Source organism: Streptomyces sp. BE303, from assembly GCF_036290945.1.
Lineage (GTDB): Bacteria > Actinomycetota > Actinomycetes > Streptomycetales > Streptomycetaceae > Kitasatospora.
Window position 1 is genome coordinate 114,881 of sequence record NZ_JAQYWZ010000485.1, and the last position, 56,535, is coordinate 171,415.

Below are 56,535 nucleotides of genomic sequence, written 5' to 3' on the forward strand. Positions count from 1 at the left end.
GAGTCCGAGGTCGTCTACCACCAGATCCGCGAGGACCTGGAGGAGCAGGGCGTCATCTTCCTCGACACCGACACGGCGCTGCGCGAGCACCCGGAGGTCTTCAAGGAGTACTTCGGCACCGTCATCCCGGCCGGCGACAACAAGTTCGCCGCGCTGAACACGGCGGTCTGGTCGGGCGGCTCCTTCATCTACGTGCCGAAGGGTGTCCACGTCGACATCCCGCTCCAGGCCTACTTCCGGATCAACACCGAGAACATGGGCCAGTTCGAGCGGACGCTGATCATCGTCGACGAGGACGCCTACGTCCACTACGTCGAGGGCTGCACCGCCCCGATCTACTCCTCCGACTCGCTGCACTCCGCGGTCGTGGAGATCATCGTCAAGAAGGGCGGCCGCTGCCGCTACACGACCATCCAGAACTGGTCGAACAACGTCTACAACCTGGTCACCAAGCGCGCCGTGGCGTACGAGGGCGCGACCATGGAGTGGGTCGACGGCAACATCGGCTCCAAGGTCACCATGAAGTACCCGGCCGTCTACCTGATGGGCGAGCACGCCAAGGGCGAGACCCTGTCGATCGCCTTCGCGGGCGAGGGCCAGCACCAGGACGCCGGCGCCAAGATGGTCCACATGGCGCCGAACACCTCCTCCAACATCGTCTCCAAGTCGGTGGCGCGAGGCGGCGGCCGCACCTCCTACCGCGGTCTGATCGAGATCGGCGAGGGCTCCAAGGGCGCCAAGTCCAACGTGCTCTGCGACGCGCTGCTGGTCGACACCATCTCCCGCTCGGACACCTACCCCTACGTCGACGTCCGCGAGGACGACGTCTCCATGGGCCACGAGGCGACCGTCTCCAAGGTCAGCGAGGACCAGCTCTTCTACCTGATGAGCCGCGGCATGACCGAGTTCGAGGCCATGGCGATGATCGTCCGCGGCTTCGTCGAGCCGATCGCGCGCGAGCTGCCGATGGAGTACGCGCTGGAGCTGAACCGGCTGATCGAGCTGCAGATGGAGGGCTCCGTCGGCTGATCCGCCGGCCGCCCCGCCGTCCATCGACACTTTGAGGAAGAGAGCACAACGAACAGCCATGGCTGACGTCAACACCCCCACCGGCTCCACCACCGCCGGTTCGATCGAGGTCGGTACGGCCGGCGCGGGCGCGCAGCTCGCCGGCCCCGGCACCGGCCGCGCCACCGTCCAGCAGCCGATCGACGCCCGCGTCACGGTCGAGCCGTCCTTCGACGTGGCGGACTTCCCGGTGCCGACCGGCCGCGAGGAGGACTGGCGGTTCACCCCGCTGCACCGCCTCGCCGGCCTGCACGACGGCACCGCCGCCGAGGGCGCCCAGGGCGAGGACAAGGTCGAACTGAGCCTGCCGGACGGCGTCACCGCCGAGACGGTCGGCCGCGACGACGCCCGCCTCGGCAAGGCCGGCAAGCCGGTCGACCGGGTCGCCGCGCAGGCGTTCAGCGCCTTCCAGCAGGCGCTCGTCGTCACCGTCCCCAAGGAGACGGTGCTCACCGAGCCGGTCAAGATCGACGTGCACGGCGAGGGCGGCAGCCGCTTCGCCCACGTCGTGATCGACGTCAAGTCGTTCGCCGAGGCCGTCGTGGTGATCAACCACACCGGCACCGGCACCCGCGCCGCCAACGTCGAGCTGCTGCTCGGCGACGGCGCCAAGCTCACCTTCGTCTCCGTCCAGGACTGGGACCGCGACGCGGTCCACGTCGCGCAGCAGACCGCGCTGGTCGGCCGCGACGCGTCGCTGAAGTCCGTCGTCGTCACCTTCGGCGGCGACGTGGTCCGGATCCACCCGCGCGTCTCCTACGCCGCGCCCGGCGGCGAGGCCGAGCTGTTCGGCCTCTACTTCGCCGACGCCGGCCAGCACCTGGAGCACCGTCTGGTCATCGACCACGACACCCCGCACTGCCGCTCCAACGTGGTCTACAAGGGCGCGCTGCAGGGCAAGGACGCGCACGCCGTCTGGGTCGGCGACGTGGTGATCCGCGCCGCCGCCGAGGGCACCGACACCTACGAGCTCAACCGCAACCTGGTGCTCACCGACGGTGCCCGGGTCGACTCGATCCCCAACCTGGAGATCGAGACCGGCGAGATCGTCGGCGCCGGCCACGCCTCCGCCACCGGCCGCTTCGACGACGAGCAGCTCTTCTACCTGCAGGCCCGCGGCATCCCGGCCGACGAGGCCCGCCGCCTGGTGGTGCGCGGCTTCTTCGCCGAACTGGTCCAGCAGATCGGCGTCGCCGACATCCAGGACCAGCTGATGGAGAAGATCGAGGCCGAGCTGGAATCGGCGGTCTGACCCGATGAGCTTCCTTCGCGCCTGCGCGCTGAGCGAGCTGGCTGAGGACGAGCCCAAGCGCGTCGACCTCAACGGCGTCCCGGTCGCCGTCGTCCGCACCGACGAGGGGGTGTTCGCGATCAACGACGTCTGCTCGCACGCGAACGTCGCGCTCTCCGAGGGCGAGGTCGAGGACTGCATGATCGAATGCTGGCTGCACGGTTCCAGCTTCGACCTGCGCACCGGCAAGCCCTCCGGGCTGCCCGCCACCAAGCCGGTCGCTGTCTACCCCGTAAAGATCGAAGGGGACGATGTGCTCGTCTCCGTCAACCAGGAGTCCTGAGTACCCATGGCAACGCTTGAAATCCGCGACCTGCACGTCTCCGTCGAGACCGAGAACGGTCCCCGCGAGATCCTCAAGGGCGTCGACCTGACCGTGAAGCAGGGCGAGACCCACGCCATCATGGGTCCGAACGGCTCCGGCAAGTCCACCCTCGCCTACTCCCTCGCGGGCCACCCGAAGTACACCGTCACCAGCGGCTCCGTGCTGCTCGACGGCGAGGACGTCCTGGAGATGTCCGTCGACGAGCGCGCCCGGGCCGGCGTCTTCCTGGCCATGCAGTACCCGGTCGAGGTCCCCGGCGTCTCGGTCTCCAACTTCCTGCGCACCGCCGCCACCGCCGTCCGCGGCGAGGCCCCCAAGCTGCGCCTCTGGGTGAAGGAGGTCAAGGAGGCGATGGCCGGCCTCCAGATGGACCCGGCCTTCGCCGAGCGCAACGTCAACGAGGGCTTCTCCGGCGGCGAGAAGAAGCGCCACGAGATCCTCCAGCTGGAGCTCCTCAAGCCGAAGATCGCGATCCTCGACGAGACCGACTCCGGCCTCGACGTCGACGCGCTGCGGGTCGTCTCCGAGGGCATCAACCGGGTCCGCTCGACCGGCGAGGTCGGCACCCTGCTGGTCACCCACTACACCCGCATCCTGCGGTACATCAAGCCCGACTACGTCCACGTCTTCTCGGCCGGCCGCATCGTCGAGTCCGGCGGTGCCGAGCTGGCCGACAAGCTGGAGGCGGAGGGCTACGAGTCCTACGTGAAGGGCGGCGCTTCCGAGTGACCCATACGCACGAGTCGAGGGTCCTGTCGGGCCTGCTCGACACCGACGCGATCCGCAAGGACTTCCCCGTCCTGCAGCGCCTGCTGCACGACGGCAAGCCGCTGGTCTACCTCGACAACGCCGCCACCTCGCAGAAGCCCCGCCAGGTGCTCGACGCGCTGAACACCTACTACGAGCGGCACAACGCCAACGTCCACCGCGGCGTGCACGTGCTCGCCGAGGAGGCCACGGCGCTGTACGAGGGCTCCCGTGACAAGGTCGCGGCGTTCATCAACGCGCCGAGCCGCAACGAGGTGATATTCACCAAGAACGCCTCCGAGTCGCTCAACCTGGTCGCCAACATGCTGGCCTGGGCGGAGGAGCCCTACCGGGTCGACGCGGACTCCGAGATCGTCATCACGGAGATGGAGCACCACTCCAACATCGTCCCGTGGCAGCTGCTCGCGCAGCGCAGCGGCGCGAAGCTGAAGTGGTTCGGGCTGACCGACGAGGGCCGGCTCGACCTGTCGAACATCGACGAGCTGATCACCGAGCGGACCAAGGTCGTCTCCGTGACCCTGGTCTCCAACCTGCTCGGCACGGTCAACCCGGTCGAGGCCATCGTCCGCAAGGCCCAGTCGGTCGGTGCGCTGGTCGTCATCGACGCCTCGCAGGCCGCGCCGCACATGGTGCTGGACGTGCAGGCGCTGGAGGCCGACTTCGTCGCCTTCACCGGCCACAAGATGCTCGGCCCGACCGGCATCGGCGTGCTCTGGGGCCGCCAGGAGCTGCTGGAGGACCTCCCGCCGTTCCTCGGTGGCGGCGAGATGATCGAGACCGTCACCATGGGCTCGTCCACCTACGCCCCGGCGCCGCACAAGTTCGAGGCCGGCACCCCGCCGATCGCCCAGGCGGTCGGGCTCGGCGCGGCCGTCGACTACCTGTCGAACATCGGCATGGAGCGGATCGCCGCCCACGAGCACGCGATCACCGAGTACGCGGTCGAGCGGCTGCTGGAGGTCCCGGACCTGCGGATCATCGGCCCGCGCACGGCCGTCGACCGCGGCGCCGCGATCTCGTTCACGCTGGGCGACATCCACCCGCACGACGTGGGCCAGGTGCTCGACGAGCAGGGCATCGCGGTGCGCGTCGGCCACCACTGCGCGCGGCCGGTCTGCCTGCGGTACGGAATTCCGGCGACCACGCGGGCGTCGTTCTACCTGTACTCGACGCCGGGCGAGGTCGATGCCCTGATCGACGGCCTCCACCACGTCCGGAACTTCTTCGGCTGACGGGACGGGGCACGCGAACATGAAGCTCGACTCGATGTACCAGGACATCATCCTGGACCACTACCGCAACCCCCACGGCAAGGGGCTGCGCGACGGTGACGCCGAGGTGCACCACGTCAACCCCACCTGCGGGGACGAGATCACCCTGCGGGTGCGGCTCGACGGCGGCACGGTCGCCGACGTCTCGTACGAGTCCCAGGGCTGCTCGATCAGCCAGGCCAGCGCCTCGGTGCTGAACGACCTGGTGGTGGGCAAGACCGTCGGCGAGGCGCAGGCGGTCCAGGAGGCCTTCCTGGCGCTGATGCAGAGCAAGGGCCAGGGCGAGGGCGACGAGGAGGTGCTGGAGGACGCGGTCGCGTTCGCCGGCGTCTCCAAGTACCCGGCCCGGGTGAAGTGCGCGCTGCTCAGCTGGATGGCCTGGAAGGACGCCACCGCCAAGGCCCTGGCCGAGCACCCCGCCGTCAACGACTGAAGCAGAAGAGGAGGACAGACACATGAGTGACACCGAGACGCCGACCCCTTCCGCTTCCGCCGAAGAGGGTCCGACCGTCATCGTCGGCACCACCGCCGGAACCGTCTCCGTCGAGGACCTGACCGAGGCCCTGATGGACGTCGTCGACCCGGAACTGGGCATCGACGTCGTCAACCTGGGCCTGATCTACGGCATCCACATCGACGAGTCCGACGTGGCCACCATCGACATGACGCTCACCTCGGCGGCCTGCCCGCTGACCGACGTCATCGAGGACCAGGCCAGGACCGCCACCGACGGCCTCGTCCAGGACCTGCGCATCAACTGGGTCTGGATGCCGCCGTGGGGTCCCGACAAGATCACCGACGACGGCCGCGACCAGCTCCGCGCCCTCGGCTTCAACGTCTGACGGTCGGATCTTCCGCCGATCCACTGCCGCGCGAACCTCCCCTTCGGGGGAGTGTTCGCGCGGCAGTGGTGCGTCTGCCGGCGGACGCGGCCGAACGCCGCTGCCCGGGACGGATCCTCCGTCCCGGGCAGCGGCGTTTCCCGCGGTCAGGCGTGCCTGGGCCGGCGGGCGACGGCGACGGCCAGGGCGGCGCAGAGGGCTGCGGCGAGGAGGACGAAGCCGCTGGTGGCGGGGAGGAGGCCGTAGGCCTGGACGAGGGCGCCGACGGCGACGATGGGGAGGGACGAGCCGAGGTACACGATCACCCAGAGGGAGGAGAGTTCGGAGCCCCGGCGCTCCGGGTTCATCGCGGCGACGGCGCCGGTGAAGAGCGAGCGGAACGCGATCCCCTGGCAGGCGCCGCCGAGGACGCTGCCGATGAACAGCAGGGCCGGGGTGCCGGTGTACTGGGCGGTGACGACCAGGCCGAGGCCGGTGGCCAGGCCGGTCATGCCGAGGGCGATGACCAGGCGGTCGGCGGTCGGCGGGACGAGCAGCTGGGCGGCGGCCGAGGAGCCGAGCAGCAGGGCCGCGACGACGGCGCCGGTCAGGCGGGAGTCGGTGTGCAGCAGCTTGGCGGAGAAGGCCGGGGCCAGGCTGAGGTAGACGCCGAAGACCGCGTAGGAGATGAAGCCGGCCGAGGAGGCCAGCAGGAACTCGCGGCGGCCGGTGATCGGCAGGGCCAGGCGCTGCGGACGCAGGTGGGCCGGGGTCGTGATGCGGGGCGGGGAGGCCGGCGGGCGGTTGCGGCCGGGCATCCGGGGGTGGACCAGCGCGAGCGGCACGCAGAGCGCCAGCAGGGCGATCGCGTGCAGCAGGAACGGGGTCAGCAGCGGGTCGGAGCCGCCGGCCAGCAGGGCGCCGACCACCGGGCCGAGCGCCACACCGCCCGCGGAACAGGCGAGGGTGAGCTTGGCGGCCAGGGTGGGGTGGTCGGGCAGCAGGTCCCCGAGGGCGGCCCCGGCGGCGCCGGTGGACAGGCCCACCGCGACGCCCTGGACGGCGCGGCCGGCGGCGAGCTGCCAGAAGCTGCCGGAGGTGGCGAAGACGACGTCCCCGGCGGCGGCCAGGGCCACGGCGGGCAGGATCAGCGCCCGCCGGCCGAGGTGGTCCGACCAGTGGCCGACCGCGGCCAGCACCGGGACCAGCGCGAACACGTAGATCGTGAACAGGACGGTGGTGTCCAGCGCGGTCAGGGACAGCCGCTGTTGGAGCAGCGGGTAGATCGGGGTGGCCAGGTTGGCGCCGATCAGCATGAAGAGGAGGGCGGCGGCGACGAGGCCGACGCGGACACCGCGCAGCGCGTTCCAGCGGCTGATCGCGGCGAGCCGGAGCTGGGCGCGGGGCGCGAGCTCCAGGGGAAGCAGGGCCTCCGACAGTCGGCGTCCGTCGAGCTGCGCGGTGCGCAGGCCGGAGCCGGCGGGGGAGAGGTCCGCCATGGCAGGGGTCTCCTGTGGCCGGGCACCACCGGGGTCGGCGGGGTATGCCGGCGCGCCCGTCCTGGGCGCTGTGGTGGTGGCCTCGGTGCGGGGCTCCCTGGTGGAGCGGGTGAGCTGAAGTGGGCTTCGTTGCCCGTGGGCCCGCGCGGGGTGTGCGCGGTACCGATTCGAAGGATAAGGGGTAGGCGCGCGCTCGCGGCGCGCGCCCCTTGAGGCCGGGCATCGGGCGTGCGCGGCCTATACGCTGAGGTGATGGACCGGTGCGCGCGGGTGATGCCGCGGGGCCGGCGGATTGACCTCGGGGTAGGGAGAACGCGCAACGATGGCCGCACGACGTCGTAAGAACGCCGGGACCTCGGAGGCGGGCACGCCGGGCGAGGGTGCGGTGCTGCCCGCCGACCTGGAGCTGCAGGATCTGTACGGGGCGTTCGCCGCACACGGGTTGGACGACGACGACCTGGACGACTCGGCCGTGCTGGTGCCGCCGGTGACGCTGCCGCCCGAGGCCGAGCTGGCCGCGCAGGCGAAGGCCGTCCCGATGTTCGGGTGGGCCCTGGAGCTGGCCCGCTGGACGGCCCCGCACCGCACCGTGGACGAGTTCGGCGACCTCACCGACCCGGACCGGGAGCCGGCCGCCCGGCTGCTCGGCCTCGCGCCGGAGGAGGGCGAGGTGTCGGAGGAGGCCGTGGTCGAGGCGATGCGCGCCTGGTCGCTGGCCTGTGACCTGGATCTGATCGAGATCGGTACCACGGCGGCCGGCGAGCACGTCGCCGTTCCCGGGCCGGACCTGGAACCGGCCGAGGAGGGGGACCCGGAGACCGTTCTGGAGCTGTGGCTGACCGCCGCCGGGATCGTCCGTGAGCTGGCCGTCGAGGCCGACTCGATGCCCGAGCCGGGTCACGAGGGGCACGGCGGTCACGCGGGCGGGGAGGGCGGGGAGGACGCCGAGGGCTCGGAGACCTCGGCGGACGAGGACGAGGACGACGAGGGCCGGCTCAGCGAGGTCGAGGAGGCCCGCGACGAGGCCGCCGAGCTGCTCGACGAGGCGCTCCAGGTGCTGTACGAGACCACGGCCTTCGCCGAGCCGGGCGGCGAGACCGTGCCGCTCGGCGTGCTGGCCGCGCTCCTGGTGGTGCCGGAGGGCGAGGAACCGAGCGAGGAACTGCTCGGTGACATCACCGACGTGATGGTCGCCCTGGACCCGATGCTCGCGGACCTGGCCGAGCTGGGCCTGCTGGACTACCGGCCGATCGACCCGGACCTCTTCGACGAGGAGGAGGGCGAGGCCGCGGCGCCGGAGGCCGACACGGAGGAGCCGCTGGACGAGGCGGAGTCCGCCCGCTTCGGGCTGGTCCGCCTCACGCCGCTGGGCCAGTACGGCATCCGGCAGTGGCTGCTGGAGGACGGCTACGACGCGCCGCTGGTCGGCGACCTGGCCGGGGGCGACGCCGCCGCGCTGCTCAGCGGGATCAGCGAGGCCGCCAACGTGCTGCCCGAGGAGGAACTGCGGGTCTGGATCACCGACCGGGACCCGGTGGAGGCGGCGCGCGAGCTGCTCGCCGCGGCGCGCGGCCACGACGCGTACGCCCCGATGCGCCGGATGCTCTGCCACTCGGCGCTGACCATGCTCGGCGGGCCCGCCGAGCCGGCCGTCCGGGAGGTGCTGGACGACCCGGAGCTCGGCGGCGGGGCGCGGACCTGGCTGGTCTCGCTCGGCGCGGCCGACGTGCCCGCGCCCGAGCGGGCGATGGCGCTGTGGACGGTGGTCGACGCGTTCGCGGCCCAGCTGCTCGACTCCGGCGGCGACCCGGAGCAGCTGCGCGAGCTGATCACGGACCTGCCGGTGACCGGCAATCCGGCGAGCTACTTCGGCGAGCTGTGGCGGGTCGACCACCCGTACACGGCGGACGTGCTGGAGGCGGTCGGCGAGCTGCACCTGGACCGGACGGTCGCCAAGGAGGCCCGCAAGGCGGCGTTCAAGGCGCGGTCGAAGGGCTGAGCCGCCCGGGGCCGCCCGGGTGGCGGGTGGCCCGGCTGCGGGGGCGGCGGGGCGCCCGCCCCGCCCGATCGGTCGCCGGCCTCACGGCAGGTCCAGCGAGCCGCCTTCGGCGATCGGGAAGAACGGGTTGTGGGCCAGCTCCCAGAGGTGGCCGTCCGGATCCTCGAAGTAGCACGAGTAGCCGCCCCAGCTGGTCGGCGCCGGCGGCTTGACCACCGTCGCGCCGGCCGCCGCCGCCCGCTCCAGCGCGGCGTCCACCTGGGCGGGCGACTCCAGGTGCACCGCGAGGGTGACGCCCCGGAACGAGGGCTCGCCGCCGGCCGGCACACCCGCGTCGGCGGCCAGCTCGTCGTGCGGGAAGAGGCCGAGCACCGAGTCGGCGGTGCGGAACCAGACGATCTCCGGGCTGGAGACGGAGGAGCGGCGCCAGCCCAGTGCCTCGTAGAAACGGGCACTCTCGTCGAGGTCGGTGACCCCGAGGGTGACGATGCTGATCCGGGCCGGGAATTCCGTGGTTGCTGTCATGCCGGCCAGCGTACGAAGGGGGACCGACAGCCGGGCGCCCGGACACGGCCGCCGGCCGCCGGTTCCGTTTGCCGGGCCGATCGGCCCGCTGCGGCAAAGGGCCTGATGACCCGGCAGGTCGGGCCACGTATCGTTGCCCGCAGTCGACGGGGCACGGCGAGGACCAGGAGGTGCGGCGCGGGATGACGCGGGCGAGCGGCAGCGGGCGGGACGGCCGGCACAGGGACGGCGCGGGGACGGTGGACCGGTTCGACCGGCCGGACGGATGCCGCGGTGACGACCTGGAGGAGTGCCTGGCGGCCCAGGAGGAGTTCGCCCGCCGCACCCTCGCCTCGGCCTCCTTCCCGGTGTACGGCGCCGCGCCCCTGCTCGGGCCGGGCGGGGCCGTGCTGGTCGCGTTCGAGGCCGGTGGCGCCGCCTCCGGCGGTGCCGGGACCGAGGCGTCCGGTGCGCGGTCCGGCGGTACGGGGACGGCCGGCGCGGGATTCGGCGGCGTCCGTACCGTCGCCGGGCCGGGCTGGATCGAGGTCGGCTCCGGCGACTGGAGCTCCCCCGAAGGCCCGTTCATCACCGTGCGCACCCACCGGCCCGGCGTCGAGCGCCTCGGGCCGCTGCCCGAGCTGGACGACGTGGTCGAGGACGAGCGCGACCGCGTCTACGAACAGCTCGGGGTGGACGAGGGCGACGGCCCCGGCCGGGTCCGGGCGCTGCGCGAGTGGATCACCGTGGACGGCGAGCCGCGCGCGGTCGAGGTGCACGAGGACCGGCGCGGGCTCTGGTCCGGTGCGGCGCTGCCCGGCTGCTGCCCGATCAGCGGGGCCGAACCCGTGTGGGCCGGCCGCCTCCGGCTGGACGGGCTGACCGTCACCGTCTGCGGCCGCGGGGTGCCGCCCGGCGGCGTCGAGCTGGCCCGGATCGGTGACCAGGAGCGGTACCTGCGGGGCCGGACCGCGATGCTGCGCGACCTGGCCGTCCGGCGGGGCCGTCAGGTACCCCTGGGCGAGCGCGAACTCGCCCTGGCCACCGGCCTGGAGGCGCACCGGGCGGTGATCGCCCAGGGCATCAGCGAGGCCGCCGCGGTCGAGGCGCGGGTCCGGGCCGGACGGGCGCCCAGGCCGTCCCGCGGAGCCCGCGCGGAGGCGGGCGCGCTGCGCTGGGAGACGGCCGTGCGGCAGCAGATGCGGCTCGCCTCGGAGACCCGGGAGGAGGCGCTGGCCGCGGTGGCGTCGATGGTCGAGCAGCTCAACCGGCTCTCCCAGCTGACCCACTGGGTGGTGGGGACGCCGGAGGGGGACGCCGCGGTCGAGGAGGTGATCCGGTACACGGTCTTCGCCAGCGAGGTGGCGAGCCTGCCGGCGCAGCGGGCCTGGGAACAGGTCCGGCGCGGCCGGGCCGGCCGGGGGCCGCAGGACCGGGTTCCGGAGGGGCTCGGGGAGGGCGAGGAGCACCGTCTCTGCGAACAGCTCTGGCTGGCCTCCTGGGAGCAGTGGCGGGTGGCCCGGAACGGTCGCTGAGCCCCCGTTCGCCCGCTCGACCTGCGGTTCGTCGGGGAAGGGCGGATCATGAGTTCGAATACGGTCGGCAAATGACCACCCTGACGAGGCATCTGCTTAACCGTGCGTTCACCGAACGGGCGGAGTCTCTGGGCGTCGACGTCCAGCCTCGACACCTCGCACGCCATGCACCGGGGACCGTCCCGGTCGGCGCCACCCCTCAGGAGTGACTGCCATGTCGCTGTCCCGCCGGGACTTCGTCAACCGTTCCACCGTCGTCGGGGCCGGTGTTCTGATCGCCGGCAGCGCCGAGGCGCTGGCCAGCGCGCCGGGCGCGATCGCCGCCCCGGTCGGCGGCGAGGCGCCGGCCGCCGCCGTCGCCGAGGCCGAGCGGGTGGCCGTCGGCTACGGCCCGCTGGTCCAGGACCCGGAGGGCCTGCTCGCGCTGCCCAAGGGCTTCAAGTACAAGGTCGTCAACCGGACCGGCGTCACCAAGCTGCGCACCGGCGAGTTCACCCCGAGCAACCACGACGGCACCGCGGCGTTCGAGGACGAGCGCGGCGGCAACCTGCTGGTCGTCAACCACGAGCTGTCCGGCGGCCGTGCCAACTGGCCGAACCCGGTCCCGCTGATCGAGGGCCACGTCTACGACCCGGGCGCGGCCGGCGGCTGCACCATCGTGCACGCCAAGGCCAACGGCAAGGTCGAGCAGTGGGTCGGCATCGCCGGTACCTCCACCAACTGCGCCGGTGGCGTCAGCCCGTGGGGCACCTGGCTGTCCGGCGAGGAGACCGAGGACAAGGCCGGCAAGAACGGCCTGACCAAGGACCACGGCTACATCTTCGAGGTCGACCCGTTCGACGACGACTACAACCGCGACCCGCAGCCGGTGAAGGCCTTCGGCCGGTTCGCCCACGAGGCCGTCGTCGTCGACCCGAAGCGCGCCCACGTCTACCTGACCGAGGACGCCTCGAACCCGAACGGCCTGCTGTTCCGCTGGACCCCGCCGGCCGGCTTCAAGCACGGCCGCTACCAGCTGCGCAAGCTGGCCGCCGACGCCGGTCTGCTGGAGGCCTTCAAGGTCTTCGACGCCCAGGGCAAGTTCGTCGACGACCTCTCCCGCGCCACCACGGTCGGCACCACCTACGGCGTGGACTGGGTCAAGGTCGAGGACCGCGACGCCCGCACCGTCTCGATCCGCAAGCAGTTCAAGGACGGCGAGGTCACCCGCGCCCGCAAGCTGGAGGGCATGTGGTGGGGTGACGGCGGCTTCTACTTCGTCTCCAGCTTCGCCCGCTCCGAGAGCCCGGTGCAGCACGACGGCCAGGTCTGGTTCTACAACCCGGTCCGCCGCACCATCACCCTGAAGGTGCTGCTGGGCGTCAACACCGACGTCTTCGGCGACCACGACAACTACGACGGCCCGGACAACATCACCGTCTCGCCGTACGGCGGCATCGTGATCGCCGAGGACGGCGAGGGCGTGTCCCACCTGTTCGGCGCCACCGAGGACGGGCTGACCTACCCGATCGCCCGCAACGACCTGAACATCGGCACCGCCACCAAGCCCGAGTTCAGCGAGTTCACCGGCGTGACCTTCTCGGACGACGGCAAGACCCTCTTCGCCAACATCCAGGTCCCCGGCATCCAGCTGGCCATCACCGGCCCGTGGCACCGGCTGAACGAGCACAAGCGCGGCCAGGGCTACGGCGCCTGAACCGACCGCAGGTGAGTGACGGGGGCCCGCTTCGGCGGGCCCCCGTCGCGTCCCCCGACGGGTGCGTCCCCCGGGGGCCCGGACCAGGGCCGGGCGTGGAGCGGGCGGGCTACGGCTCGGCCGGGAGCCGGAGCTGGAGCATGGCCAGCAGGCGTTGCTGCGGCTGGGCCAGGTCGATGCCGGTCAGCTGTTCGGCCCGGCGGACCCGGTAGCGCAGCGTGTTGGGGTGGATGTGCAGGGCGTCCGCCGCGACCCTGACCTCGCCCAGCGCGTCCAGCCAGGCCAGCACCGACTCGCCGAGCCGGGTGCCGTGCCGGCGGTCGTACGCGGTGAGCGCGGTCAGCCGCGGGTCGCGCAGGCCGCCGCGCTCCTGGAGCAGCGCCAGCACCTCGCTGACCAGTACCTCCGCCTGCACGTCGATCAGCGCCGCGACCTCCAGGTCCACCCCGCCGCGGCCCATCGCGTCCAGGATCCGGTCCGCCTGCGCCCGGGAGTCGGGCACCTGGGCGAGGCCCTCCACGGTCGACCCGATCGCCGCCCGCAGCGGGACGCCCAGGTGGTCCCGGGCCGCCTCGACCACCTCCTGCGCCCAGTCCCGCACCGTCGCCATCGGCAGGTTGGCCGGCAGCTCCGGCAGCAGCACGTACACCCGGGACTCGATCGGCGCGAGCAGCGCGGTCCGGTGCCGGGCCGCCGTGTGCACCGAGATCAGGCCGGTCACCTCGGCCCGGGTCAGCTCCTCGGTGGAGCCCGCGCTGTACGCCAGCACGGTCGCCGGGCGGCGCAGGTCCAGCCCCAGGTGGGTGGCGAGCGACTGCGCGCCGGTGGAGCCCTCCAGCAGGCCGGTGAGCAGCGTCCGGGTCAGCCGGACGTCCGCGGACAGCTCCCGGCGTCGGCGCACCAGCTGGGCCGCCGCCACCCGCGCCGCGCCGACCAGGGCCTGCTCGGCCAGCGGCGCGAGCGGCTGGGCCCCCTCCTGCACCCAGATGGTGCCGAGCGGCTGCGCGCCGGCCCGGATGCCGATCGCCAGCCGGCGGCGCAGGCCCAGCTCCGGGTGCGGGTCGACCGCGATCGCCGTGTCCGAGGTGCGCAGGTGCTGGAAGACGCCCCACTCGCGGAGTTTCGACAGATACGGTTCGGGGCCCTGCCAGCCGAGGATGGAGAGCCGGCGCAGGTCGTCGACCTCGTCCGAGTCGGAGGAGCGCGAGTAGGCGAGCACCCGGCTGGAGGTGTCCTCGATCGAGACGATGCCACTGGTGAGGACGGCGACCGTCTGGGCGAGCGAGAAGAGGTCGCCGGCGTTGTGCTCGGCGGTGCCCGGCGAGTCCGGGGTGTCCGGCCCGGCGATGATCGCGCGGGCGAGCGAGTCGAGGTGCTCCCAGCGGGTCTCCCGGCGGACCGAGAGCAGGGCCACGCCCGCCTCGGTGGCCGCCTCGCGCAGCGCGTCGGCCTGCCCGGGCGCGTCCAGTTTGACGGCCACCGCGGCGGCGCCGGCCCGTCCGGCCGCACGCAGCGCCGGGAGGGCGGCCCGGCCCCGGGCGCCGATGGCGAGCACCAGCTCGCCGGTGGCGGCGGTGGGCGGGTCCTCCGGGTCGAGGATCGCCACGTCGCGGACGGCGACGTCCAGTCCGTGCGGGGCGGCCTGGAGCTCGACCAGCGGCTCGCCGAGCGACATCAGCAACTGGCGGAGCGGGATGCCCGGGCTGGTCATCGGTCCGCCTCCTTCGGGCACCGGCCGGCCCCGTCCGGGGACCGGTCCGCCTTCCTTCCGCCGCCTCGCCGTTGCGGCGGTCCGCGCGTCGATCGGCGCGTAGATCGGCGCGATCGGCCGGCTGTTCATCCAGTTGGACAACGCCGTGCGAATGATTTTAGCCGCCCGGCCAATCAAGCGGGCCCCGGTGCGGGAATAGCGTTCGTCCTGTGGCCGTCGTGCGACCCGCGCCGGCATCCCCGCAAGACATGAAGGAGAGCGTGCGCTCATGGATGCTGTGACCCAGGTCCCCGCGCCGGTGAACGAGCCGGTCCACAGCTACGCCCCGGGCAGCCCCGAACGGGCCCGTCTGGAGGCCAAGCTGAAGGAGCTGGGCGGCCAGGAGCCGGTCCAGCTGACCATGACGATCAACGGTGAGCGCCGCATGGGCGCCGGCGCCGAGATCCACGTCGTCCAGCCGCACAACCACGCGGCGAGGCTCGGTACCCTGCGCAACGCCACCCAGGCGGACGCGCAGGACGCCGTCGATGCTGCCCTGGCCGCTGCCCCGGCCTGGCAGGCGCTCTCCTTCGACTCCCGCGCCGCGATCTTCCTGCGGGCCGCCGACCTGCTGGCCGGCCCCTGGCGCGAGACCCTGGCCGCCGCCACCATGCTCGGCCAGTCCAAGACCGCCCAGCAGGCCGAGATCGACACCCCCTGCGAGCTGGTCGACTTCCTGCGCTTCAACGTGCACTTCGCCCGGCAGATCATGGCCGAGCAGCCGATCTCCTCGGACGGCGTGTGGAACCGCAGCGACCACCGCCCGCTGGAGGGCTTCGTCTACGCGATCACCCCGTTCAACTTCACCGCCATCGCCGGCAACCTGCCGACCGCGCCGGCGCTGATGGGCAACGTGGTGCTCTGGAAGCCGTCGCCGACCCAGCAGTTCTCCGCGCACCTGCTGATGCAGCTGCTGGAGGCGGCGGGCCTGCCCAAGGGCGTCATCAACATGGTGACCGGCGACGGCCTGGCCGTCTCCGAGGTCGCGCTGAAGCACCCGGCGCTGGCCGGCATCCACTTCACCGGCTCCACCGCCACCTTCCAGCACCTGTGGCGCGAGGTCGGCACCAACATCTCCGGCTACCGCACCTACCCGCGGATCGTCGGCGAGACCGGCGGCAAGGACTTCCTGGTCGCCCACCCGTCCGCCGACAAGGCCGTCCTGAAGACCGCGATGACCCGCGGCGCCTTCGAGTTCCAGGGCCAGAAGTGTTCGGCGCTCTCGCGCGCCTACGTCCCGGCGTCCATCTGGGCCGAGCTGAAGGACGAGTTCCGCGACGAGGTCGACGGCCTCACCATGGGCGACGTCAGCGACCTGTCGAACTTCATGTCCGCCGTCATCGACGACCGGGCGTTCGCCAAGAACAAGGCCGCGATCGACCGCGCCCAGGCCGACCCGCAGGTCGAGGTGCTGGCCGGTGGCACGTACGACGACAGCGTCGGCTACTTCGTCCGCCCGACCGTCCTGGTCTGCCAGGACCCGGCGAGCGAGTACTTCCGTGACGAGTACTTCGGCCCGGTCCTCGCCGTGCACGTCTACGAGGACGACCGGTACGACGAGATGCTGACCCAGATGGAGTCGGTGTCGGACTACGCCCTGACCGGCGCGATCATCTCCCAGGACCGCGAGGCCGTCCAGCACGCGATGCTCAAGCTGCGCAACGCGGCCGGCAACTTCTACATCAACGACAAGCCGACCGGCGCGGTCGTCGGCCAGCAGCCGTTCGGCGGCGCCCGCGCCTCGGGCACCAACGACAAGGCCGGCGCCAAGCAGAACCTGGCCCGCTGGACCTCGACCCGTTCGGTCAAGGAGACCTTCGTCCCGCCGACGGACTACCGCTACCCGCACATGGGCTGAACGTCCTCCCCCCGGGACCTTGTCCCCTGACGCCCGGTCCCGCAACCGGGCGTCCCTCGGGCGGCGGACCCCACCCCCCGGTCCGCCGCCCGCCTTTCTGCCACCCTTAGAAGCACCAGTTCCAGGAGTCACGATGCTCCGTTCCGCCCTCCTCGCGGCCTCCCGTTCCCCGCAGGTCCGCACCGTCGTCGAGAAGTTCCCGCCGACCCACGCGATAGTCGAGCGCTTCGTCGCCGGCGAGGCCCTCGACGACGCCGTCACCGCCTGCGACGACCTGGTCGCCACCGGCCGCAAGGTCACCCTGGACCACCTCGGCGAGGACACCCAGGACGCGGCCCAGGCCGCCGGTACCGCCGAGGCCTACGAGCACCTGCTCGCGGCCCTCAAGGACACCGGCCTGGCCGCCGGCGCCGAGGTCTCGGTCAAGCTCTCGGCCGTCGGCCAGTTCCTCCCGGTGGACGGCGAGAAGATCGCGCTGGAGAACGCCCGCCGCATCTGCGAGGCCGCCGCCGACGCGGGCACCACGGTGACCCTCGACATGGAGGACCACACCACCACCGACTCCACCCTGTCGATCGCGCGCGAGCTGCGCGCCGACTACCCGTGGCTCGGCGTCGTCCTCCAGGCCTACCTGCGCCGCACCGAGGCCGACTGCCGCGAGTTCTCCGGCGCCGGCTCCCGGGTCCGCCTCTGCAAGGGCGCCTACAAGGAGCCCGAGTCGGTCGCCTTCCAGGGCAAGCACGAGGTCGACCTCGCGTACGTCCGCGCGCTCAAGGTCCTGATGGCCGGCGAGGGCTACCCGATGATCGCCTCGCACGACCCCAACATGATCAAGATCGCCGGCCAGCTGGCCCAGTGGAACGGCCGCAAGCGGGACTCGTTCGAGTACCAGATGCTCTTCGGCATCCGCCCCGAGGAGCAGCTGCGCCTCGCCGGCGAGGGCAACACCATGCGTGTGTACCTCCCGTACGGGCAGGAATGGTACGGGTACTTCATGCGCCGCCTCGCGGAGCGCCCGGCCAACCTGACGTTCTTCCTGCGTGCCATGGCGACCCGCGGCTGACGACCGCCGTCGAGGACACGGCCCGTACCCCCGATGCGCGGAGGGGTGCGGGCCGTTCTCGTCGTCCGGGGCCGGAGCTCGGAGGAAGTCCTCCTGCGACAGGGAACCCGTGATCGGTTGCTCGTGCACCACAGCACTCGTGATGCCCCTCCTTCGGATGCGCGTCACGCCAATGGCGGGTCGGGGGAGTTGCGCCGTGCGCGACGGTCTTTCACCCGATGGTGGGAGACCGGCTGCGGCGTAGGATCCTCCCGCTGGTGAACTGGGCTGCGGGAAGAAGGAGTTGGCATGGTGATGAAGCGGTTCGCGGAACTGTCGACGCCGTTGGTGGCGGACGCGTGCGTGCGGCTCGGCGTCGAGGTGCGGGTGGCGCCCGCCGGGGTGGTCGCGGTGGCCCCGGGGAGCCGCGTCGCCGGGCGGGTGCTGCCGGTGCGGCACTACGGCAGCGTCGACGTCTTCCTGGAGGCGTACGGCTCCGCGGAGTCCGGGGACGTGCTGGTGATCGACAACGGCGGGCGGGTCGACGAGGCGTGCGTCGGTGACCTCGCGGTGCTGGAGGCGCGGGCCGCCGGGGTGGCCGGGCTGGTGGTGTGGGGGCTGCACCGGGACACACCGGAGCTGCTGGAGATCGGGCTTCCGGTGTTCAGCTACGGCAGCCTGCCGCTCGGGCCGGTCCGGGTGGACGACCGGGAGCCGGAGGCGCTGACCACGGCCCGCTTCGGCCCGCACCTGGTGAGCGCCGGGGACGTGGTGTTCGCGGACGCGGACGGCGCGCTGTTCGTCCCGGGCCCGCGGGTGGACGAGGTACTGGAGACCGCCGCCGGGATCGCCCGCACCGAGCGCGTCCAGGCGGAGCGGATCCGTTCGGGCGACACGCTGCGCCGGCAGACCGCGTTCGACCAGTACCTGGAGCGCCGTGCCCGGGAGCCGGAGTACACCTTCCGCCGGCACCTCCGGCAGGTGGGCGGGGCGATCGAGGAGTAGCCGCCCCGAGGGCGCGAACGGGTTGACGCGGCAGGGAGCCGACGGGCCCGGCTGCTCCTGTTCGCGGGAGCGGCCGGGCCCTCGGTGGTGCCGGTGCCGATGCCGGTGCCGGTGCGGGTGCGGGTGCGGTCAGAGCATCGAGGCGGCGGGCTTGACCATCGCCCGGGCGGTCTTGGCGTCGACGTACTCGCCGATCGCGGTCATCACCCACTCGCCCGAGAACTGGCGGACCAGCTTGCACATCACCACGCCGGTGCGGGGCTCGGACTGGGTGAGGTCGAAGCGGACCAGCTCCTGGTTGGAGGACGCGTCGACCAGACGGCAGTAGGCGTTCTTGACGTCGGTGAACTTCTGCCCGGAGAAGGAGTTCACGACGAACACCAGGCCGCACACCTCCGGCGGCAGGCCGTTGAGGTGGACGGTGATCGACTCGTCGTCGCCGCCTCCCTCGCCGGTCAGGTTGTCGCCGGAGTGGACGATGGAGCCGTTGAAGATGCCCAGCTTCATGAACCAGGCGGTGTCCAGCTTCTCGCGCTTCGCGTCGAAGGCGATGCAGGACGCGTCGAGGTCGATGTTGCGGCCGCGGCCCGCGGGCTCCCAGCCGAGGCCCATCCGGATGGAGGAGAGGAAGGGCTTGCCGTTCTTCTCCAGGGAGACCGAGCCGCCCTTGGTGAGGCTGACCCGGCCCTTGTCCAGGGTGACCTTGGTGAGGGACGGTGCAGCCGGGGGCGCCGGGGGCACGGGCGGGGCGCCCTGCGGCATCGGCGGGGCGGAGGCCATCGCGACCCGGGGGTCGACGGGCGTCTGGACCGTCTGGGCCGTCGGCGCGGCGGGGGCCGGCGCGGCGGGCGGGGCGACCGGGGCTGCGGCGGGGGCCGTGGCGGCCGGGGCGGCCGGCTCCTCGACGCTGACGCCGAAGTCGGTGGCGATGCCCGCCAGGCCGTCGGCGTAGCCCTGGCCGACCGCGCGGACCTTCCAGGCGCCGTTGCGCTGGTAGACCTCGACCACGATCAGCGCGGTCTCCCGGCCGAGCGGCGGCGGGGTGAAGGTGACCAGCACCTCGCCCGTGGCGCTGTCCCGGACGGTGGCGGTCGGCTCGATGCCCGCGAAGGTCGCGCCGGACTCGTCCGGGCTGGCGGTCACCACGATCTTGGTGATGCCGGCCGGGACGGCGGTGGTGTCGATGGCGATGGCGTCCGGGCCGCCGGCGGAAGCCGGACGGTGGGTCACGCCGGGCCCGTTCGGGGCGTTGTAGAAGACGAAGTCGGCGTCCGAGCGGACCTTACCGTCATCGGTCAACAGCAGGCCCGAGACGTCCAGCGCCTTGGGTGCGGTGACCTCGACGGTCACCCGCGCGGTGGTCAGCGGGGCGTTTCCGCCTTGGGTCAGGACCGTGGACACGAACTCCTCCTGGGATGCGGTGGTGCGGGGCCGGCCCCGTGGGACGGGACGGCTGTGCCGACTGGCGACCACAGTAACGAACGAGGTGGCCGAGATGAGCCCGAAAGGGAGCCGACCCGTCCGGTGGCCGGACGGTCCTCCGGCGGGCGACCCGGTGGTCGGGCCGGGGCAGCGGGCCAGGTCAGCGGGCCGGTGCGGTCGCGTGGGCCCGGGGGCGCGGTACGGCGGACGCGGAGGGTCCGGCGGGGGCGCCGGGTGCGTCCGTCGGGGGTGCGAAGGTGCCGAGGGCGGCGACCGCGCGGGGGTGCTGGATGCCGAAGGCCGCGGCGCTCCAGGTCTCCGGCGCGGTGGCCGGGCGCGGGGCGGCACTCGGCGCGGGCGCTGCGGAGGGGGCCGTCGGCGCGGGTCCCGCGCCCGGTGCCGCGGTGGCCGCGGTGGAGCGGCTGCCGAGGACGCCGAAGACGTACCGGCCGGGGCGGACGTCGGTGCCGGGCGGCGTGGTGAAGCGGTAGACGAGTGCGCCGCGTTCGTGGTGGGTGGTGGTCACGGCGCCCGCCAGGTCGGTCCAGGCGGTGCCGGAACCGGGCGCCAGGGTGCCGGGGGCGAGCCGGAACTCGGTCTGCAGCGCGGTGAGAGGCTCGGTGACGGTCAGGGCGAGCAGGTGCCGGGTGCCGTCGCGGCCGAGGGACTGGACCAGGGCGGCGCCGGTGAGCGCCCGGTCGGTGTGGTCGGTGTCGTCGGTGTCGCCGGTTTTGGTGCCGCTCTCGGTCCCGGCGGTCGGGTTCTCGTTGCCGGTCTCCCTGCCTCCGGTCTCCTCGGAGGTCAGGCCGCCCGGGCCCGGGGGCGCGACGGGCGGGCGGGGCGCGGCGCCGCCCGGCGACGGGACGAGCGGCCGCGGAACGGAGGGCGCGGGGGCCGACGGTGACGGTCCGGACGGTGACGTGCCGTCGGCGGGCTCTCCGGCGGGGGGCCGCTCGGCGGCCGGGTACCCGTCGGCCTGCGGTCCGTCGGTGCCCGCCGGGTCGGCGCCGGGCTGCCGGCCGTCGGCGGCCCTCGGGCCGGGTCTCGGATCGCCGTCCAGGGCCTCGTTGCCGCCGGGCCCGTTCCCGCCGAGTGCCTGGGCGGAGGGTTCGCCGGTGAGGCCGTGCGAGGTGGCCGGGCCGCGCGAGGCGGCCGGGCCTTCGGCGAGCGGCCGGCCGGACGCGGAACTCCCGGGGCGCGGCGCGCCCGACGCGAACGGGCCGGGGGAGTGCGTCCCCGCGGCCGGTCCCGGCACGCCGGTTCCGCCGGCCTGCGGAGGGACGGCCGGTGCGCGGCCCGCGGGCCCGGTGGCGGTCGGGTCGGAGGAGGGCCCGTTGGCGTCGGGGGAGACCGGACTGGGCGGCCCGCTGGATCCGACCCGGGCGACCCCGGCGCGCCGGCCCACGCCCTGCTGCTCGTTGAGCAGGAAGGTGGTGGCGATGCTGATGCCGACCACGGTGGACATCGCCATCGCGGCACCGGAGAACCGCAGCGTGGGCAGCCGGAGGCGCCCGCCGAACGGCTTCGGCCGACCGTGCCGACCGTTCCGGCCGTGGCGTTCGCGGTGTCGGTCGTGCGGGTACGCCGCGTCCTGACCGGCGTCCTCGGACAGAGTCACCGGGCCCCCTCCCTCCCCTGAAGTCGCCGTTGCGGTCGTCGCATTCTCCCACGTACCGACGGCGGCGCCGGTGCTGCCGGACCGGGCGGACGGCCGCCTGGCCGGCCGGTCCGGCGAGGTCTCGTCCGGGGCTGCGCGTGCGGGGTCCACCGGTGACTCGCGCGCGGGCGCGCGCCGGCAGGGGGACGAGCGTACCAGCGGGCGGCCCGGGGGTGGCCAGCCCTCGGACGGAACCGATCCGATCCGTGGACAACCCTTCGGATAGCGGAAGTTGACGGTCCGTCTGACAGGATCGGTAAGGATCTGCCCGGTCGGGCAGGGATTATTGCAACCTCCTTGCAACCCTTGCCGCCCGGTGACCAGTGGCGCAGGCTGATGCCATCCCACGCCGTCCCGGAGAGATCGTCATGCCGCCCGACCCGCTGTCAGCACCCTCCAGTGCCCCTCTCGCCGCTACCCCCACGGGCGGCGATGAGGCAGGCTCCACCGCCGCTCCGGCGGCGGTGGAGGAGGTGCTGACCCTGCGGATCTCGTTGGGCGAGGAGGTGGTCGGCGAGGTCCGCACGCGGTTCCGGTTCGACGCCGACCGCCCGTACGAGGTGCTGCTGACGTTCCACCTGGGCCGGCCGGACGAGGCCGACTGGGTGTTCTCGCGTGAACTTCTGCGCGACGGCCTGCGCTCGTTGAGCGGTCAGGGCGACGTCAAGCTGTGGCCGGCGTACTGTCCGTGCCACGGCTCGACGTTGCACCTGGCGCTGGAATCGCCGCACGGCAGCGCCCTGCTGGAGGTCTCCAAACCGAAGGTCCGGGCCTGGCTGGACCGCACGTACGCGCTGGTCTCGGAGGAGGCGGAGCGCGCCTACGGGCCGACCGACGCCCAGCTGTCCGAGCTGCTGACGGGCGGCTGAGGCCGGACGGGCCGTGGGCCCGGAGGCTGGGCGCGCGAGGGTTGCGGGCCGGCGGGCGACGGCGGGGGCAGGTGTGCGCCCGGGAGCTGCGAGCGGACCGGCTGCGTGCCGACGGGCTGCGCGGAGGCGGGCTGTACGGAAACGATCTGCACGGAGACGGGTTGTCCGGAGACGGGCTGCGCGTTCCGGTGGTGTGCGCGGGGTCGGGACGGGTGTGCGGGCAGGGCTCGTGGCACGGCCGCGTCGCCGGGGCCGCGCGGGCCCGGTAACGGCGGGGGGCCGGGGAGCCGGGCCGTGCCGTCGGCCAACCCCGTCCGGAGCCGGCGTACGGCCGGTGCCGACGAGCTCGGCAGCAGGTCGTACGGGTCCTCCGGGCCGAGCACGCTGACCAGCACCGACTCGGCGAACCGGTACGGCCGGTGGGCCAGCAGGCCGCCCAGGTAGCGGCGGAGCCGGGACAGTTCGGCCCGGACCGTCACCGTCCGGGCCGGGTCGCCGAACAGGCCGTCGGCCAGCTGGGCCGCGGTGTGGCCGTCCCGCTCGGTGGCGAGCAGGAGGAGCAGTTCGGCGTGGCGCGGGCTGAGCCCGTGGGACCAGCTGCCGGCGGCGCCGTGCACCGAGAGCTCGGCGCGGTCCGGCCGGCGCAGGTCGAGCCGGAGCCGGGCGCCCTCGGCCTGCTCGGCGAGCAGCCCCTCGTCGGGCCGGCCGTCCGGACCGCCGGTCGCGGTCGGGTCGTCGTCCTGGGGGCGGACCGGGCGGACCAGCCAGCCGTCGGCCAGCGGCTCGATCACGCACTCACCCAGGCTCGGCAGCCAGTGCACGGCCGCCGAGCCCCAGCCGCCGGCGGGCAGCCGCAGCCGCGCGGGCGGGGGGAATCCGGCGGCGGCGGCGGTCCAGCCGGCGGCGTCCACGACCAGGGCCGGACCGTTCACCCGGGCCAGCAGCGGGGCCGCCAGGGTGCGCAGGTGGTGCAGTGACTCCAGCCGCCGGGCGCGCAGCTCGGTCTCGGCCAGTCTGGCGGCGGTGGCGGTCAGTTGCAGGAGGTACGGGCGGACCGTGTGGGCCGGTCCGCTCAGGTTGATCGCACCGATCAGCCGCCCGGTTCCCGGGTCGTGGACGGGCGCGGCGACGCAGGTCCAGGAGTGGTGGCTGCGGAGGTAGTGCTCGGCGGAGTGGACGTGCATCGGGCGCTGCGCGCGGAGCGCGGCGGCGATGCCGTTGGTGCCGACGCTCTCCTCGACCCAGCGGGCGCCGGTGAGGAAGCCGATCCGGTCGGCGCTGCGGCGCAGGCCGCGTTCGCCCTCCTGCCAGAGGATGTGGCCGTCGGCGTCGGCGATGGCCAGGATCAGCGGCGCCTGGCCGACCGGTTCGAGCAGCGTGTCGCGCAGGACCGGGAGCACCGGGTCGAGGCCGCTGGTGCGGCGGCGGTGTTCGATTTCGGCGGGGCCGAGGTGGACGGCGGCGGCGCCGGAGTCCGGGTCGAGGCCGAGCCGGCGCAGGCGGGCCCAGGAGTCGCCGATCTCGGGACGGGGTTCGAGGCGCGACTGGTCGTCGTCGGGGGCGGCGTCCCGGGCGGCGCTGCGGGCGGCGGCCTCGGCGAGGGCGCGCTCGTGGACCTTGGCCAGCTCCGCAGCGGTCTGCGGAGTTCGACGTTCGGGTCGTCGGGTCTGCCGTCCGGTCTGCCGCACTCCGTTTGCTCCTCGCCGCCGTTCGAGGGCGCGCCGGGTTGACGCGTTGACGAAAGAGTACGGGCGCTGCCGGTTCCTGGGGATGGGGTCTGCCAAGTCGGAATACCACGGGGTATGAGAGTGAACATGCCAATGAGTGATGACCGCCGGGCGTCGGGTCCGGTGTGGCTGCGGGGGCGGGTGGTGCGTGGCCGGAGGCGGGTTGGGGCGAGGCGGGCGGGCGGCCTTCCGGGGCGCGGTCCCGTGCCGGGTCGCGGTGTCGTGCCGGGTGGTGGGGCGGGGGTGCGGCGGGTCCGGCGCGGGCCGGGATCGGGGCTGCGGCGGGGCGCCGCGGGCCGGAGTGGGGCGGAGTCGCGGCGGGTGGCGGACCGGTCGCGGCGGTCGTGACGGATGCGCGTCGGGCGCACGGAGGCGCGTCGGGGGCGCATGTCCGGATGCCGGTCACGGGGCCGCCGCCGGAGCGTCCGGAGGCGGCGAGCGCGGCGGGGCCGGCCGCCGACCTGCGAGGCCGCCCGAGGAGGGCCCGCCGGGCGTGCCCGGAATCGATCGGTATCCGGTGGCGACCACTGTTCTGGTAGTAGTTGTCTCCATGCTCCCGTTTGTTCTCGAAGTGTTCCGCCCCGGAAGGGCCCGCCGGTGACCGTCCTGCTGCCGACGGCGGCGGCCGTGACCGTCCCCGCCCCCGCGCCCGCGTCGTACGCGGCCGGTCCGCAGGCCGCCTACGACGGCAGCGGCGTCGACGGCGGCCTGTACACCCGGGTGGTCGGCTGGGCCGACGCCGCGCCGCACTGGCTGGACCGGCTGGTCGCGCTCTGGTCCGCGCTCGGCCTGGCGCTCTTCGCGCTGCTCATGCTCGCCGCGTGGTGGCGTGCGCGGGGGGCCGGGTCCGTGGTGATAGCGCGGGTACTCGCCTCGCCGCTGATCGTGGTCGTCGCGTACGCGGTGAACTCGGTGTTCAAGGGAGTGGTGGAGGAGGTCCGGCCCTGCGCCCAGCTCGGGGTGCGCGACACCCTGGAGACCTGCCCCGGACCCGGCGACTGGTCGTTCCCGAGCAACCACACGGTGGTCGCGTTCGCCGCCGCCGCCGCGCTCTGGTTCGCCGACCGGTGGATCGGGTGGATCGCCGGGGTCGCCGCCGTCCTGATGGGTGCCTCCCGGGTGTGGGTGGGCGTGCACTACCCGCACGACGTGCTGGCCGGTGCGGTGGTCGGCGTACTGGTGGCGCTTCCGCTCGCGTCGGTGGCGGGCCGGGCCGCGCCGCTGGTCGACCGCGTGCGGAGCGGTCCGCTGCGCCCGCTCCTCGGCGCCGGGCTGCCCGCGCCGGCCGGTGGCCGACCGCCGGCGACGATGCGGCGGGGCTGAGCGGGACGGGTGCCGTCCGACCCTTGTGTGACCGGGGTGGCGGGGAGAGCATGTGAGCCGGGCGTGGGGCCCCTGTGGACGCGGCGCCCGCCCGGCTCAGTCGTGCCCGGGCGCCACGGGCGCCGGGCGTGCCAGTGGAGGGAAGTGCTGCCCATGCCGTACGGACTCGACATCACCCAGGGGGACTGGCCGGCCGAGGAGCTCGGCAAGGGGGTCGAGGGGCTGCTGGCCGAGGCGATGGTGCTCACGCTCGCGACCGCCGGCCACGAGCACGGCCCGCACGCCAACCTCGCCTTCTTCGCGTACGACGAGGACCTCGTCCTCTACTTCGTCAGCGAGCGTGCCACCCGGCACAGCCACCACCTGGCCGAGGAGGCCCGGGCGGCGGCGACCGTCTTCCTGCCGCCGCCGGTCTTCGGCGAGCAACTGCGCGGCCTCCAGCTGACCGGCAGCGCGGGGGAGGCGTGGGGGCGGCAGGCCGAGTCGGCGCTGGCCGCCTACCAGGGTCGGTACCCCGCCTTCGCGCAGGACGCGGAGATCCGGCGGCAGTTCCTCACCGGGGGCGGTGCGGCGGCGCTGTACCGGTTCCAGGTGGAGGAGCTGACGGCGGTGGACGAGCCGAAGTTCGGCCGGCGGAACTATCTGCGGGCGACGGTGCGACGGTAGCGGGGTTCCCGGCGCGGGGCACCGGGGGGAGCTGCCGGGGCGGGGCCGGGCGGGGTTCGGGGCGGGTGCCCCGGGCCTCGCGCCCCGGCCTCGGGCCCGAGTCGCGACCCTCGCCCCAGGTTGGCTGTACAACTTTTCGGTCGGTTCATCTGCGGGCCGCCGCTCCGACGCCCCTCGGTCACCTGGCGGCACCACCCTGGCCGCATGAGAGTCATCGTCGTAGGAGCAGGCGTGCTCGGCACCATGCACGCCTGGCACGCCGTGGAACGCGGCCACGAGGTCGTCCACCTGGAGCGGGAGACCGAGGCGCGTGGCGCCTCGGTGCGCAACTTCGGCCTGGTCTGGGTCAGCGGCCGGGCCCAGGGTGAGGAACTGGACACCGCGCTGCGTGCCCGCGAGCTCTGGGAGCGGATCGGCGGCCAGGTGCCCGACCTCGGCTTCCGGGCCAACGGCTCGCTCACCGCGATCCGCACCGAGGCCGAACTCGCCGTCGCCGAGCAGGCGTTGACCCTTCCGGACGCCGCGGCGCGCGGCTACCGGCTGCTCGACGCGGCACAGGCCCGGGCCGCCAACCCGGCCCTGCGCGGCAAGCTGCTCGGCGCCCTGCAGTGCGACCGGGACGCCGCCGTCGAGCCGCGCACCGCCCAGCCCGCGCTGCGCGCCGCCCTGCTGGCCACCGGCCGGTACACCTTCCTGCCCGGGCGCGAGGTCCGCGACGTCATCGGCGAGAACGCCGTCCGCGACGACCACGGCGACACCCACACCGGCGACCTCGTCGTGCTCTGCACCGGCGCCTGGCTGGGCGGTCTGGTCCGCGAGCTCGCCCCCGAACTGCCCGTCCGCAAGGTGCGGTTGCAGATGATGCAGACCGACCCGCTGGGTGAACCGCTCACCACCTCCGTCGCCGACGGCGACTCCTTCCGCTACTACCCCGCCTTCGCCGGCGGTGCGCTGGAGCACCTCAAGGCCGTTCAGCCGCAGCCGCCGGTCGCCGCCGAGCACAAGATGCAGCTGCTGATGGTGCAGCGCCGGGACGGCGGTCTGACCATCGGCGACACCCACGAGTACGACCAGCCGTTCGGCTTCGACGTGGTCGAGGACCCGTACGACCACCTGGTCGGCGTGGCCGAGGAACTGCTCGGCCGCCCGCTGCCCCGGGTCCGGCGCCGCTGGGCCGGGGTGTACGCGCAGTGCGTCGACACCACCCGGGTCGTTCACCGCGAGCGCGTCCGCGACGGCGTCTGGCTGGTCACCGGCCCGGGCGGCCGGGGCATGACCTGCTCGCCCGCCATCGCCGAAACCACCGCCGAACTCGCCAACCTGTAAGAGGAACTGAAATGTCGTACGACATCCGCCTGGTCGTCCTGGACATGGCCGGCACCACCGTGGCCGACGACGGCCTCGTCGAGCGGGCCTTCCAGGCCGCCGCCGGCACCCTCGGCGTCGAGGCCGGCAGCCCCGACCACGCCCGCATGCTGGAGCACGTCCGCGCCACCATGGGCGAGTCCAAGATCTCCGTCTTCCGGCACCTGTTCGGCGAGGAGGAGAAGGCCCAGCGGGCGAACACCGCTTTCGAGGCCGCCTACCACGACCTGGTCGACGCCGGTCACTGCGCGGCACTGCCCGGCGCGGCCGAGGCGATCGCCGAACTCCGCGGCCAGGGGCGGACGGTGGTCCTCACCACCGGCTTCTCCCGGGCCACCCAGGACCGCATCCTCACCGCGCTCGGCTGGCAGTCGATCGCCGACCTCACGCTCTGCCCCGCCGAGGCGGGCCGAGGCCGCCCGTACCCCGACCTCGCGCTCACCGCGCTGCTGCGCACCGGGACCGAGTCCGTGCGGCAGATCGCGGTGGCCGGCGACACCGGCTACGACATGCTGACCGGCGCGCGCGCCGGGGCGTCCGTGGTGGCCGGGGTGCTCACCGGCGCCCACGGCGAGGAGCGGCTGCGGGCCGACGGGGCGACGCACGTGCTGACGTCCGTCGTCGAACTGCCGGGGCTGCTCGGTCCGGTGGGCTGACCCCGTGCCGGGCGGGTGCGGCGGAGGGCGCGCCCGCCCGGTCGGCCGCCCGGTACCCCGCTCCGGTGTGGGCCGAGCGCGGTGCCGGGCGGTCCGCCGACGGCCGCGAGGGGGGGTGGGGGCGGCCGGTCGGCCGTACGCGCGTGGGCCGGGGCCGGGGGGCTGCACCGGTCGGGCGCCGGTCGGGGGCCGCTGCCCGGGCCGGCCGCCGCGCGACGGCTATCCGGCGGCGAGCAGGGCGGGGAGTTCCCGCATGTCGTCGAAGACGACGGTCCCGGGGCCCGCCAGCCGGTCGGCGGCGGTGAGACCCCCGGCGTAGCCGAAGGCGCGCATGCCGGCGGCGCGGGCGGCCCGGACGCCGGGCTCGCTGTCCTCGACGACGGCGCAGGCGGACGGCGGCACGCCCATCCGCTGCGCCGCGTACAGGAAGAGGTCGGGGGCCGGCTTGCCGCGGGCGACCTCGGTGGCGCTGAAGATCCGGCCGGCGAAGCGGTGGTGGAGCCCGGTGCGGCCGAGGGTGTGCGCCATCTTCTCGTGCGAACCGCTGGAGGCGACGCAGGTCGGCAGGGTGATCGCGTCCAGCGCCTCCGGCAGGCCGTCGACGGCGGCGAGTCCGGCGTCCACCTCCTCGGCGTGCCGCCGGACGAACGCCTCCCACCACGCTCCGGCGGTCTCCTCACCGAGCCGGGCGGCGATCTGTTCGTGGATCGAGGCCTGGGAGCGGCCGATGAAGCGCTCCACCACGTCGGCCTCGGTGAGCGGCCAGCCGAGTTCGGCACCGAGCGCGGCCTGGACGCGGGCGGCGATCCGCTCGCTGTCCACAAGGACCCCGTCGCAGTCGAAGATGACGAGCCGTATCGGGTCCGGTGAGGGTGCCGACGGGAGCGCCGGTGAGGGCGCCGGTGAAGTGATCATGACCGGACAGCATAGGGGGGCGCCCGACCGCCGACGGGCCGCGCCAGGGCCGTCCGTCGGCGGGAGGGGACCGGCGGGAGGATACCGGCGGAAACATGGGTCCCGATATCCGTCATGGCGCCGCAACAATTCTCCCCGGGTATTGCCAGCGACTCCCCGCAACTCCTACAGTCGCTCGCATGGCAGCTGGCGATTTCCTGGCTGCTCGTCGGCATGTCGATTTCGGACGGCTGGCGAGCGCCCTCTGTACAGCCCACTCGGCGTGAGTCGGGCGGCGGTTCCCCGAAGGACGGACGGGAACCGGCCGACCCGCGTCGCGATTCCTCGGGGTGGCTCGCACTCGCACCGTTCGTGCAGGTAGACGAGGCGCCCCGGTTCCTTTCAGGCGGACTGCCGGCGACTCGCCGTGCCCGTGGACGCCCTCCTGGGTGCGGGTGCGGACGAGTCGCGGGCCGGAGTTCCGCTTCCCGGCACCGATTTCCGGCAATGCCGAACCGGGATTTCCCGTGAGCGGCCTTCCGGGATCACCGAAAAGCACGGAGGGAATTCGAATGAGCGATTCCACGGGAGATTCGACCGGCAATTCGACCGACGGCCCGGTCGGGGAGGGCCGGGCGCAGGCCGTCGGCCGGCGGGGGTTCCTCACGGGCGCCGCCGCCGTGGCGGCCACCGCGGCGGCCCCCGCCGCACTCCAGCTCGCCGCCGCCCGGCCCGCGGCCGCCGCCGGCGCCGCCGCCCGGCCGAACATCCTGCTGATCGTCACCGACGACCAGCCCAAGCACACCGAGTGGGCGATCCAGAAGACCGTGGACTGGATCGCCGGCCAGGGCGTCCGGTTCAGCCACGGCCACGTGAGCACACCGCTCTGCGCGCCGTCGCGCTCGTCGGTGTTCTCCGGCCGCTACGCCCACAACCACGGCGTGCGCAACAACGGTGCGTCGCACAGTCTCGACCAGAACACCACCGTGCAGCGCCACCTCCGGCAGGCCGGCTACCGCACCGGTCTCTTCGGCAAGTACCTCAACTCCTGGGCGCTGGCCGACAACCCGCCGCACTTCGAGGAGTGGGCGCTGCTCCAGCCCGCCTTCAACAACGCCAACTGGAACATCGACGGCACCGTCCAGACGCTCACCGGGTACACCACCAACATCATCAAGAACCGCACGCTGGCCTTCCTGGACAAGGCCGCCACCGACACCCGCCCCTGGTTCGCCTACGTCACCCCCTACGCCTCGCACGAACCCAACGTCCCGGCCGCCAAGTACGCCGACACGGTGGTGCCGCCGTGGAACGGCCGCCCCTCCGTGCCCGAGGCCGACCGCAGCGACAAGCCCGGCTACATCAAGAACGCCACCTCCACGCTCGCCGACGCCCAGGCGCTGCGGACCCGGCAGCTGCGCAGCCTGCTCTCGGTCGACGACGCCGTCCAGGCGATCCACGACAAGCTGGTGGCGCTCGGCCAGCTGGACAACACCCTGGTCGTCTACGTCGGTGACAACGGGTACACCTGGGCCGACCACGGCTGGCTCAAGAAGTCCGTGCCCTACTCCCCGGCCCACGAGGTGCCGTTCTACCTGTCCTGGCCGGCCGGTGGGCTCGGCGCGGGCACGGTCGACAACCGGATCGTCGCCAACATCGACATCGCCCCGACCATCCTCGACGCCGCCGGCATCACGCCCGGCACCCCGCAGGACGGCCACTCGCTGCTCGGCACCTACAGCAGGGACCACCTGCTGGTCGAGTGGTGGAAGCAGGGCACGGCGGCGGGCGGCCCGCCCACCTGGTCCTCGTACGTCGCGAAGGACCGGCAGTACACCGAGTACTACGCGCTGCACACCGACGCGAACGGCACGGTGTCCGGCACCGGAGAGGTGAAGTTCCGCGAGTACTACGATCTGGCGGCCGATCCGTACCAGCTGACGAACCTGCTGTACCAGGCGACGCCGCAGGAGGAGCAGGCGCTCGGTGTCCCGGCGCTGGCGGCGCAGCTGGCCGCCGACCGGGTCGCCTGACCGGGCCGCCCGACCGCTCGACCACCGGTGGTCGGCGCCCCGCACCCGGTCCGCCCGGTGCGGGGCGCCGGCCCCGCACCGACCACCCGGAACGAGGAACCCCGTGCCGACCACCAAGCCCTGCTGCACCCCCGGACGCGGCACGGACACCGGCGGGACCACCGCCACCGTGCTGCCGCTCGCCGACCCGCGGGCGCTGCGTGTCGCGCGGCAGCTGACCGGCCTGCCCGGCGGGCGGTTCCTGATGGGGACGGACGACCGGGAGGGCTACCCGGCCGACGGCGAGGGGCCCGTCCGGCCGGTCGAGCTGAGCCCGTTCCGGGTCGCGCCGACCACGGTGACCAACGCCGCGTTCGCGACCTTCGTGAAGGCGACCGGCCACCGCACCGAGGCGGAGACCTTCGGCTTCTCCTACGTCTTCGAGGGCTTCCTGCCCGGGGAGCTCGCCGCCTCCTCGCCCGCGGTGGCCGCCGTGCCGTGGTGGCGGGCGGTCGCCGGGGCGGCCTGGAGGTCGCCGGAGGGGCCGGGCTCCTCCGTCACGACGCGTCAGAACCACCCCGTCGTCCACGTCTCGTGGAACGACGCGCAGGCGTACTGCGCCTGGTCCGGCACCCGGCTGCCGACCGAGGCCGAGTGGGAGTACGCCGCCCGGGGCGGGCTGGAGCAGCGGCGCTACCCGTGGGGCGACGAGCTGATGCCGGGGGGACGGCACCTGTGCAACATCTGGCAGGGCGTCTTCCCGACGCTGAACACGGCGGCGGACGGTCACCGGGGTACCGCCCCGGTGACCGCGTTCCGGCCGAACGGCTTCGGGCTGTACAACACCGTCGGCAACGTCTGGGAGTGGTGCGCCGACTGGTTCAGCCCCGGCTTCCACCGCACGGGGCCGGACCACGACCCGGCCGGGCCGCCGGACGGCTCGGCGCGGGTGATGCGCGGGGGCTCCCACATGTGCCACGAGTCGTACTGCAACCGCTACCGGGTGGCGGCGCGCAGCTCGAACACGCCGGACAGTTCGGCCGGCAACATCGGATTCCGGGTGGCGGCCGACGCCGTGGACGGTGGGGTGGCCGGTTGACGGGCGCGGTGGGGGCGCTCGACGGCGGCCGAACCGCCGTGTCCTTCCGGGAGGCACGGGCCTCCCGGAAGAGGTGCCCGCGGCCTCGGCGACTCAGAGCCCGAGGATCTCGCGGATGAGGCCGAGTTTCCGTTCGGGGGAGAGGTCTTGGGGGCGGTCGGCGAGCAGCCCGTTCAGGACGGTGGGGACGTCGGAGCCCTCGGGCGCCTGGATGGCGTCGATGACCTGGCACCGTAGGCCATCGTCCCGGAGGAACACCCATACTTCCTGCTCCTTGCGAGGTTCGCCGTTCTCCCGGGGTGAGAGCCGTCCGGCCGGAAACCAGCCGAGCCCCTCCTCGGTCAGGGTGTCGGCCACCTCGTCCAGGACGTACTTGCCGAGTCTTCGGTAGCCGAGCTCCTCGCGCAGGTCGCCGAGCGTGACTCTGAGCAGGCCACCTGCGAGACGGCAGCGCTCGGCCACGGTAGCGGCGTTGCCTTCGGCCGCCGCGAGGACCCCGCCTTGCGGATACGTTGGGTCGTTCATGCCCGGGCCAACGACTCCATCCCCCGAGCGATACGTCATTTCACCAGCCTGGACGCGGCCAAGAGAAGAAACGGTACTGCCCAGGGCCGTGACGGTGACCGGCGAGGGGCCGTGGTGGCGGTCGGGTGGACGGGCTCCGCCGAGCGCGATGTCGGGCTCCGCGGGTACGGCCGAATCCGAGTGGCTCGGGCGCAGCGGAAGGCGGAGGCCCTGCCCACGACATTGAGTGCGTGGACAAACGACACGCCGGTGATGGGGGTTGGATGCCCTGTTCGCGTCGACACGTCACTCGATTGCATCTTTATTATTCTTTCCTTTTTATGTTGCTGTTGCACGGTGTGCTGAGTTGGTGACTGTGCATCACCGTCCCTGGTGGGCGCCGCTCTGCGGCTCTCCCGGGGTGGCGCCCGTGGCGCCTCGGCGCGTGCACGAGGGCTTGTGGTCCGACCAGAACTCACCATCGGCGCTCCGAAATCCTCTTTTCGGGTGACGGAGCTCAACGGCGACAAGAAAGGGTCTTGTCCTATGGCAGTCGATGCCATTCCGCCCGCCCTACCGGAGAGACGGCGCAGACGCTCCCGACTCACGGGGGCGCTCGCCCTGTTGTCCGGACTGACGCTGCTTGCCACGGCGGGCCTGATCACCAGTCCCGCGCACGCTGCGGAGGCACCGGTGATGCTGGGTACCGACGTACCGACGCCAGCTATGCGGTGCTGGGCGCATCTACGGTCACCAATACCGGTCCCAGCGTGATCAACGGGGACCTGGGCCTCAGCCCGGGCACCAGCGTGACGGGCTTTCCGCCCGGGATCGTGAACGGAGTCCAGCACGTCAACGACGCCCAGGCCGCACAGGCTCAGTCCGACCTGGTCATCGCCTACAACGACGCCGCAGGCCGGGCCCCCACGGCCAGCCTGACGTCTCCGGGCGACATCGGTGGACTCACGCTGACGCCCGGCGTCTACAAAGCGACGTCCTCACTGAACCTGACCGGGACCGTCACCCTGGACGCCCTGGGCGATCCCAGTGCCGTCTTCATCTTCCAGATCGCCTCCACCCTGATCACGGCCCCGTCGAGCGTCGTCAGCCTGGTCAACGGGGCGCAGCCCTGCAATGTGTTCTGGCAGGTGGGCAGCTCCGCCACCATCGACGTCAGCTCCTTCTTCAAGGGCAACATCCTGGCCATGACGTCGATCACCGTGAACCACGCCTCGGTGATCGAAGGCCGTGCCCTGGCGCGCACGGGGGCCGTCACGCTGGACGACAACACCATCACGAGGGCGGCCTGCACGGTCGGACCGCCCGGTCCGAGCGGTCCGGCGGGTCCGAGTGGTCCGGCGGGTCCGAGCGGGTCTGCCGGCCCCAGCGGTCCGGCCGGTCCTGCCGGTCCCGCCGGCTCGCCGGGTGCCCCCGGTCCCAACGGCGCTCCCGGTCCGGCGGGCTCTCCCGGTGCTCCGGGTGCTCCTGGTCCCAACGGCGCTCCTGGCGTGCCCGGCGTGCCCGGCGCGCCCGGCTCTCCGGGTGCTCCCGGCCCCAACGGCGCCCCGGGAGCTCCGGGTGTTCCGGGTGCTCCCGGCCCTGACGGTGCCCCCGGTGTTCCGGGTGCTCCTGGTCCCAACGGTGCTCCCGGCGTGCCCGGCACGCCCGGCTCTCCGGGTGCTCCCGGCCCCAACGGCGCCCCAGGAGCTCCGGGGGCCAACGGTTCGCCCGGTGCCAACGGGCTTCCCGGTGCCAACGGTTCGCCGGGTGCGAATGGCTCACCTGGTGCCAACGGTTCGCCCGGTGCGAATGGTTCGCCCGGTGCCAACGGGCTTCCCGGTGGCAATGGCTCGCCGGGTGCGAATGGCTCACCTGGCGCCAACGGTTCGCCCGGTGCGAATGGTTCGCCCGGTGCCAACGGGCTTCCCGGTGGCAACGGTTCGCCGGGTGCCAACGGCTCACCCGGCGCGCCAGGCCCGGCAGGCCCCGCAGGCCCCGCAGGCCCGGCAGGCCCCGCAGGGCCGTCCCAGTCTCCAAGCGGTCATGGCGGTCAGGGGCATGGTGGTCATGACCAGGGCGATCACGGGAATGGCCACGACAACCACGGCGACGTGCCGGGTGGCCCCGTCCACGGAGGCAACGTCCAGGGCGGCAACGTCCACGGCGCTCCCGTCCAGGGCGGCAACGTCCAGGGCGCTCCCGTCCAGGGCGGCAACGTCCACGGCGTTCCCGTCCAAGGCGGCAACGTGCAGGGCGCTCCCGTTCAGGCCGGTAACGTCCAGGGCGCTCCCGTTCACGGAGGCAACGCGCAGGGCGGCCCCGTCCAACACCTGAACGAGTCGGGGCAGGCGCTCGCCGCGACCGGTGCGGGCGGATCGATCGGCGTCGTGGTCGGCTCGGTGGCCGCCATCGTCCTGGGAGGCGCTCTCGTCCTCCTCGTGAGGCGAAGCGGACGGGCCGCAGCCCGCCGTCGGCACTGAGGCGCATCTCGTTGTGGGCTGAGTCGCCGATCGGATGCTTCTGTCCGGTTGGTGATCAGTGAAGCGGTAGGGGGACCGGATCGAGCCGCTGTCGCCGGCCGACCCGGTCCGCGTGCGGCGGTGGGCAGACCACCGCCGCACGTCTTTTCGGCGGGCCCGGCCGGCCCCGGAGCGCTCTGCGCGAGGACCCCGTAGCCACTCCCGTCCGGCAGACGGGAGTGGGCGGGCCGCCGGCGCGTGCGCAGATGTCGAGCCGGACGTCGCCGGTGGCCTCCGGTGTCCGCGTCGACGGCCTCGGCAGCTGGATCCAGCAGGTCCGCGCGACCGAGTGGACGACTCCGCTGGTCAACGCCAATAGCCACCAGTGCCTGGAGATCGAGGACTCGCTGACGACGGACGGCGCCGCGGCCCAGCAGTGGGTGTTCTCCCACTGACGTCGTGCAGTGACCGCGGCCGACCGGTTCCCGACCGGTCGGCCGCGACCGCGTCGTGCCGGCTTCCCCACGGCTTCCCCGCAGTCTCCAGGCCGTTTCCGGGCGGCGGGACGAGTCCGCTGCCGATCGGGCAGCGCGCGCCTGCCCGCGATCGGACGCTCCGTCACTCCGTCCCTGGTGCGGCGTCCGAGGCCGGGGACTGCCGGCGGAAGGCGCCGGGGGGAACACCGTAGGCCTCGCGGAACGCCCGGCCGAACGCCGACGCGTGGCTGAAGCCCCGCCGCGCGGCGATGACGTGCACCGGCACCCCCCGGTGCGCGGGGTCGGCCAGGTCCTGCCGCGCTCGCGCGAGCCGCTGCTGTTGCAGGAAGCTCGCGACCGTGGCTCCGTTCCCCTCTCGCTGGAACAGGCGGTGGAGATAGCTGACGGATATGTGGTGCGCGGCGGCGATCGCGCGGATGTCCAGCTGCGGGTCGTCGGCGTTGTTCCGCACGAAGGCCATGATGCGGAGCGCCAGGGTGCGTTGGCGGGTCTCCGGGGTCAGCGACCGGTCGGCGTCGAGGACACCGGCGAAGAGCGCGGCCACGAGGTCGGTCAGCACCGTGCTCAGGCGCGGGGCGTCGGCCGGCTGGTAGGAGTGGCTCTCCCTCGTCACCTGGTCGAGGAACGTGGCCAGCAGGGCTCCCATTCCGCCTCGGGCCGGGATGTTCCTTCCGACGATCCGTCGGGCGGTGCCCGGAGGCAGCGGAAGGAGGGCCTTGGGCACCTCGACCCCGATGATCTCGAACGGCTCCTGGAGTGCGCTGACGAACGGGAGCGACGTGTCGGTGGTGTGGTACTCGAACTCCTTGCGGGCGACGCTGTCCCTGCCCTGGGTGACCACTCCCGACCCGCGCTTGACCAGCGAGATGTGGAGGGCGTCGGGGTCCGACCTCCCTATCAGCTTCCGTGTGCGACGGAAGGTGAGGGGTTGGCATTCCAGGGGATAGACGGTGATCTCGCCGAGTGCGATGGTCCGCTGGTTCACCCAGAAGTCGGCAGCGTGATCGCTCCACATGTCCATGGGTGCGTGCGTCTCCGACATGAGCGCCCGCCAGCATTCGAACCGGTCGGCGGGCGGCAGGTCGGCACTACGGAACGTCCTCTCGGGCAGCATGATCACGGGTCTACACCGGCCGGGGCGGACCGCGCAAGGAAATCCCCGGGCTCCGGGCCGCTCCGCCGGCGACCGCTCCGGTGTCCGGTGCCGGGTTCGGGCGGCGGAGTCGACTGTCCGTCAAGATCCGGTCCACTCACCGCCGATGACCGGTGCGCCGGGTCTTGGAAGAGTGAGCGGCGGATCGAGCGGCCCGGAGGGCGACGCCGACGCACCCGGGGGCACGCCTCCGGGGCCGGCTCCTCCGGGCGCTCCCCGGCAACATCGGTCGACAGATGAGGAAGCACCATGAGGAAGAGAATCGTCCGGACAGTCGTGGCGACGTCGGCGATGGCCGTCTTCGGACTCTTCGCGGCGTCCCCGGCGAGCGCGGCGTCCGCATCGTGTTCGAGTGGGGGCGGGGTCTGCACCAGTAGCAGCATCCCGGCGAACGGCAACCACCAGGTGTGCTTCGGGGGGCAGCACACCGCGCTGTCCTACTGGGGTCGTGCCGAGCTGTGGGACGCCGACACGGGCGTGATGGTCGGCTCCATCGCGACCAACCCGTTCCGGTGGCAGCAGGCGTGCACCGGCGGCCTGTACGGGGCCCACTACTACCTGCGTGGCACCGGCAACCAGTTCTACGGCGAGGTCTGGAACTGACCCCTGGCCCCTGAACCCTGACCTCTGACGCCCGCCGTCCGGCGGGCCGGCGGGCCGGCGAGGGCAGCGGAACGGAGCAGGAAGTCGGGGCGGCCGACTTCCTGCTCCGTGGGCGGTCGTGCGTCAGTGGCTGCCCTTCAGGTTGAGCACCACCACGCCGACGACGACCAGGGCGAGCCCCAGCCACTGCAACCGCCCCAGCGACTCGCCGAAGGCCACCACGCCGATGCCGGCGACCGCCGCCGTCCCCGCTCCCGACCAGACCGCGTACGCGACCGACACCGGGATGTGCTTCAGCGCCCTGCCGAGCAGGTAGAACGAGAGGACGTAGCCGATCGCCACCCCCACGCTCGGCCAGAGCCGGCTGAAGCCGTCGGTGAGCTTCAGGCAGCTGGTGGCGCAGATCTCGCTGAGGATCGCCAGGGCCAGGAGTACGTAGGGCACGGGAGGTCAGACCCCGGGCGCGGCGGTGAGCTTCCCCAGCAGCGCGACGTCGGCCTGCTCCAGGCTGTCGAGCAGCGTCACCCGCGAACCGCCCGGGATCCGGGTGTCGCCGGACGGGACGGCGAGCACCGCGCAGCCGGCCGCGGTGGCGGAGGCGACGCCGGTCGGGGTGTCCTCGACGGCGACGCACGCGGCCGGGTCGAGGCCGAGGCGTGCGGCGGCGGCGAGGTAGGGGTCGGGCGCGGGCTTGGTGCGCGGGGTGTCCTCGGCGGCCAGCGTGACGGCGAACCAGTCTCGGCCGATGGTGCCGAGCACCATGTCGACGACGCGGCGCGGCGAGGCCGACACCAGTGCGGTGGGCACGCGGGCGTCGCGCAGTTCGGCGAGCAGGGCGAGCGCGCCCGGCCGGGGGACGGTCTCGGCGGCGACCTTGCCGGCGAACGAGTCGCCGAGCCGGTCGGCGAGTTCGGCCTCGCTCAGCGACGTCCCGCTGACCCGGTGGAGGTGGGCGGCGGTGTGCTCGACGGCCTGGCCGAGCACCTCGGGGACGTCGGAGTCGGTGAGCGAGTGGTGGAGTTCGTCGGCGAGTTCGGCGGCGGCCTGCCACCAGAGGTGCTCGGTGTCGACCAGCGTGCCGTCCATGTCGAAGAGGACGGCGGCGGGCGTCACGGTCGCGGCGGGTGCGGCCGGCGACACCGGTGCGGCGGGGACAGCAGGAACAGCAGGAACGGCGGATTCAGCGGATGCAGGCATGGCGGTACCTTCGGTGGTTCATCAGGAGGAGGGCGGACGGGTCAGACCGTACGGCGGTCGACCAGCACCGGGCGCTCCGGCAGGGTCAGCGCGGCGTGCGAGCCGACGGGCAGTGCGGTGGCGGTCTCGGTCGGCAGGTCGGCCTTGACCTCGGTGCCGTCGCCGAGCCGGACGGTGAGCCGGGTGACGGCGCCCAGGAAGGACGCGGAGACCACCTGGGCCGGGCCGTCCGCCGCCGGGGCCAGCGCGACGTTCTCCGGCCGCACGAGCACGTCCAGCGAGCCGTCCGCGGGCAGCTCGCCGTCCACGGCGTGCCGGCGGCCGAGGACCTCGACGCCGTCGCCGGCCCGGACGCACGGGATGCGGCTCATGGTGCCGACGAACTCGGCGACGAAGGCGGTGGCCGGGCGGGCGTAGAGCTCGGCGGGCGCGGCGCACTGCTCCAGCCGGCCGGCGCGCAGCACCGCGACCCGGTCGGCCATCGAGAGCGCCTCCTCCTGGTCGTGGGTGACGAACAGCGTGGTGATCCCCAGCTCCTGCTGGAGGCGCCGGATCTCCTCGCGCAGCGAAAGCCGCACCTTCGCGTCGAGTGCGGAGAGCGGCTCGTCGAGCAGCAGGACGCGGGGCTGGAGGGCGAGCGCGCGGGCGAGCGCGATGCGCTGCTGCTGGCCGCCGGACAGCTGGTGCGGGTAGCGGTCGGCGTGCTGGGGCAGGCCGACGAGCTCCAGCAGCTCCTTGGCCCGGTTGAGGCGCTCGGCCTTGCCGGCGCCGCGCATCCGCAGGCCGAAGGCGACGTTGTCGGCTGCGGTCAGGTGCGGGAAGAGGCTGTACGACTGGAACACCATGCCGGCGTCGCGCTTGTGGGCGGGGATCGCGGTGATGTCCTCGCCGTCGACCAGCACCTGGCCGGAGTCGTGCTGCTCGAAGCCGGCGAGGATGCGCAGCGCGGTGGTCTTGCCGCAGCCGGACGGGCCGAGCAGGGCGAGGAGTTCGCCGGGCTGCACGGTCAGGTCGAGGCCGTCGAGCGCGGTGGTGGCGCCGAAGGTGCGGCGCAGCGAGCGGAATTCGACGGTCGCGCCGCCCGATCGGGCGGCGGTCTTCTCAACGGCGAGGGAGGTCAAGGGAGTTCTCCGGAGGTGCGGGGGAGGCCGGCGTGCGGTCAGGGAGGTCAGGACGTGGTCTTGGCGTGGCGCTCGCGGCCGAGGGTGGCCAGCAGGAGCAGGAGCAGCCAGGTGATCAGCAGGCTCAGGATGGAGACCGCGACCGACATGTGGGCCTGGCTGTTGCCGACCGTGTAGATCCAGACCGGGAAAGGCTGGTAGCCGAGGATCGAGGCGGCGGTGAACTCGCCGAGCACCAGGGCCAGGGTGAGGAAGGAGGCGTTCAGCAGCGCCCCGCGCAGGTTGGGCAGGACGACGGTGAACACCGCACGCGGCCAGCTCGCGCCGCAGTTGCGGGCGGCCTCGACCAGGGTGCGGACGTCCACGGCGCGCAGGCCGGCGTCCAGCGCGCGGTAGGCGAGCGGCAGGCCCATCAGCACGTAGGCGATGACCAGGACCAGCGGGAAGTCCGGGTCCTGGACGAAGACGAAGGTCTGGAAGAACGGCGTGTCCATCAGGTAGTCCGGGCCCCAGCGCAGCACGCCGATCAGGCCGGCGGTGAGGGCGACGGGCGGGACGACCAGCGGCAGGGTGCAGAGCACGTCGATCACCGGGCGCAGCTTCGGCGCGCCGAGCCGGACCGCGATCAGGGCGGGGACCAGCAGGAGCAGCAGCACCAGGACGGTGACGACGGCGAGCCCGAGGGTGAGCCAGAGGCTGTCGAGGAAGCCGGGCGCGGAGAGCAGCCCGGTGTACGCCTCGAAGGAGTAGCCCTGGGGCTCGTCGATCGAGAAGTAGCCGGCGGCGGCGAGCGGGACGACGAAGTAGATTCCGGCGATTCCCAGGACGGCGCCGCGCCACCAGCGCACCTTGGTGCGGCCGGTACGGGTGGGGGTCAGCTGAGCCATCGGGCGCTCCGGCGCTGGAGGGGGAGGTACACGGCCATCACGAGGACGGCCACGACGATCATGTTGAGGCTGAGGGCGAGGGCGAGGTTGCCCTGGCCGACCAGCACGTTGCCGGAGAGCGCGTCGGCGATCGAGCGGCTGACCAGCGGGACGGTCGCACCGACCATCGCGGCGGCGGTGGCGTACGCGGCGAAGGCGCTGCCGAACAGCAGGACGAAGCCGCCGAGCAGGGAGGGCAGCAGGATCGGCAGGGCGACGTGCCGCCAGTACTGGACGGTGGTGGCCCGGTTGTTCTGGGCCGCCTCGCGCCACTGCACCCGCAGGCCGTCCAGGGCCGGCGTGATGGTGAGCACCATCAGCGGGATGAGGAAGTACAGGTACACGATGGTGAGTCCGGTGAACGAGTAGAGCGTCCAGCCGTGGTCGGTGAGGTGGAGCAGCTGGGTGACCTCGCCGGCGTTGCCGAGGGTGGCGACGAACGCGAACGCGAGCGGCAGGCCGCCGAAGTTGGCGAGCACGCCGGAGGCGGTCAGCACGGCCTGGCGCAGCCAGGTGTGCCGGGAGGTGACCACGGCCTGGGCGATCGGCAGGCCGATCAGGGTGGCGAGCAGGGCGGTCAGCGCGGAGAGCTTGAGGCTGCTCAGCATGGCCGTCCAGTAGGCGCCCTGGACGGAGGCGGTGATGTTGTCGAACGTGAACTGGCCGCCGCCGCCCTCCGCGTCGGTGGAGGTGGTGAACGCGCCGATCACGATGGCGACGGCCGGCAGGCCGAAGCCGACGAGGAAGAAGAGCAGGAGCGGGACGGTGGCGAGCCAGGAGGCGCCGCCGAGCCGGGCGAGCGGTCGCCGCCGGGGGGCGGGGACGGTGGTCGTGGGGGTGGACGTCGTGGCGGTTCCGGACGCCCCCGCGCCGCCACCGGGGTCGGTGGCGGCGGGGGTGGTCGGCACCGGGGTGGGAGCCGTGGTCATGAGTGCCTTTTCGCGGTGGAGTCGGCCCGAAGTGCGGTGCGGGGCGGGAGTGTCAGCCCGCGATCGCCTTGGTCCAGTTCTCGGTCACGACCTTCTTGGCGGCCGTGATCTGGTCCTGGGTCGGGAAGGTGGTGAAGGGCTTCTCGACGGTCGGCAGCTTGGCGGCGGCCGCGGCGTCGAGGGTGCCCTCCTTCTTCAGGGCGTCGAAGGTGGACGGGGTGGCGTAGCCGCCGAGGAAGAGGTTCTGGCCCTCGGCGCTGAACAGGTACTCCTGCCACAGGCGCGCGGCGGCGGGGTGCGGGGCCCACTTGTTGATGCCCTGGTTGTAGAACTGGGCGTAGCTGCCGTCGGAGGGGATGGAGACCTTCCAGTCGACGCCCTTGTCCTTGAACTGGTCGCTGTAACCGGCGTTCAGGTAGGACCAGTCGATCGAGATCGGGGTCTCGCCCTTCTCGATGGTGGCGGGGGTCGACTCGACCGGGTTGAAGTTGCCGGACTGCTTGAGCTTGCCGAAGAAGTCGATGCCGGGCTGGATGTTGTCCAGCGAGCCGCCGTTGGCGAGCGCGGCCGCGTAGACGCCGCCGAACGCCGAGCCGGACTTGGTCGGGTTGCCGTTGAGGGCGACCTGGCCCTTGTACTCGGGCTTGAGCAGGTCGGCGAAGGTCTTCGGGCAGCTGGCGATCTTCTTGGCGTCGCAGCCGATCGAGATGTAGCCGCCGTAGTCGTTGACGGCGGCGCCGGCCGCGTCCTTCTGGGAGGCCGGGACCTTGTCGAAGGTCGCGACCTTGTAGGGGGCGAGCAGGCCGTCCTTGACCGCCTGGAGCGCGAACGCGCTGCCGAGGTCGACGACGTCGGGGGCGCGGTCCTGGCCCTTGCGGGAGGTGATCGCGTTGATCTCGTCCTGGCTGGAGCCGTCCGGGTTCTCCTCCTCGACCTCCAGGCCGTACTTGGCCTTGAAGCCGTCGATGATCTTGCCGTAGTTCGCCCAGTCCCGGGGCAGCGTGATGACGTGCAGCTTGCCCTCCTTCTTGGCGGCGGCGATCAGGCCGTCGATGCCGCCGAGGTCGGCCGCGGAGGTGGCCTCCTTGGCGTCCTTGGTGCCGGCCTTGGCGGCGTCGCCGGCCTTGGCGGTCGAACCGGCGGAGCCGCAGGCGGTGAGGGAGAGCGCGGCGGCGGTCAGTACGGCCGCGAAAGCGGCGGCGCGGGCACGGTGCACGGTCACGGGTCAGTCTCCTGATCAGGGCGTACTGCGAGGGGTGCGTTTCGCGGGGATTCGTCGGGCGAGTGGGGTGGCCGGGGCGGCCGGGCCGGGGTGAGCGGCCGGTTGTTCGGCGCCCGAGTTGACTAGCCAACTTCGCTGACGGGGGTAAGTACGCCGGAGCCCGATGACGGGAAGGTGAACGGATGGCCCAGTCCCGGGGTCGGCTGCGGGAACGGTCGAATCAGGTCGCCGGCGGATGATCGCCGGAGTGCGATGCTTCGGTGGCGCAGCGGGATAAGGTCGGGCTGTCCGCGCCGGTACGGCTGTGCAGGACACCGCCCCTGGAGGGACATTGACTGACGTGGCAGTGGAGTCGGGCCGTCCGGCCGCCGAGGACCGCGCCACCGGCGCGCTCTACCGCAAGGTCGCCGCCGACCTGCGCGAGGCGATCACCACCGGCGCGTTCGGCGAGGCCGGCCGGCTTCCCGCCGAGGGCGCGCTCGCCGAGCAGTACGGCGTCTCGCGCGGCACCGTCCGCCAGGCGCTCGCCGTGCTCCGCTCGGACGGGCTGGTCACCTCGCGGCGGGGCACCCGCCGGGTGGTGCTGGGAACGGCCCGCGTGCAGAGCTTCTCCGAACTGCTCAGCTTCACGCACTGGGCGTACTCGATGGGGGAGGAGCCCGGCGGCATACTCGACTCGCTGGTCCGCCGCCCGGCCGACGCCGCCGAACGCGAGCAGCTCCGCCTGGAGCAGGGCGCGGACGTCTACGTGACGGTCCGGCTGCGCACCCTCTCCGGCAAGCCGGTGATGGTGGAGCGGACGGTCTACCCGCCCCGGGTCGGCGAGATCGTCGCCGAACTGCCGCCGGACGTCGTCTCGCACACCGAGGTCCTGCGCGAGCACGGCATCCTGTTCACCGACGCCGACCACACCATCGACATCGTCGTGGCCAACGCGGACGACGCCCGGCTGCTCGGCTGCCGCCGCGGCGGCCCGCTGCTGCGCGAGCGGCGGCGGACCACCGACCCGACCGGCACCCCCGTGGAGTGGTCCCAGGACCGCTACCTGCCCGGCACGGTGGCGTTCAGCGTGCACAACTCGCTGGCCGCGTCGGCGCTCTCCCGGCACGCCCGGGAAGTGGACTGAACCTTCGGCGGGGGGATGCGGACGGCGTTCGCGGCTCGGGGGCCGGAGCGCGCGGCGGGGTGGTGGGCCGGTCGGCCCACCACCCCGTTCCCGTCCGCCCTCCGGAGGTTCAGCGCATCAACGCGGCCAGCAGCGGGCGGAAGTGCGCGAAGCCCGGGGTGTCCGCGTCGGCCTCCTTGGCCTGCTCGTCCCAGCGGCGGACCGCCACCGCGTCCTCGGCGCCCGGGTGCGCGGCGAAGGCCGCGGCCTGCTCCTCGGACATCGGGCCGCCCTGCACCCGGAGCGTGTACTCGGAGGCCTCGGACAGCCGCGCCCGGTAGCCCGGCTCGACCGCGCACAGGTAGCGCTTGGCGGCCACGTGCAGGCGGACCGGGTCGGTGACCTCCGGGCCGAACCAGCGGGCCAGCCAGTCCGCACCCGTGTCGCTGTGCCGATTGTCCTGACCCTCCATCAGATCCCGTCCGTGCAGAGCCCCCTGGAAGTGGCCGACGTCGTGCAGCAGCGCCGCCGCGACCAGGTGCGGGGCCGCCCCGGCCGCCTCGGCCAGCGCGCCGGCCTGGAGCATGTGCTCGGCCATGGTCACCGCCTCGCCCAGGTACTCGCCGGCGCCCTCGCCCGCGAACAGCTCGGCGATCGCGTCCAGTGCGGCTGCCCGGCGGTGCAGTACGGCGAGGGTGCTGGCCAGCGAGTCCAGGTCGGCGTAGCAGCCCTGGAGGTGGCGGTGGCCGTCCTTCTCGAAGGCCGTCCGGGCGTGCATCAGGCGGACGTTGTCGAAGATCAGGCAGTCGCCCCGGTCCAGCCGGAACTCCAGCTGCAGCTCGGGGCGGAGGGTGATCGCGGCGAACCGGCGGTAGGCGTCGTAGAACGCGTCCAGCTCCCGGGCGGTCCCGCGCAGCGTGCCGATCGAGCGGTTGTTGAACCGCACCTCGCGGATCCGGCCGAGCGGATCCACCCCGATCAGCGGCCGGTCGGCCCGCAGTTCGGTGTCCCGGTCGCGGAAGACGAACGGGACGGGCGTGCGGGTCAGCACCGCGAAGGCCTCCGGAGCCTCCTCGCGCAGGACCGCGGCGGCCTTGAACCCGTCCACCAGGCCGGAGTCCCCGCCGGTCGCCGAGTTCTCCAGGCAGTGCAGCAGCTGGAGGGTGGGGACCGGGTCGCGGTACGGGTTGTCGGTGTGCGGGGTGATCGCCGCGCTGGTGAAGGCCAGGTTGTTCGGGTCCGGCTCGACCCGGACGTCGAACAGCTCGCCGTAGTTGGTGACCCGCACGTACCCGAAGGTCCCGGCGACGGCGAGCACCTGCCGTTCCACCGCAGGCACCCCGCGCAGCACGGCGAAGCCGGACCGGCGTACGGCGGCCAGGACGGCGGCGCGCTCCGCCGGGTCGGCCAGGTAGGCCGTCCACTCCGCCTCCGGGAGGCCGTCCGCGAAGTCCGCCGCCGTCCAGAGGCGCTTGTCGGCCTCCGTCCGCCCGTCACCGTCGACGGTGCCGCCGGCCCCGCCGTCGGGCGCCGCCCCGGCCAGCCACTCCAGCGGGTAGCGGGACCGGTGCCCGTCCGACCAGAGCACCTCCAGGTGCCCGCCCTGCCCGCCCTGCCCGCCCTGCCCGTTCTGCTCGGTCTGTGTGCCCTGCTCGGTCTGCGCGGCGATCGCGAGGTCGTCCGGCAGGTCGGTGATCTGGAACAGCTTCTGCCCGTTCCGCGGGTCGCGGCATTCGGCGCAGGGGCAGTTGTCGCGCAGCCAGTACGGCGGAAGCTCGGGCATGGGGTTCCTCCTGGGCGGTCTCACGAGTGAAGTTGTATAGCCAACTTTGCGTTGCGAGGAGCCTCTCGGGCGCCGGTGAGATCCGCGTGGCGAAACGATGAACCCCTCGGGAACAGAAGCTCCCGAGGGGTGGTGAGGCGTGGCCCGACCGGGCGGGACCGCGCCGTGGCCGGGCCGGGTCAGGGGTGGCCCGGCCGGGCGGAGGGTTCGGTCACCCGAAGGAGGGGCCGACCGCCTCCCAGGCGGCCTCCGCCGCCTTGAGGGCGGAGGTGGCGTCGGTGCCGGTGGCGGTGGCCAGGGCGGTGAGGGTGGCGCGGACCGTCCCGGGGGAGGCGGCCGGGCCGTAGTGGTTGACGCGGAGCATCCCGGCGGCGAGTGCGCCGCCACCGGCCTGGACGGGGAGGGTCGGGTCGAGGCGGCGGAGCTCGGCGGCCAGTGCGGCGGCGTCCAGGCCGACCGGGGTGCGCAGGGTGGTGGCCACCGGGGCGGCGTGGGCGTCGTCCGGGACGAACGGGGCGAGGGTGCCGAGGGCGCGGACGCCGGCCCGGACGGCGGCGGACGCCGCGCCGTGGCGGGCGATCACCGCGGGCAGCCCGTCCGCCTCGATCCGGTCCAGGCAGGCGCCGAGCGCGAGCATCTCCAGCTGGGCCGGCGCGTGCGGCAGGACCGTCCGTCCGGCGTCCGTCCAGCGCTCCTTCCAGTCCAGGAGGGAGAGGTAGGAGCGGCGCGGGGCGGCCGGGTTGGCGGTGATCCGCTCCCAGGCCCGCGCGGAGACGGAGACGGCGGAGACCCCGGCCGGCCCGCCCATCGCCTTCTGGCCGCCGATCACGCACAGGTCGACGCCCCAGGCGTCGGTGAGCAGCGGTTCGGCGGCCACCGAGGCGACCGCGTCCAGCATCAGCAGCGCCCCGTGCGCGCGCACGACGGCGGCGATCTCGGCGACCGGGTTGGTGTTGCCCGTGGCGGCCTCGGCGTGCACCAGGGAGACGAAGTCGACCTCCGGGTGCGCGGCGAGCGCCTCGGCCACCTGCCCGGCGGTGACGGCGGTGTCGAACGGCACGGCGAGGTCGACGACGTTCGCCCCGCAGTCGCGCAGCCAGCCGCCGAAGGTCTGCCCGTACGGTCCGGTGACGATGTTGAGCGCGGTCGACCCCGGGTGCGCGGCGCCCCGGATCGCGGCCTCCAGCGGCAGCAGGGCCTCGCCCTGGGTGACGATCACGTCGGCGGTGGTGTGCAGCAGCGCGGCCACCTGGTCCTCGACGGCCGCGAAGTCGGCGGCGCTGAACGGGGGCAGGTCGAGGTAGGGGGTCACGGGGTCGGGCCTCTCACGTGGGGGAACGGTGACCGGAACGAGTCTGCCCCATCGGCGGTCCTTACAGGGAATGCCGTCGTCGGTAGAGTGCGGGCCATGAGCGATGGCACGGTGCTGCACGTCCGGGGTCGGGTGCTGGTCGGTCCGGAGGACGTCCGCGACGAACTCTGGGTGGTGGACGGCCGGGTGACCTTCGACCGCCCCGCGGCGGCCGGTGACGTCCGGACGGTGGACGGCTGGGTGCTGCCCGGTCTGGTGGACGCGCACTGCCACGTCGGCCTGGACGCGCACGGCGCCGTCGACGCCGCCACCAGCGAGAAGCAGGCGCTCACCGACCGCGACGCCGGCACGCTGCTGATCCGTGACGCCGGTTCGGCCGCCGACACCCGGTGGATCGACGAGCGCGAGGACCTGCCCCGGATCATCCGGGCCGGCCGGCACATCGCCCGCACCCGCCGCTACATCCGCAACTACGCGCACGAGATCGAGCCCGGCGACCTCACCGCCTACGTCCGGGCCGAGGCGCGCCGCGGGGACGGCTGGGTGAAGCTGGTCGGCGACTGGATCGACCGGGAGCGCGGCGACCTCGCCGCCTGCTGGCCCGGCGACGCCCTGGCCGAGGCGATCGCGGCGGCGCACGAGGAGGGGGCGCGGGTCACCGCGCACTGCTTCGCCGCCGAATCGCTGCCCGACCTGCTGGCGGCCGGCATCGACTGCGTCGAGCACGCCACGGGCCTGACCGAGGAACTGATCCCGGCCTTCGCCGAGCGCGGTGTCGCGATCGTCCCGACGCTCGTCAACATCGCCACCTTCCCGCGCCTGGCGGTCGGCGGCGACCTCAGGTTCCCGGCCTGGTCCGCCCACATGCGGCGGTTGCACGCCCGCCGCTACGACACCGTGGGCGCCGCGCACGACGCGGGCATCCCGATCTTCGTCGGGACGGACGCGGGCGGCTCGATCGCCCACGGCCTGGTCGCCGACGAGGTGGCCGAGCTGGTCAAGGCCGGGCTGAGCCCGGCGGAGGCGCTCTCGGCGGCCACCTGGTCGGCGCGGGAGTGGCTGGGCCGTCCGGGCCTGGAGGAGGGGGCGTCGGCCGACTTCGTGGTGTACGCGGAGGACCCGCGGGCGGACGTCCGGGTGCTCGCCGACCCGCGCCAGGTGGTGCTGCGCGGGAGTCCGGTGGGGTGAGGCCGGGGGGACGGCGCGGGGGCGGCGCGCGGCCGTCGGCGGCCGGGCGGGCCGAAGATCATCCGGGTGAACGGGCTGTCGTTGTAGGCCGATAGGGTTACGCCCATGGCACCGCGTCCACTGAATGAGATCGTCGAGCCCGGGTGGGCCACCGCGCTGGAGCCGGTGGCCGGGCGGGTCGCCGCCATGGGCGACTTCCTCCGCGCCGAACTGGCGGCCGGCCGTACGTACCTGCCCTCCGGGCCGAACGTGCTGCGCGCCTTCCAACAGCCCTTCGCCGATGTGCGGGTGCTGATCGTCGGGCAGGACCCGTACCCCACACCCGGCCACGCCGTCGGCCTCAGCTTCTCGGTGGGGGCGGACGTCCGCCCGATCCCGGCCAGTCTGATCAACATCTTCCAGGAGTACGGGAACGACCTCGGTCTCCCGCAGCCCTCGAACGGGGACCTCACCCCCTGGACGCAGCAGGGCGTCCTGCTGCTGAACCGCGCCCTCACCACCGCGCCGCGCAAACCCGCCGCGCACCGGGGCAAGGGGTGGGAGGAGGTCACCGAGCAGGCGATCCGTGCGCTCGCGTCGCGCGGCGGCCCGCTGGTGGCGGTTCTCTGGGGCCGTGACGCGCGCAACCTGCGTCCGTTGCTGGGGGAGATCCCGGCGATCGAGTCCGCGCACCCGAGCCCCTACTCGGCGAACGGCGGCTTCTTCGGCTCGCGCCCGTTCAGCCGGGCCAACGAACTGCTGGCGCGGCAGGGTGCGCAGCCGGTGGACTGGCGCCTGCCGTAGCCGGGCCGCCGTCGCCCGGCTGCCGTGGCCTGCCGTGCCCGGCTGCCGCGTCCGGCTGCCGTGCCGGTGGTCGTGGCCGGAGGCCGGAGGCCGTTGCGGCGGGCCGTGGTGTTCCTGGGCGTCAACCTCACCCGAACGAGTGAAATGACGTTCTGTGTGACTCATGTGACGGATTGTTCGAGAAGACTGACGGCTCGTCGTTCGGAGCGCCAGCCCCTTGGCCCCGCCCCCGCGGGCGGGTGATGTCGGAGGTGCGCTCCTCCTCGTCACCACCCGTGGGGGTACCGCCATGTCCTCGTACCGTTCCGTTCCCGCCGTCACCGTCGCCGCCCTCGCGGTGGCGGCGCTGATAGTCCCGGCGTCCGTCGTGCCGTCCGTCGCCCACGCCACCGCACCGGGTGCGCCGGGGGCGTCCCCGGCGACACCGGCGACACCGGCCGCACCGGCGGCCTCCACGGGGGCCTCCCCGGCGCCCTCCGCCGGCAAGGCGCGCGCCGTCACCGCCGAACTCGACCTGGACGTCAGCCTGTTGAACAAGACCGTGGACGTTCCGGTGAACATCGCACTCAACAAGGTCGAGACCCCCGCGCAGAGGGAGGGGTCCGTCCTCACCGCCGTCGTCGAAGGCGTCGACCAGCAGGGCCCGGTCACCCTGGTCAGGGCCGACCTCGGAAAGTCGGTGACCAAGGTCGACGCCAAGGGCGCCTCCGCCGCCGTCCAGCTGGTCAACGCGGACGTCCACGCCCCCGGCCTCCCCGCCACCACCCTGCTCGGCCTGGAGGCGCTCAGCGCCACCGCCACCTGTCCGGTCGACGGGCGGCCGACCGCCGACGTGGTGGCCCCCGCGAAGCTGACCCTCCTCGGCAAGCCCGTCACCGTCAGCCTGTACGGGCCGACCAGGGTGGAGGTCCCGCTGGTCGGCAGCGTCTCGGTCGAGTTCTCCAAGAAGACCACCACCTCGACGACGGCCGCCGCCTCGGCCCTGGAGGTGCGGGTGGAGGTCAACCCGCTCAGCCTCAACGTCGCCAAGGTGACCGGGACCGTCACGGTCGCCTCGGTGAGCTGCGAGAAGCCGGTGCCGACGCCCTCCGCCCCGGCGCCCGCCACCGCCCCGGCCGTGGCCCCGCCCGCCGAGGTGCCCGCGGCCCGACCGGTGGGGGACGGCACTCCCACCGGCGCCGCCGGTACCGGCCGGGCCGCTGCCGCCCCGCCGTCCGCCACCGGTACGCAGGCCGCCCGCCGTCCGGCCTCCGCCGCCCCGGCCTCGGCGGACCACCTCGCCGCCACCGGCGGCAGTGACTCCACCGCCCCGCTCGCCGCCGGAGCCGCCGCCCTGGTCGCCGCCGGCGCCTGCGCCCTCTGGGCCACCCGCCGTCGCCGGGCCGCTGTCGCCGCCCACGCCCGCAGGCGCTGAAACCCGCCCCGGATCCCGTGCGGGAGTGCCATCTGCGGCACTCCCGCACGGTGACGGTGCCGACGCGGACGGTTGGTTCACATGGGCGTTACATGAGAGGAACAACCGGGAAACGGCGGCTTGCGACGCTACGCGGGCACCCACCACTCAGTTTGCGAGGGACATCGCCGTGGCAATCAAGGCCGAGTACATCTGGATCGACGGCACCAAGCCGACCGCCAAGCTCCGCTCCAAGACTCGGGTCCTGCCGAACGCCGACAAGATCCCCACCTGGGGCTTCGACGGTTCCTCGACCAACCAGGCCGAAGGCCACGCCTCGGACCGAGTGCTGGAGCCGGTCAAGGTCACCAAGGACCCGATCCGCGGCGGCGACAACATCCTCGTCCTCTGCGAGGTCCACGAGACCGACGGCACCCCGCACGAGTCGAACACCCGCGCCCTGCTGCGCACCGTCGCCGAGCAGTACGCGGCGCAGGACTCGATCTTCGGCATCGAGCAGGAGTACACCTTCTTCAAGGGCTCCCGCCCGCTCGGCTTCCCCGAGGGAGGCTTCCCGGCCCCGCAGGGCGGCTACTACTGCGGCGTCGGCGCCGAGGAGGTCTTCGGCCGCGAGATCGTCGAGTTGCACCTCGACCGCTGCATGGACGCCGGCCTCGCCATCTGCGGCATCAACGCCGAGGTCATGCCCGGCCAGTGGGAGTTCCAGATCGGCCCGGTCGACGCCCTGACCGCCTCCGACGACATGTGGATCGCCCGCTACCTGCTCTACCGCACCGCCGAGGAGTTCGGCATCGACGCCACCCTCGACGCCAAGCCGGCCAGGGGAGACTGGAACGGCGCGGGTGCGCACACCAACTTCTCCACCCGGGCGATGCGCGAGGGCTACGACGCGATCATCACCGCCTGCGAGTCGCTCGGCGCCTCCCAGGAGATCGTGCTGGAGCACGTCAGCCAGTACGGCGACGACATCCAGTCCCGCCTGACCGGCAAGCACGAGACCGCCCCGTGGAACGTCTACTCCTACGGCGTCTCCAACCGCGGCGCGTCGGTCCGCATCCCGTGGCAGGTCGAGGTGGACCAGAAGGGCTACATCGAGGACCGCCGTCCGAACGCCAACGTCGACCCGTACGTGGTCACCCGCCTGCTGATCAAGACCTGCTGCGCCGCCCTGGAGAAGGCCGGCCAGGTCTGAGCCACCGCTCACCGGTAACAGCTGAAGCGCCCGCCGGGCCTCCCCCTGCTGCATGGGGGAGGCCCGGCGGGCCTTTCGCGTGGTCGGGGTCAGCCGGAGTGGATGACGTCCGCCAGTTCACGGGCGAGAGCGGCGAGGTCACCGAATCCCGCGTCCCGGACGGCCGTTCCCGGCCGCCCGCCCCCGGACGTTCCAGGACGCTGCCGCCGATGCCCGGCAGGACGTGCACGAGGCGCCTGCGTGCCACGCTCGCTCCACTCGAAGCGCTGTGCTGGTGCTGACGGCGGTGCCGCGGTCTCTTGATCCGTGCCGGTCGTGGGCGGATAATCGCCCGCATGACCGCCCCCGCCGCCTCCGCCGCTGCCTCCGGGTGCCTCGTGCGGCGCCTGCACGTGGACCTGGCGCGGGTGTGCGCGGCCGCCTGTCGTCGGTGAGTGCTGCTCCCTCCCCTCCCCACAGGCGTTCTCGGCACCGGAGTGTGTGTTCATGTCCCTGACCTTCCACTGGTTCCTGCCCACCAACGGCGACAGCCGGCACGTCGTCGGCGGCGGGCACGGCTCGACGCCCGGGACCGCCGGGGCGGACCGGCCGCCGTCCGTCGCCTACCTGGGTCAGATCGCCCGCAGCGCGGAGCAGTTGGGGTTCGAGGGGGCGCTGACGCCGACCGGCGCCTGGTGCGAGGACGCCTGGCTGACGACGGCGATGCTCACCCAGGTGACGGAGCGGCTCAAGTACCTGGTGGCGTTCCGGCCGGGGCAGATCAGTCCGACGCTGGCCGCGCAGATGGCGGCGACGTACCAGCGGCAGTCCGGCGGCCGGCTGCTGCTCAACGCGGTGACGGGCGGTGAGTCGGCGGAGCAGCGCGCGTACGGGGACTTCCTCGACAAGGACGCGCGGTACGCGCGGACCGGCGAGTTCCTGTCGATCACGCGCAGGCTCTGGGCGGGCGAGACCGTCGACCACGAGGGGCCCCATCTCCGCGTGGAGCGGGCCGTGTTGAACCGGTTGCCGGACCAGGTGCCGCCGGTGTACTTCGGTGGTTCGTCGCCGGCGGCGGGCGACGTGGCCGCCCGGTACGCGGACGTCTACCTCACCTGGGGGGAGCCGCCCGCGCAGGTGCGGGAGAAGATCACCTGGATCCGCGAACTGGCCGCCGCGCAGGGCCGGGTGGTGCGGTTCGGGATCCGGCTGCACGTGATCACCCGGGACACCTCGGCGCAGGCGTGGGCGGAGACCGAGCGGCTGCTGGCGGCGATGGACCCGGTGCGGATCCGGGAGACCCAGCGCGCGCTCGCGGAGAGCGAGTCCGAGGGGCAGCGCCGGATGCTGGCCCTGCACGGCGGTTCGGCGGCGCGGTTGGAGGTCCACCCGGGGCTCTGGGCGGGCATCGGGCTGCTGCGGGGCGGCGCGGGGACGGCGCTGGTCGGCAGCCACCGGGAGGTGGCCGACCTGATCACGGAGTACCACGAGCTGGGCATCGAGGAGTTCGTGCTCAGCGGGATGCCGCACCTGGAGGAGGCGTACTGGTTCGGGGAGGGCGTGCTGCCGCTCCTCGCGCGGCGCAACCTGTGGCGGCGGCCGGAGTAGCTCCGGCGGGGCCGGCCCGCCAGGTCCGGGGTCGGGGCCCGGCCTGGGTCGGGTGGGGCGGGTGCGCGGGGCCGGCCGTCCGGTCCGTTCTGCCCGAAAGGGAACGTGAAGGGTGGGGATGTCCCCCGGTCGGATCCGGGGGCGTGCCGTCGTGAACTCCGGGCGCCCGGTTCCTAGCGTTGACGACATGACACACCATCACATGATGCTCCGGGGAACCCTCCGGGGTGCGCGGCGGCCGGCGCGGTGGGGGCCCGTGCTCGCCGCCGCCCTGGCCGCCTCTGCGCTCGCGGGCACCCCCGCCGCGTCGGCCGCCGGCTCCTCGGCTCCCGTTTCCGCTTCCGTCGGGGCCGAGGCCGGGGCCGGGGCCGCCGCTGCCGCGCCGGGTGCGTGCGCGGCGACCCGTGCGGCCGTCGGAGCGGCCCTGGACACCCTGGTCGGAGGCGACGGAGTCCCCGGCGCGGCCGCCGAGTTCACCGACCCCCGCTGCGGGCGCCGGACCGCCGCCCGCGGCGTCGCCGACCTGGCGACCGGCCGCCCGATGCGGGCGGAGGACCGGCTGCGGATCGGCAGCGTCACCAAGACGTTCACCGCCACGCTCGTCGTCCAACTCGCCGCCGAGGGCCGGATCGGCCTGGACGACACCGTCGAACGCCACCTGCCCGGACTGGTCCGGGGCAACGGCCACGACGGCGGCCGGATCACCGTCCGCCAACTGCTCCAGCACACCAGCGGACTCCCCGACTACACCGAGGCGCTGGTCGGACTGCCCGTGGACGCGTGGCGGTTCCGCCACTTCGAGCCGCGCGAGCTGGTCGCGATCGGGCTCACCCTGCCGCGCCCGGAGAAGGCGTGGTCCTACTCGACCACCAACTCCGTGATCGCCGGCCTCCTGGTCGAGAAGGTCACCGGCCGCCCCTTCGAGGCGGAGCTGCAACGCCGGATCATCGGCCCGCTGGGCCTGCGGGACACCTACTGGCCGGGCGACGAGCTCCGCATCCGGGGCCCGCACTCGCGCAGCTACTACGTCGACCACGCCGCACCCGAGGGCGCCCCGCGCATCGACGGCACCGAGTGGAACGCGAGCTTCGGCGGCGCGGGCGGCGCGCTGGTGTCCACGCCCGCCGACGTGGACCGGTTCTTCCGGGCGCTGCTCGGCGGCCGGCTGCTGCCCGCGCGCTGGCTCGACGAGATGAAGCGCACCGTGCCCGCCGACCCGGACCGCCTCTGGCCCGGTGCCCGGTACGGGCTCGGGCTGATCGCGAGCCCGCTGGAGTGCGGCGGCTGGTGGTGGGGCCACGGCGGGACGATGCCGGGCGGGCACCGGACGCTCGCCGCGGTCGGGCCGGGCGGCCGCAGTCTCGCCCTCGCCCTCACCGAGGTCCCCCGCACCGAGCAGGCCGAGCAGGACTTCCGTGCCGTCGCGACCGCCGCGTTCTGCGCGCCGGTCGGTGGCGGATCCGATGCGACCGAGGAGACGTCATGAGCGACCGCCGTACCGCCGAGGCCCGTTTCGGCGAGGCCCGCTCCGCCGCCGGCCGTTCCACCGGGAGCCGGGCCGCCCGCCCCCGTCGTGCCGGCGGGCGGCGCCCGGCCGGAACCGGGGCGTCGACGGCCGTCCGCCGGGCCACGGCGGCGGGCCTCGCCTTCGCGGCCTGCGTGGCGGTGGTGTCCGCAGCGACCGGCCCCGCCCAGGCCGCGTCCGCCGACGCCTCCGCGTCCGGCGCCTCCGCGTCCGCGACCTCCGCCCCCCGCGGGCTGGACCGCTACTACAACCAGCGTCTCGACTGGCGCAGTTGCGTCAAGGGGCCGGACGACAAGGACGGCGCGGCCCTGGAGCAGGCGGGCGCGCGCTGCGCGGACGTGACCGTCCCGCTCGACTACGGCGACCCCCGGGGCCGCACCATCACCGTCGCGATCTCCCGGATCAAGGGCACCGACACCCGCCACCGGATCGGCGCGATGCTGCTCAACGACGGCGGCCCGGGCGGCGAGACCCTCGGCACTCCGCCGCGCGTGCAGGCGGCGCTCAAGGAGACCGCCGCACGTTACGACATCATCGGCATGGACCCGCGCTTCGTGGGGCGCAGCACCCCGCTGGACTGCGGCTGGCCGGTCGGAACCACCATCGCCTCGGCGGGCCTCGGCCGGGCGAGCTTCGACCGGCAGGTCGCCTTCCAGAAGGACCTGGCCGCCAAGTGCCGTGCCGCGACAGGGTCGTTGCTACCGCACGCGAGCACCCGCAACACGGCCCGCGACATGGACGTCGTCCGGGGCGCGCTCGGTGAGCGGAGGATCTCCTACCTGGGCGTCTCGTACGGCACCTACCTGGGCACCGTCTACACCCAGATGTTCCCCGGCCGCTACGACCGGGTGGTCCTCGACGGGGCGCTCGACCCGCGCACGTACGGGCCCCGCCTGTTCCCGGGACTGCTGGCGGAGAACGAGCAGGCGCTCGCCGACTGGGCCGCCTGGGCGGCGGCCCGCCACGACACCTACGGGCTCGGCCGGACCGGGGAGGAGGTGATCGCCGGGATCCGGCGGACCGTCGAGGCGTCGGCGCGTGCGCCGTTGGCCGTCGGCAGCGGCACCGGCACCTTCCTGGTCGACGACACCCGGGTGCCGTTCCTGCTCTTCGCCGGGATCGCGGACGACACGGACGAGGCGCGCGCGGACCTCGCCGAAGAGATGGCCGTGCTGGCCGAGGCCGCGGCGGGCCGGCCGGCCCGGCCGTCGGAGGCGTTCGCCGCCGTGTTGCGGTTCGCGTTCGGCGCGGAGGGGTCGGCGACCGGCAGCTCCCAGCAGGCGATCATGTGCGCGGACGGCACCGCGCCGCGTGACCCCGAGTCGTACTGGCGGGGCGTCGAGCGCACCCGGGCCGAACACCCGCTGCTCGGTCCGATGCTCAACAACATCAACCCGTGTGCCTTCTGGGACCGCCCGCGCGAGGCGCGCACCGAGGTGCGGAGCGACGCCGAGGTGCTGATCGTCGCCGCCACCGGGGACCCGCGCACCACCTACCGGGACAGCGTCGCGCTGCACGGGCTGCTGCCCGGCTCTCGCCTGCTGACGCTCAAGGGCGCTAACCGGCACGCGCTCTACGGGATGTACGGCAACGCGTGCGTGGACGACACGGTCAACGCGTACCTGGCCAGTGGCAGACTGCCGAAGGGGGACCGGACCTGCACCAAGTAGCCGTACGCTCCGGCCGTGACCCGTGACCCGTGACCCGTGACCCGTGACCCGTGACCCGTGACCCGTGACCCGTGACCCGTGTCTCGGGCCGGTGCCGCCGCCCGGCCGTGGCGGCCCGCGGGCGCACTGCCCGCGGGCTCACGGCTCGCCGGTTCACTGCTCGCCGAGGGCCATCCACTTCTCCGGTGTCTCCAGCGGTGTGAACCCGACCTTGGCGTAGACCTCGTGGGCGTCCGCCGTGGC

At 73.6% G+C, this 56,535-nt stretch carries 49 protein-coding genes and 1 pseudogene (2 of these 50 only partly in view); 32 read left to right on the top strand and 18 right to left on the bottom strand.

Going from position 1 to position 56,535, the window contains the following annotated elements; all coding sequences use genetic code 11:
* The 7 genes in view from sufB to PUR56_RS10345 are tightly spaced (at most 58 nt apart) and all read left to right on the top strand, a layout consistent with a single transcriptional unit that may run on beyond the window.
* Positions 1 to 1,029 carry the 3' portion of a Fe-S cluster assembly protein SufB gene (sufB, locus tag PUR56_RS10315; protein ID WP_329876337.1) on the top strand. 387 nt of this gene lie to the left of the window's left edge, so 1,029 of the gene's 1,416 nt are visible here — the last part of the coding sequence; the start codon falls outside the window, past its left edge; it ends in the stop codon at positions 1,027 to 1,029.
* A 58-nt stretch (positions 1,030 to 1,087) separates the two neighbouring features.
* Entirely contained in the window at positions 1,088 to 2,320 is a 1,233-nt protein-coding gene (gene sufD, locus PUR56_RS10320) for a Fe-S cluster assembly protein SufD (RefSeq protein WP_329948643.1), read from the top strand.
* 4 nt (positions 2,321 to 2,324) lie between these two features.
* Positions 2,325 to 2,642, top strand: coding sequence for a bifunctional 3-phenylpropionate/cinnamic acid dioxygenase ferredoxin subunit (locus tag PUR56_RS10325; protein WP_329948644.1), 318 nt, complete (start codon positions 2,325 to 2,327; stop codon positions 2,640 to 2,642).
* 6 nt (positions 2,643 to 2,648) lie between these two features.
* A complete protein-coding gene (gene sufC, locus PUR56_RS10330; protein ID WP_329948645.1) occupies positions 2,649 to 3,413 on the top strand; it encodes a Fe-S cluster assembly ATPase SufC in 765 nt (254 codons plus the stop codon).
* 23 nt (positions 3,414 to 3,436) lie between these two features.
* Positions 3,437 to 4,684: a cysteine desulfurase gene (locus PUR56_RS10335; protein ID WP_329948692.1), complete on the top strand. Its 1,248-nt coding sequence runs from the start codon at positions 3,437 to 3,439 to the stop codon at positions 4,682 to 4,684.
* Between the two features lie 19 nt (positions 4,685 to 4,703).
* Positions 4,704 to 5,156 carry a Fe-S cluster assembly sulfur transfer protein SufU gene (gene sufU, locus PUR56_RS10340; protein ID WP_329876329.1) on the top strand — a complete coding sequence of 151 codons (453 nt, stop codon included), beginning with the start codon at positions 4,704 to 4,706 and terminating at the stop codon, positions 5,154 to 5,156.
* 22 nt (positions 5,157 to 5,178) lie between these two features.
* A complete protein-coding gene (locus tag PUR56_RS10345) occupies positions 5,179 to 5,565 on the top strand; it encodes a metal-sulfur cluster assembly factor (protein ID WP_329876327.1) in 387 nt (128 codons plus the stop codon).
* Positions 5,566 to 5,711: 146 nt separating this feature from the next.
* Here PUR56_RS10345 and PUR56_RS10350 read toward each other — a convergent pair whose 3' ends face one another.
* Positions 5,712 to 7,043 (bottom strand): MFS transporter, encoded by a 1,332-nt coding sequence (locus tag PUR56_RS10350; RefSeq protein WP_329948646.1) that lies wholly within the window; start codon positions 7,041 to 7,043, stop codon positions 5,712 to 5,714.
* Between the two features lie 322 nt (positions 7,044 to 7,365).
* Between PUR56_RS10350 and PUR56_RS10355 the strand changes: the two genes are divergently transcribed.
* Positions 7,366 to 9,042, top strand: coding sequence for a hypothetical protein (locus tag PUR56_RS10355; RefSeq protein WP_329948647.1), 1,677 nt, complete (start codon positions 7,366 to 7,368; stop codon positions 9,040 to 9,042).
* A gap of 81 nt (positions 9,043 to 9,123) precedes the next feature.
* Here the strand turns inward: PUR56_RS10355 and PUR56_RS10360 are convergent, their stop codons facing one another.
* The gene (locus PUR56_RS10360; protein ID WP_329948648.1) at positions 9,124 to 9,567 is read right to left on the bottom strand and encodes a VOC family protein; all 444 of its coding nucleotides are present in this window, start codon (positions 9,565 to 9,567) and stop codon (positions 9,124 to 9,126) included.
* Between the two features lie 182 nt (positions 9,568 to 9,749).
* On the opposite strand from PUR56_RS10360, the gene PUR56_RS10365 reads away from it, so the two are divergent.
* On the top strand, positions 9,750 to 11,081 hold the full coding sequence (locus tag PUR56_RS10365) for a hypothetical protein (protein WP_329948649.1): 1,332 nt from the start codon (positions 9,750 to 9,752) through the stop codon (positions 11,079 to 11,081).
* Positions 11,082 to 11,295: 214 nt separating this feature from the next.
* Complete coding sequence (locus PUR56_RS10370; protein WP_329876317.1) at positions 11,296 to 12,777, top strand: alkaline phosphatase PhoX; 1,482 nt, start codon at positions 11,296 to 11,298, stop codon at positions 12,775 to 12,777.
* Positions 12,778 to 12,886: 109 nt separating this feature from the next.
* Here PUR56_RS10370 and PUR56_RS10375 read toward each other — a convergent pair whose 3' ends face one another.
* Positions 12,887 to 14,488 (bottom strand): PucR family transcriptional regulator, encoded by a 1,602-nt coding sequence (locus PUR56_RS10375; RefSeq protein ID WP_329948650.1) that lies wholly within the window; start codon positions 14,486 to 14,488, stop codon positions 12,887 to 12,889.
* Between the two features lie 268 nt (positions 14,489 to 14,756).
* Between PUR56_RS10375 and pruA the strand changes: the two genes are divergently transcribed.
* From pruA to PUR56_RS10390, 3 genes are all read left to right on the top strand, one after another.
* Positions 14,757 to 16,385 carry an L-glutamate gamma-semialdehyde dehydrogenase gene (gene pruA, locus PUR56_RS10380; protein ID WP_329876313.1) on the top strand — a complete coding sequence of 543 codons (1,629 nt, stop codon included), beginning with the start codon at positions 14,757 to 14,759 and terminating at the stop codon, positions 16,383 to 16,385.
* Positions 16,386 to 16,518: 133 nt separating this feature from the next.
* The gene (locus PUR56_RS10385) at positions 16,519 to 17,448 is read left to right on the top strand and encodes a proline dehydrogenase family protein (RefSeq protein WP_329876311.1); all 930 of its coding nucleotides are present in this window, start codon (positions 16,519 to 16,521) and stop codon (positions 17,446 to 17,448) included.
* Between the two features lie 288 nt (positions 17,449 to 17,736).
* Positions 17,737 to 18,432 (top strand): RraA family protein, encoded by a 696-nt coding sequence (locus tag PUR56_RS10390; RefSeq protein WP_443034470.1) that lies wholly within the window; start codon positions 17,737 to 17,739, stop codon positions 18,430 to 18,432.
* 129 nt (positions 18,433 to 18,561) lie between these two features.
* On the opposite strand, the gene PUR56_RS10395 is transcribed toward PUR56_RS10390, so the two are convergent.
* Positions 18,562 to 19,821: a TerD family protein gene (locus PUR56_RS10395; protein ID WP_329948694.1), complete on the bottom strand. Its 1,260-nt coding sequence runs from the start codon at positions 19,819 to 19,821 to the stop codon at positions 18,562 to 18,564.
* Between the two features lie 193 nt (positions 19,822 to 20,014).
* Positions 20,015 to 21,472 carry a hypothetical protein gene (locus PUR56_RS10400; RefSeq protein ID WP_329948651.1) on the bottom strand — a complete coding sequence of 486 codons (1,458 nt, stop codon included), beginning with the start codon at positions 21,470 to 21,472 and terminating at the stop codon, positions 20,015 to 20,017.
* 407 nt (positions 21,473 to 21,879) lie between these two features.
* Between PUR56_RS10400 and PUR56_RS10405 the strand changes: the two genes are divergently transcribed.
* Positions 21,880 to 22,380 (top strand): SsgA family sporulation/cell division regulator, encoded by a 501-nt coding sequence (locus PUR56_RS10405; RefSeq protein ID WP_329876308.1) that lies wholly within the window; start codon positions 21,880 to 21,882, stop codon positions 22,378 to 22,380.
* Here PUR56_RS10405 and PUR56_RS10410 read toward each other — a convergent pair.
* Positions 22,332 to 24,068, bottom strand: coding sequence for a GAF domain-containing protein (locus PUR56_RS10410; RefSeq protein WP_329948652.1), 1,737 nt, complete (start codon positions 24,066 to 24,068; stop codon positions 22,332 to 22,334). The two genes, PUR56_RS10405 and PUR56_RS10410, sit on opposite strands and share 49 nt — an antisense overlap.
* A gap of 666 nt (positions 24,069 to 24,734) precedes the next feature.
* Here PUR56_RS10410 and PUR56_RS10415 point away from each other — a divergent pair.
* From PUR56_RS10415 to PUR56_RS10430, 4 genes are all read left to right on the top strand, one after another.
* Complete coding sequence (locus tag PUR56_RS10415; RefSeq protein ID WP_329948695.1) at positions 24,735 to 25,430, top strand: phosphatase PAP2 family protein; 696 nt, start codon at positions 24,735 to 24,737, stop codon at positions 25,428 to 25,430.
* 153 nt (positions 25,431 to 25,583) lie between these two features.
* Positions 25,584 to 26,096, top strand: a complete 513-nt coding sequence (locus PUR56_RS10420; protein ID WP_329876304.1) for a pyridoxamine 5'-phosphate oxidase family protein — start codon at positions 25,584 to 25,586, stop codon at positions 26,094 to 26,096.
* Positions 26,097 to 26,300: 204 nt separating this feature from the next.
* On the top strand, positions 26,301 to 27,422 hold the full coding sequence (locus PUR56_RS10425; protein WP_329948653.1) for a TIGR03364 family FAD-dependent oxidoreductase: 1,122 nt from the start codon (positions 26,301 to 26,303) through the stop codon (positions 27,420 to 27,422).
* An 11-nt stretch (positions 27,423 to 27,433) separates the two neighbouring features.
* Complete coding sequence (locus PUR56_RS10430) at positions 27,434 to 28,117, top strand: phosphonatase-like hydrolase (RefSeq protein WP_329948654.1); 684 nt, start codon at positions 27,434 to 27,436, stop codon at positions 28,115 to 28,117.
* A 219-nt stretch (positions 28,118 to 28,336) separates the two neighbouring features.
* Here PUR56_RS10430 and PUR56_RS10435 read toward each other — a convergent pair whose 3' ends face one another.
* A complete protein-coding gene (locus PUR56_RS10435) occupies positions 28,337 to 29,032 on the bottom strand; it encodes an HAD family hydrolase (protein ID WP_329948655.1) in 696 nt (231 codons plus the stop codon).
* Positions 29,033 to 29,583: 551 nt separating this feature from the next.
* Here PUR56_RS10435 and PUR56_RS10440 point away from each other — a divergent pair.
* Both PUR56_RS10440 and PUR56_RS10445 read left to right on the top strand, forming a co-directional pair.
* Positions 29,584 to 31,044, top strand: a complete 1,461-nt coding sequence (locus tag PUR56_RS10440; protein WP_329948656.1) for a sulfatase family protein — start codon at positions 29,584 to 29,586, stop codon at positions 31,042 to 31,044.
* 169 nt (positions 31,045 to 31,213) lie between these two features.
* On the top strand, positions 31,214 to 32,122 hold the full coding sequence (locus PUR56_RS10445) for a formylglycine-generating enzyme family protein (RefSeq protein ID WP_443034471.1): 909 nt from the start codon (positions 31,214 to 31,216) through the stop codon (positions 32,120 to 32,122).
* Between the two features lie 93 nt (positions 32,123 to 32,215).
* Here the strand turns inward: PUR56_RS10445 and PUR56_RS10450 are convergent, their stop codons facing one another.
* Positions 32,216 to 32,647, bottom strand: a complete 432-nt coding sequence (locus PUR56_RS10450; protein ID WP_329876294.1) for a hypothetical protein — start codon at positions 32,645 to 32,647, stop codon at positions 32,216 to 32,218.
* Between the two features lie 749 nt (positions 32,648 to 33,396).
* Here PUR56_RS10450 and PUR56_RS10455 point away from each other — a divergent pair.
* From PUR56_RS10455 to PUR56_RS10465, 3 genes and pseudogenes are all read left to right on the top strand, one after another.
* Positions 33,397 to 33,864: pseudogene (locus tag PUR56_RS10455) on the top strand (ice-binding family protein); the annotation flags it as partial.
* Positions 33,865 to 34,737: 873 nt separating this feature from the next.
* Entirely contained in the window at positions 34,738 to 35,106 is a 369-nt protein-coding gene (locus tag PUR56_RS10460) for a hypothetical protein (RefSeq protein WP_329948699.1), read from the top strand.
* Positions 35,107 to 35,351: 245 nt separating this feature from the next.
* The gene (locus PUR56_RS10465) at positions 35,352 to 35,540 is read left to right on the top strand and encodes an RICIN domain-containing protein (RefSeq protein WP_329948657.1); all 189 of its coding nucleotides are present in this window, start codon (positions 35,352 to 35,354) and stop codon (positions 35,538 to 35,540) included.
* A 163-nt stretch (positions 35,541 to 35,703) separates the two neighbouring features.
* On the opposite strand, the gene PUR56_RS10470 is transcribed toward PUR56_RS10465, so the two are convergent.
* The gene (locus tag PUR56_RS10470; protein ID WP_329948658.1) at positions 35,704 to 36,696 is read right to left on the bottom strand and encodes an AraC family transcriptional regulator; all 993 of its coding nucleotides are present in this window, start codon (positions 36,694 to 36,696) and stop codon (positions 35,704 to 35,706) included.
* A 288-nt stretch (positions 36,697 to 36,984) separates the two neighbouring features.
* Between PUR56_RS10470 and PUR56_RS10475 the strand changes: the two genes are divergently transcribed.
* Positions 36,985 to 37,338 (top strand): hypothetical protein, encoded by a 354-nt coding sequence (locus PUR56_RS10475; protein WP_329876283.1) that lies wholly within the window; start codon positions 36,985 to 36,987, stop codon positions 37,336 to 37,338.
* A gap of 123 nt (positions 37,339 to 37,461) precedes the next feature.
* Here PUR56_RS10475 and PUR56_RS10480 read toward each other — a convergent pair whose 3' ends face one another.
* Genes PUR56_RS10480 through PUR56_RS10505 form a run of 6 tightly spaced genes read right to left on the bottom strand, consistent with a single transcriptional unit; the run spans position 37,462 to position 42,733 of the window.
* On the bottom strand, positions 37,462 to 37,782 hold the full coding sequence (locus PUR56_RS10480) for a DMT family transporter (protein ID WP_329876281.1): 321 nt from the start codon (positions 37,780 to 37,782) through the stop codon (positions 37,462 to 37,464).
* 6 nt (positions 37,783 to 37,788) lie between these two features.
* Complete coding sequence (locus PUR56_RS10485; protein ID WP_329876279.1) at positions 37,789 to 38,535, bottom strand: HAD family hydrolase; 747 nt, start codon at positions 38,533 to 38,535, stop codon at positions 37,789 to 37,791.
* Between the two features lie 41 nt (positions 38,536 to 38,576).
* The gene (locus PUR56_RS10490; RefSeq protein WP_329948659.1) at positions 38,577 to 39,656 is read right to left on the bottom strand and encodes an ABC transporter ATP-binding protein; all 1,080 of its coding nucleotides are present in this window, start codon (positions 39,654 to 39,656) and stop codon (positions 38,577 to 38,579) included.
* A 47-nt stretch (positions 39,657 to 39,703) separates the two neighbouring features.
* A complete protein-coding gene (locus tag PUR56_RS10495; RefSeq protein WP_329948660.1) occupies positions 39,704 to 40,543 on the bottom strand; it encodes an ABC transporter permease in 840 nt (279 codons plus the stop codon).
* A complete protein-coding gene (locus PUR56_RS10500) occupies positions 40,531 to 41,511 on the bottom strand; it encodes an ABC transporter permease (RefSeq protein ID WP_329876273.1) in 981 nt (326 codons plus the stop codon). The genes PUR56_RS10495 and PUR56_RS10500 overlap by 13 nt, the downstream gene beginning before the upstream one ends.
* 52 nt (positions 41,512 to 41,563) lie before the next feature.
* Positions 41,564 to 42,733, bottom strand: coding sequence for an ABC transporter substrate-binding protein (locus PUR56_RS10505; protein ID WP_329876271.1), 1,170 nt, complete (start codon positions 42,731 to 42,733; stop codon positions 41,564 to 41,566).
* Between the two features lie 340 nt (positions 42,734 to 43,073).
* Here PUR56_RS10505 and PUR56_RS10510 point away from each other — a divergent pair, with 340 nt between their 5' ends.
* A complete protein-coding gene (locus tag PUR56_RS10510) occupies positions 43,074 to 43,859 on the top strand; it encodes a GntR family transcriptional regulator (RefSeq protein ID WP_329876269.1) in 786 nt (261 codons plus the stop codon).
* A gap of 109 nt (positions 43,860 to 43,968) precedes the next feature.
* On the opposite strand, the gene tmpA is transcribed toward PUR56_RS10510, so the two are convergent.
* Both tmpA and PUR56_RS10520 read right to left on the bottom strand, forming a co-directional pair.
* On the bottom strand, positions 43,969 to 45,621 hold the full coding sequence (tmpA, locus tag PUR56_RS10515) for a 2-trimethylaminoethylphosphonate dioxygenase (RefSeq protein WP_329948661.1): 1,653 nt from the start codon (positions 45,619 to 45,621) through the stop codon (positions 43,969 to 43,971).
* Between the two features lie 211 nt (positions 45,622 to 45,832).
* Complete coding sequence (locus PUR56_RS10520; RefSeq protein WP_329948662.1) at positions 45,833 to 46,933, bottom strand: pyridoxal-phosphate-dependent aminotransferase family protein; 1,101 nt, start codon at positions 46,931 to 46,933, stop codon at positions 45,833 to 45,835.
* A 96-nt stretch (positions 46,934 to 47,029) separates the two neighbouring features.
* Here PUR56_RS10520 and PUR56_RS10525 point away from each other — a divergent pair, with 96 nt between their 5' ends.
* The 7 genes from PUR56_RS10525 (at position 47,030) to PUR56_RS10555 (ending at position 56,292) form a co-directional block, all read left to right on the top strand.
* On the top strand, positions 47,030 to 48,121 hold the full coding sequence (locus PUR56_RS10525; RefSeq protein WP_329948663.1) for an amidohydrolase family protein: 1,092 nt from the start codon (positions 47,030 to 47,032) through the stop codon (positions 48,119 to 48,121).
* Positions 48,122 to 48,226: 105 nt separating this feature from the next.
* Complete coding sequence (locus PUR56_RS10530; protein ID WP_329876261.1) at positions 48,227 to 48,904, top strand: uracil-DNA glycosylase; 678 nt, start codon at positions 48,227 to 48,229, stop codon at positions 48,902 to 48,904.
* A 289-nt stretch (positions 48,905 to 49,193) separates the two neighbouring features.
* Positions 49,194 to 50,318, top strand: a complete 1,125-nt coding sequence (locus tag PUR56_RS10535) for an SCO1860 family LAETG-anchored protein (RefSeq protein ID WP_329948664.1) — start codon at positions 49,194 to 49,196, stop codon at positions 50,316 to 50,318.
* 169 nt (positions 50,319 to 50,487) lie between these two features.
* Positions 50,488 to 51,510 carry a glutamine synthetase GlnII gene (glnII, locus tag PUR56_RS10540; protein WP_329876257.1) on the top strand — a complete coding sequence of 341 codons (1,023 nt, stop codon included), beginning with the start codon at positions 50,488 to 50,490 and terminating at the stop codon, positions 51,508 to 51,510.
* 486 nt (positions 51,511 to 51,996) lie between these two features.
* Positions 51,997 to 53,097 carry an LLM class flavin-dependent oxidoreductase gene (locus PUR56_RS10545; RefSeq protein ID WP_329948665.1) on the top strand — a complete coding sequence of 367 codons (1,101 nt, stop codon included), beginning with the start codon at positions 51,997 to 51,999 and terminating at the stop codon, positions 53,095 to 53,097.
* Positions 53,098 to 53,284: 187 nt separating this feature from the next.
* Positions 53,285 to 54,583, top strand: a complete 1,299-nt coding sequence (locus tag PUR56_RS10550; RefSeq protein WP_329948666.1) for a serine hydrolase domain-containing protein — start codon at positions 53,285 to 53,287, stop codon at positions 54,581 to 54,583.
* Positions 54,580 to 56,292, top strand: a complete 1,713-nt coding sequence (locus PUR56_RS10555; protein WP_329948667.1) for an alpha/beta fold hydrolase — start codon at positions 54,580 to 54,582, stop codon at positions 56,290 to 56,292. The genes PUR56_RS10550 and PUR56_RS10555 overlap by 4 nt, the downstream gene beginning before the upstream one ends.
* 153 nt (positions 56,293 to 56,445) lie before the next feature.
* On the opposite strand, the gene PUR56_RS10560 is transcribed toward PUR56_RS10555, so the two are convergent.
* A protein-coding gene (locus PUR56_RS10560) for a GNAT family N-acetyltransferase (protein ID WP_329883478.1) crosses the window boundary here: on the bottom strand, positions 56,446 to 56,535 show its 3' portion. It continues 342 nt past the right edge of the window; only the last 90 of its 432 coding nucleotides appear in the window; the start codon falls outside the window, past its right edge; the stop codon is at positions 56,446 to 56,448.

Excerpts from the sequence above, each read along its gene's own strand:
- PUR56_RS10535 (WP_329948664.1), top strand. The coding sequence starts at position 49,194 with ATGTCCTCGTACCGTTCCGTTCCCGCCGTCACCGTCGCCGCCCTCGCG.
- PUR56_RS10475 (WP_329876283.1), top strand. The coding sequence starts at position 36,985 with ATGAGGAAGAGAATCGTCCGGACAGTCGTGGCGACGTCGGCGATGGCC.
- PUR56_RS10440 (WP_329948656.1), top strand. The coding sequence starts at position 29,584 with ATGAGCGATTCCACGGGAGATTCGACCGGCAATTCGACCGACGGCCCG.
- sufC (WP_329948645.1), top strand. The coding sequence starts at position 2,649 with ATGGCAACGCTTGAAATCCGCGACCTGCACGTCTCCGTCGAGACCGAG.
- PUR56_RS10545 (WP_329948665.1), top strand. The coding sequence starts at position 51,997 with ATGTCCCTGACCTTCCACTGGTTCCTGCCCACCAACGGCGACAGCCGG.
- PUR56_RS10325 (WP_329948644.1), top strand. The coding sequence starts at position 2,325 with ATGAGCTTCCTTCGCGCCTGCGCGCTGAGCGAGCTGGCTGAGGACGAG.
- sufD (WP_329948643.1), top strand. The coding sequence starts at position 1,088 with ATGGCTGACGTCAACACCCCCACCGGCTCCACCACCGCCGGTTCGATC.
- PUR56_RS10485 (WP_329876279.1), bottom strand. The coding sequence starts at position 38,535 with ATGCCTGCATCCGCTGAATCCGCCGTTCCTGCTGTTCCTGCTGTCCCC.
- PUR56_RS10555 (WP_329948667.1), top strand. The coding sequence starts at position 54,580 with ATGAGCGACCGCCGTACCGCCGAGGCCCGTTTCGGCGAGGCCCGCTCC.
- PUR56_RS10435 (WP_329948655.1), bottom strand. The coding sequence starts at position 29,032 with ATGATCACTTCACCGGCGCCCTCACCGGCGCTCCCGTCGGCACCCTCA.
- pruA (WP_329876313.1), top strand. The coding sequence starts at position 14,757 with ATGGATGCTGTGACCCAGGTCCCCGCGCCGGTGAACGAGCCGGTCCAC.
- PUR56_RS10355 (WP_329948647.1), top strand. The coding sequence starts at position 7,366 with ATGGCCGCACGACGTCGTAAGAACGCCGGGACCTCGGAGGCGGGCACG.
- PUR56_RS10465 (WP_329948657.1), top strand. The coding sequence starts at position 35,352 with ATGTCGAGCCGGACGTCGCCGGTGGCCTCCGGTGTCCGCGTCGACGGC.
- PUR56_RS10525 (WP_329948663.1), top strand. The coding sequence starts at position 47,030 with ATGAGCGATGGCACGGTGCTGCACGTCCGGGGTCGGGTGCTGGTCGGT.
- PUR56_RS10425 (WP_329948653.1), top strand. The coding sequence starts at position 26,301 with ATGAGAGTCATCGTCGTAGGAGCAGGCGTGCTCGGCACCATGCACGCC.
- PUR56_RS10365 (WP_329948649.1), top strand. The coding sequence starts at position 9,750 with ATGACGCGGGCGAGCGGCAGCGGGCGGGACGGCCGGCACAGGGACGGC.
- PUR56_RS10390 (WP_443034470.1), top strand. The coding sequence starts at position 17,737 with ATGGTGATGAAGCGGTTCGCGGAACTGTCGACGCCGTTGGTGGCGGAC.
- PUR56_RS10360 (WP_329948648.1), bottom strand. The coding sequence starts at position 9,567 with ATGACAGCAACCACGGAATTCCCGGCCCGGATCAGCATCGTCACCCTC.
- PUR56_RS10375 (WP_329948650.1), bottom strand. The coding sequence starts at position 14,488 with ATGACCAGCCCGGGCATCCCGCTCCGCCAGTTGCTGATGTCGCTCGGC.
- PUR56_RS10370 (WP_329876317.1), top strand. The coding sequence starts at position 11,296 with ATGTCGCTGTCCCGCCGGGACTTCGTCAACCGTTCCACCGTCGTCGGG.
- PUR56_RS10550 (WP_329948666.1), top strand. The coding sequence starts at position 53,285 with ATGACACACCATCACATGATGCTCCGGGGAACCCTCCGGGGTGCGCGG.
- PUR56_RS10385 (WP_329876311.1), top strand. The coding sequence starts at position 16,519 with ATGCTCCGTTCCGCCCTCCTCGCGGCCTCCCGTTCCCCGCAGGTCCGC.
- PUR56_RS10420 (WP_329876304.1), top strand. The coding sequence starts at position 25,584 with ATGCCGTACGGACTCGACATCACCCAGGGGGACTGGCCGGCCGAGGAG.
- sufU (WP_329876329.1), top strand. The coding sequence starts at position 4,704 with ATGAAGCTCGACTCGATGTACCAGGACATCATCCTGGACCACTACCGC.
- PUR56_RS10350 (WP_329948646.1), bottom strand. The coding sequence starts at position 7,043 with ATGGCGGACCTCTCCCCCGCCGGCTCCGGCCTGCGCACCGCGCAGCTC.
- PUR56_RS10430 (WP_329948654.1), top strand. The coding sequence starts at position 27,434 with ATGTCGTACGACATCCGCCTGGTCGTCCTGGACATGGCCGGCACCACC.
- PUR56_RS10405 (WP_329876308.1), top strand. The coding sequence starts at position 21,880 with ATGCCGCCCGACCCGCTGTCAGCACCCTCCAGTGCCCCTCTCGCCGCT.
- PUR56_RS10345 (WP_329876327.1), top strand. The coding sequence starts at position 5,179 with ATGAGTGACACCGAGACGCCGACCCCTTCCGCTTCCGCCGAAGAGGGT.
- PUR56_RS10500 (WP_329876273.1), bottom strand. The coding sequence starts at position 41,511 with ATGACCACGGCTCCCACCCCGGTGCCGACCACCCCCGCCGCCACCGAC.
- PUR56_RS10495 (WP_329948660.1), bottom strand. The coding sequence starts at position 40,543 with ATGGCTCAGCTGACCCCCACCCGTACCGGCCGCACCAAGGTGCGCTGG.
- tmpA (WP_329948661.1), bottom strand. The coding sequence starts at position 45,621 with ATGCCCGAGCTTCCGCCGTACTGGCTGCGCGACAACTGCCCCTGCGCC.
- PUR56_RS10530 (WP_329876261.1), top strand. The coding sequence starts at position 48,227 with ATGGCACCGCGTCCACTGAATGAGATCGTCGAGCCCGGGTGGGCCACC.
- PUR56_RS10450 (WP_329876294.1), bottom strand. The coding sequence starts at position 32,647 with ATGAACGACCCAACGTATCCGCAAGGCGGGGTCCTCGCGGCGGCCGAA.
- PUR56_RS10470 (WP_329948658.1), bottom strand. The coding sequence starts at position 36,696 with ATGCTGCCCGAGAGGACGTTCCGTAGTGCCGACCTGCCGCCCGCCGAC.